The sequence below is a fragment of the Sulfitobacter sp. CB2047 genome (assembly GCF_000735125.2).
Classification (GTDB): Bacteria; Pseudomonadota; Alphaproteobacteria; order Rhodobacterales; family Rhodobacteraceae; genus Sulfitobacter; species Sulfitobacter pontiacus.
This window is the reverse complement of the sequence record NZ_CP072613.1, coordinates 3,173,351-3,230,881: the sequence shown is the minus strand read 5'-3', so window position 1 is coordinate 3,230,881 and position 57,531 is coordinate 3,173,351. Positions and strand designations below refer to the sequence as shown.

Genomic DNA, 57,531 nt, shown 5'->3' with positions numbered 1-57,531 from the left:
TGACGGATACTCCGGTAGAAGAGATGAGCTTTGAGGCAGCGATGGCCGAACTGGAAAAGGTTCTGGGCCAGCTGGAACGGGGCGATGTGGCGCTGGATGAAAGCATTTCGCTTTACGAACGCGGGGCCAAGCTCAAGAAACGCTGCGAGACCAAGCTGAAGGAAGCCGAAGAGAAAGTCGCGCAGATCACGCTGGATGGCGACGGCAACCCTGTCGGAGTGGCTCCCGTTGGCGGGGTTTGACATCTCGCTTGAGACAGAGCTGACGCGCAAACCGTTTCATGCGGCCATGCCCCATGCTGCGGATCTGGCGATTGGCCAGATCCTGCACGGGCTTGGCGGGTTGGACGGCACCGTGGCCGAGGCGATGCGCTATGCCGTGACAGGCGGCAAGGGCCTGCGGGCTTTTCTAGTGATCGAAAGCGCGCGGTTGCACGGGGTGATGGACGCGCAGGCCGCCCCCGCCGCCGGCGCGATCGAGGCGCTGCACGCCTATTCGCTGGTGCATGATGACATGCCTTGCATGGATGATGACGCCCTGCGTCGGGGTCAACCCACGGTACATGTGAAATGGGACGAGGCGACAGCGGTTCTGGCGGGCGATGCGCTGCAGACATTGGCGTTTGAACTGGTCGCGGCAACGGGCTGCGGCGACGCTGAACGGGTTGCGCTGGTCACGGGGCTGGCGCGGGCTGCCGGTGTGCGCGGCATGGTGGGCGGGCAGGCGATGGACATCGCCGCCGAAACCGCGCGCCAACCGCTGACCCTTGACCAGATCACAACGCTTCAGGCCGGCAAGACCGGTGCGCTGATCGAATGGGCCGCGACGGCGGGGCCGGTGATGGCGGGCGATGATGCCGCCGCGCTGCGCAGCTATGCGCGCAACCTCGGGCTGGCGTTCCAGATCGCGGATGACATTCTAGACGTCGAAGGCGATGCCGCCACGGTGGGCAAGGCCGTGGGCAAGGATGCCGATGCGGGCAAGGCGACCTTTGTGTCGCTGCTGGGGCTGGACCCCGCCCGCGCCCGTGCCCGTGATCTTGTCGATGCTGCCTGTGATGCCCTGTCCCCCTACGGCATTGACGCCGAAACCTTGCGAGACGCGGCCCGCTTCGTTATTGCCCGCAAAAGCTGATCCGGTGGAGAGCCAGATGACCGATAGACCAGATACGCCCCTTTTGGACCGGGTGAACCGCCCTGCCGATCTGAAGAATTTCTCGGATGCAGAGCTGGTGAAACTGTCCCATGAACTGCGGGCAGAGACGATTTCTGCCGTATCAGAGACGGGCGGCCATCTGGGCGCGGGTCTGGGCGTGGTTGAACTGACGGTCGCGATCCATTCGGTGTTCGATACGCCGAAGGACAAACTGATCTGGGATGTCAGCCACCAGTGCTACCCGCATAAGATCCTGACCGAACGCCGCGACCGTATCCGCACCCTGCGTATGAAAGACGGGTTGAGCGGATTTACCAAACGCAGTGAATCCCCCTACGACCCCTTTGGTGCGGCGCATTCGTCGACCTCTATCAGCGCGGCTTTGGGCTTTTCGGTGGCGCGTGATCTGGGCGGCAATGTCCCCGAAGGTCTGGGCGATGCGATTGCGGTGATCGGCGATGGGTCGATGTCGGCGGGCATGGCCTATGAGGCGATGAACAACGCGGGTCATCTGAAAAAACGGATGTTCGTCATCCTGAACGACAACGAGATGTCGATCGCGCCGCCGGTGGGGGCGATGTCGACCTACCTCAGCCGTCTTTATGCCGAAGAGCCGTTTCAGGATTTCAAAGCCGCGGCCAAGGGCGCTGTCAGCATGTTGCCCGGCCCGTTCCGCGAAGGGGCCAAGCGCGCCAAGGATATGCTCAAGGGCATGGCCGTGGGCGGTACGTTGTTCGAACAGCTTGGGTTTTCCTATCTCGGGCCGATTGACGGGCATGACCTGAACCAGTTGCTACCGGTGTTGCGCACGGTCAAGGCGCGGGCGACGGGGCCGGTGCTGATCCATGTGATCACCAAAAAGGGCAAGGGGTATGGCCCCGCCGAAGCCGCCCGTGACAAGGGCCACGCGACCGCCAAGTTCAATGTGCTGACGGGCGAGCAGAAGAAAGCGCCGTCAAACGCGCCCAGCTATACCCGCGTCTTTGCGGACAGCCTGATCGCCGAGGCCGCAAAAGACGACAAGATCTGCGCCGTGACGGCCGCGATGCCGGATGGGACAGGGCTGAACCTTTTCGCCGAACGCTATCCCAGCCGGTGCTTTGACGTGGGCATCGCGGAACAGCACGGTGTGACATTCTCTGCCGGATTGGCGGCGGGCGGGATGAAGCCGTTCTGCACGATGTATTCGACCTTCCTGCAGCGCGGCTATGATCAGGTGGTGCATGACGTGGCGATCCAGCGCTTGCCGGTGCGCTTTGCGATTGATCGCGCGGGGCTGGTGGGGGCCGATGGGGCCACTCATGCCGGTGCCTTTGACGTGGCGTTTTTGGCGAACCTGCCCGATTTCGTCGTCATGGCCGCCGCGGATGAAGCAGAGCTGGTGCATATGGTGGCCACGGCGGCGGCCTATGACGACGGGCCGATTGCCTTCCGCTTCCCGCGGGGCGAAGGCGCGGGCGTGACCATGCCCGAACGCGGCGAACCGCTGGAGATCGGCAAGGGGCGCATCATCGCCGAGGGCAAGCGCGTGGCGCTGTTGTCCTTTGGCACGCGCCTGTCAGAGGTGGAAAAAGCCGCCGAGGCGCTGCGGGCCAAGGGCATCACGCCGACCATTGCCGACGCCCGCTTTGCCAAGCCACTGGACCGCGAGATGATCCTGTCGCTGGCCGCCGATCACGAGGCGCTGATCACCATCGAAGAGGGTGCAGTCGGCGGTTTTGGCAGCCATGTGGCACAGCTTCTGGCGGATGAGGGCGTGTTCGACGCAGGGCTGAAATACCGGTCTATGGTGCTGCCCGATATCTTTATCGATCAGGCGAGCCCCGCGGATATGTATGCGGTCGCGGGGATGAACGCCGAACATATCGAGGCCAAAGTGCTGGATGTGCTGGGCATCGCCAGCATCGGGGCGCAGCGGGCCTGACGCACAGGCCCGCGCGGTAAACCCGTCTTAGGCGTCAAGCAGTTGACGCGCCGCGACGATGCCAAGCGCTGCCGAAGCGGCCTCGCGGCCCTTTTCGACGAAATGCGCGCGGTAGATCGCATTGTGGTGGTCGGTTTCCTGATAATGGTGCGGCGTCAGCGATACGGATAGCACGGGCACGCCCGTATCAAGGCCTACGCGCATCAACCCGTCAACCACGGCTGTCGCCACGAAATCATGCCGGTAGATGCCGCCATCGACCACGAAGGCCGCGCAGATCACCGCATCGTATTTGCCGGATTTGGCGAGGGTTTGCGCCATCAGCGGCATCTCGAACGCGCCGGGGACATCGACAACATCGATCTGGCTTGCGGGGATGGTTTCGGAAAACCCGTCATAGGCACGATCTACAATATCGGCGTGCCAGCGTGCTTTTACAAAGGCGTAGCGGGTGTGTGTCATAGTGATCTCCTTTTTTACGTCAGCGACACAAGTCACCCAAGGCGATCACGATTGCGGACGGCCCCAAGGGGCCGCAACAAACGCATTCTCTTTCATCCGGACTATGACCGTCGGCTCTGGCATCTCACCAGATCTGCTGACCCGGCGCATCCCGAAGGGATGTCGCCAGCGCTCGCGGGCTCGTGGCACTGGGGCCACATACCGCCGGTGGGGAATTGCGCCCCGCCCTGAGAATAGGGATACGTTGCCAAGGCAGGGGCGCGTCTGCAATACCAAAAGCGCGTTTGCAGTTTGGACCCTACGTTATGCACCCGAATCCCGTTTACCACGACGCCGACACCGCCAAGAACATCGCTTTTGCCCGCGACCGCAGCTTTGGCGTGCTTGCCGCCAATGGCAGCGACGGCCCGTTGATCAGCCATGTCCCGTTTTTGCTGAACGAAGCAGGGGATCAGGCGGATCTGCATCTGGTCAGGTCAAACCCGATTGCGCGGGCGCTCAAACCCGCGTTGCCGGTCAAGCTCGCCATCAGCGGGGGCGATAGCTATGTCTCGCCCGACTGGTACGACATCGACGATCAGGTGCCGACGTGGAACTATGTGGCGGTGCATCTGACCGGCACGCTAGAGCTGCGCCCGCAAGAAGAGCTGCTGGACCTGCTGGATCGCCAGTCTGCCTGGTTCGAGGATCGTCTGCTGCCCAAACCGCCGTGGACCACCGCCAAGATGAACCCCGTGACCATGCAGAAAATGATGCGCATGATCGTGCCCTGCCGGATGCGGATCACCGGCGTCGACGGGACGTGGAAGCTGAGCCAGAATAAACCCGATGCGGTGCGACTGGCCGCTGCCGACGGGGTAGAGGCGCACGGCTTTGGCGCGGGAACAGGCAGTTTGGCCGACCAGATGCGCGCGGCAAAAGGCGCCTGATCAACAAGCGATTGCACCGCGCGCGGATGACGGTGATAGTTCGCCCGAACCCCGAGGAGGAGACACCCGTGAAACTATCCTATTCCCCGACATCGCCCTATGTCCGCAAGGTCATGGTATTGCTGCATGAAACCGGCCAGATCGAAGATGTGACGCTTGAAAATATCTCGACGACGCCGCTGGCGCCTGATGCCGCGCTGCTGCCGAACAACCCGCTGGCCAAAGTACCGGCACTGGTGCGCGACGAGGGGCCCGCGCTGTATGATAGCCGTGTGATTTGCGCCTATCTGGATGATCGCGCGGGCGGCAAGCTGTACCCGACCGGCAGCCGCCGCTGGGACACGCTGACGCTTGAGGCAACGGCGGATGGTATGCTGGATGCGGCGCTATCGATGGTCTACGAGGGCCGGATGCGCCCCGAAGGCAAGCAGATGCCAGAATGGGTCGAGGGTCAGTGGTCCAAGATTGAACGGGCGTGCGCGGCGCTGAACACACGCTGGATCAGTCAGCTTTCCGGTCCGCTGGATATGGGGCAGATCGCCGTCGGCTGCGCCTTGGGATACCTTGATTTCCGGCATGACGCGCGCAATTGGCGCAAGGGAAACGACGCCTTAGCCGATTGGGCGCGCCGCTTTGATTCGCGTGCATCCATGCAGGCCACTGCCCCTCCGGCAGGATAAAAGCGCAAAAAATCCGGTCTGCACCCTTGAAGGAATGCAACACTGCGACGGTTTGCGCGACAAAGGTATCTGGACGTGCGCGACGCAGCCCGCTAGTAACCAAAAGAATTGTGGGAGGTGCGTCAGCGCCGCCCCTTGATTTAATGGCCGTCAGGCCCTCGATTTGGAGTTAACCCGTGTCCCAAGCAGAAGATCACGCAGGCACCCGGAGGGATTTCCTCTATTACGCCACAGCTGGTACAGGTGCGGTCGCCGTCGGCGCGGCAGTCTGGCCATTGGTCAATCAGTTGAACCCATCCGCAGATGTGAAGGCGCTGTCGTCCATCCGCGTCGATGTGTCCGCTGTTGAGCCAGGTACACAGCTCACGGTCAAATGGTTGGGTAAGCCGGTGTTCATCCGCCGCCGTACCGAAGAAGAAATCGCCAAGGCACGTGACGTTGAAATGTCCGAGCTGCCCGATCCGGGCGCCGAGAACGCCAACATCGCAGCCGGTGCCCCCGCGACGGATGAAAACCGCGCCATGGCCGGTAAAGAAGACTGGCTGGTGATGATGGGCGTCTGTACCCACCTGGGCTGCGTGCCTTTGGGCGACGCAGGTGACTTTGGCGGCTGGTTCTGCCCCTGCCACGGGTCGCACTATGACACTGCGGGCCGTATCCGCAAAGGGCCAGCACCGCGCAACCTGCCGGTGCCAATCGCAGAATTCGTGGATGAAACCACGATCAAACTAGGTTAAGGGAGAACGGGAATGGCTGGAATTCCTCACGACCATTACGAGCCGAAATCTAACGGAGAGAAGTGGCTGCACACCCGTCTTCCCGTTGTTGGGCTGCTGTATGACACATTGATGATCCCGACACCGAAGAACCTGAACTGGATGTGGATCTGGGGCATTGTTCTGACGTTCTGTCTGGCACTGCAAATCGTGACCGGCATCGTGCTGGCGATGCACTACACACCGCATGTCGATGTCGCCTTCTCGAGCGTTGAACACATCATGCGGAACGTGAACGGCGGCTACATGCTGCGCTATCTGCACATGAATGGCGCGTCGCTGTTCTTTGTTGCGGTCTACGCGCACATCTTCCGCGGCCTGTACTACGGGTCGTATAAAGCGCCACGTGAAATCACGTGGATCGTCGGCATGCTGATCTACCTTCTGATGATGGCAACCGGCTTTATGGGCTATGTTCTGCCTTGGGGTCAGATGTCGTTCTGGGGCGCTACGGTTATCACCGGTCTGTTCGGTGCGATCCCGTTCATCGGGGAAAGCCTGCAAACGCTTCTGCTGGGCGGGCCTGCGGTCGATAACGCCACGCTGAACCGTTTCTTCAGCTTGCACTACCTGCTGCCCTTCGTGATTGCCGGTCTGGTGATCGTGCACATCTGGGCCTTCCACACCACCGGGAACAACAACCCCACAGGGGTCGAGGTCCGTCGCACAAGCAAGGAAGACGCAGAGAAAGACACGCTGCCCTTCTGGCCCTACTTCGTGATGAAAGACCTGTTCGCGCTGGCCGTGATCCTGGTTGTTTTCTTTGCGATCGTGGGTTTCATGCCGAACTATCTGGGCCACCCCGATAACTATATCGAGGCGAACCCGCTTTCGACGCCTGCACACATCGTGCCTGAATGGTACTTCCTGCCGTTCTACGCGATCCTGCGTGCCTTTACTGCCGAAGTCTGGGTTGTTCAGATTGCGTCCTTCGTGACCGGTGGCATCATCGACGCCAAGTTCTTTGGTGTTCTGGCGATGTTCGGTGCGATCGCGGTGATGGCGCTGGTGCCTTGGCTGGACACATCCTCGGTGCGTTCGGGCCGCTATCGTCCCATGTTCAAGTGGTGGTTCGCGCTGCTGGTGATCGACTTCTTCGCGCTGATGTGGCTGGGTGCCATGCCTGCGGAAGAGCCCTATGCCAGCTTCTCGCTGATCGCGTCAGCCTATTGGTTCGCATACTTCCTGGTGATCCTGCCACTTCTGGGTGTGATCGAGAAACCGGCGCCGCAGCCTGAAACCATCGAAGCCGACTTTGACGCGCATTACGCGCCAAAAACCGGCGGCACCAAGACGCTGGTCAAGCCAGCAGAGTAAGGACCATGACAATGATCAAGAAAACCTTCCTTTCGGCTGTTGTCGCCTTGGGCTTTGCAGGTTCCGCTGCTTTCGCCGCCGGTGGTGAAGCGCATGTCGAAGACTTTGACTTCTCTTTCGAAGGGCCTTTCGGGTCCTTCGATGCCAACCAGCTGCAACGCGGTCTGCAAATCTATACCGAGGTATGCTCTGCCTGCCACGGGATGAAGTTTGTGCCGATCCGTACACTTGCGGATGAAGGTGGCCCCCACCTTCCCGAAGATCAGGTCCGTGCCTATGCCGCGAACTTTGATATCTTCGACCCCGAGCTGGACGACACACGCCCCGGCACGCCGGTTGACCATTTCCCTGAGTCCGCGTTGGATACTGCGCCCGACCTCAGCTTGATGGCCAAGAAGCGCGCCGGTTTCCACGGGCCTTATGGTCTGGGGATCAACCAGTTCTTCAAAGGCATCGGCGGACCCGAATACATCGCGTCCCTGATGGTCGGCTATGAAGAAGCGCCTGCCTGTGCCCCCGAGGATTTCCCCGGTCACTACAACACAGCGTTCCCAAGCGGCGGTATCCCCGAGTCCTGTAAGGACGAGAATGGCCACGCCACTATCGAAGGCAGCTGGATCGCCATGGCACCCCCGCTGTACGGCGACGACGTGACCTATAACGACGGCCACGATTCTGACCTGCACCACGAAGCCGAAGACGTTGCGGCCTTCCTGATGTGGACAGCCGAGCCCAAGATGATGGCACGCAAGCAAGCCGGTTTTGCTGGCGTTCTGTTCCTGACGCTGTTGTCGGTACTCCTGTACCTGACCAACAAACGTCTGTGGGCGCCTGTGAAACACAAGGAAGACTGATCTTCCTTCACACGGCCAATGCCTGAATATAGCCCCCCGATCCATTGTGGTTCGGGGGGTTTTCTTTTTTTGCGGTAGTCGGCTGGTCGCCAAACGCGCGGGTCAAATACCGCGACAGACGGTGCCTGTGGCTTAGCGGTGGAACCCTGCCACGCGGTCCAGCCGCACACCGCCATAGCCCGCAAGCACGGACATCACCGCGGCGGTGGCAGGGCCGTAGACGGTTAAACGCACCGGCATAAACAGCTCTGTAAACCGGTCAGCAAAGCGGCCACCGAACTGCGCAAAATGCGCCATCACGGCTGCATTGTCCGCATAACGTTCCAGCACAGTGCAGGTGCGTCGGTCGTCGGACATGTAGAATTCGCAATGCAGCGTACGCGGTTCGTCTGCCTCTGCAGCCTGTACCATTTCCTCAAGCAACGGTTGGACATTGTCGCCCTGACCATCCCGCACGTCCATCTCGAGGACCCATTCGATAATTTCGCTCATGTTAACCCTTTCTCGCTAGGGAATCACCCTAGAGGAGAAAGGTTTACAATCTGCAACGTCTCACACAGCCAGCAGATGCCCTGCGTTCTGGCCGGTGATCGTGGCCGAAATGATCGCGCCCTCGGTCTGGGGGGTGGCAAAATGGGTTTCGGTAAATTGTTCGGTCCGGCCCATGGTGGGGCTTTCCATCAACACCTGATGGGCGCGACCTTGTTGGGCCGCCAAATGGCGCGCGACCTGCGCGTCACCCGCAGCACGCAGCTGCGCCGCGCGTTCCTTGATGAGCGTGCCGTTCACTGCTGGCATCCGTGCCGCGGGCGTGCCTTCGCGCGCCGAATAGGGGAAGACATGCAGCCATGTCAGATCGCAGTCCGTCACCAGCTTGAGCGAGTTTTCGAACATCGCGTCGGTTTCGGTGGGGAAACCGGCGATGATATCGGCCCCAAAGGTCATGTCGGGACGCAGTTTGCGGGCCTCTTGGGCAAAACCAATCGCATCATCGCGCAGGTGGCGGCGCTTCATCCGTTTCAGGATCATGTCGTCGCCGTGCTGCAAGGACAGATGCAGGTGCGGCATCAAGCGGGGCTCGGTGGCGATGGCCTGCATCAGGTTCTCGTCCACCTCGATCGAATCGATGGAGCTGATGCGCAAGCGGGGTAGGTCCGGCACCAGCCGCAGGATGCGCATTACCAGATCCCCCAGCTTGGGCGTCGCGGGAAGGTCCGCACCCCAACTGGTTAGATCGACGCCGGTCAGAACGACTTCGTTAAAGCCCTTGTCGACCAGTCGCTTGATCTGATCCACCACGACCCCCGCGGGGACCGAGCGGGAATTGCCGCGGCCATAAGGGATGATGCAGAAGGTACAGCGGTGATCGCAGCCGTTCTGGACTTGCACATAGGCCCGGCTGCGCGTGCCGAAACCGTCAATGAGATGCCCCGCCGTTTCGGTCACCGACATGATGTCATCGACCTGCAGCGCCTCTGTCTCGCCGATGAAATCAGCCGCCAACCCATGCCACGTCGCGCCCACCATCTTTTCGGTGTTGCCGATGACGGCGTCGACCTCTGCCATCTTGGTAAAGGTCTCCGGTTCGGTCTGGGCGGCGCAGCCGGTGACGATCAAACGCGCGTCGGGGTTGGCCTTGCGCAGTTTGCGGATGTCCTGGCGGGCCTTGCGCACGGCCTCGGCGGTGACGGCGCAGGTGTTGACGATTACCGCGTCTTTCAGGCCCGCCTGTTCGGCCAATTCCTTCATTGCTTCGGTCTCATAGGCGTTCAGGCGGCAGCCGTGATTCGAGAAGATCGGGGCGCTCATGTCAGGCTTTCCAGAAACGAAGGGGTCAGCACGCCGCTGAAGACATGGGCCGAGGGGCCGGTCATCCAGACGCCATCCTCGCGCCAGTCGATGTGCAGCGTGCCACCGTCCAGATCAATGCGCACGGCGCGGCCTGTCAGCCCTCTGCGTGCCGCTGCCACGGCCGTCGCACAGCTAGAGGAGCCGGAGGCCAGCGTGATGCCCACACCCCGTTCCCACACGCGCATACGGATGTGATCGGGGCCGATAATCTGGGCGATCTGCACATTGGTGCGTTCGGGGTAAAGCGCGTGATGCTCGATACCGGGGCCAAAACCGGCCAGATCAATCGCGTCGACATCATCAACAAAGAAGGTGCAATGGGGGTTGCCCATGCCAGTGGCTGTCGGCGCGCCGTCGATTGGCAGCTCAAGCGTATCCATTTGGCGGGCCAGCGGAATTTCGTCCCAGTCAAGCTGCGGGTGACCCATGTTGACCGATGTCAGGCCATTGCCTGCATCCCGCGCCGCCAGATCGCCGCGGTCGGTGGTCAGGTGCAGTTGGGTCTTGCCCGTTTCCTCCATCAGGAACCGCGCAATGCATCGCGTAGCATTGCCACAAGCGGCAGAGGTAGAGCCGTCGGCGTTGAAGAACGTCAGATGCGCATCAGCGGCGCCATTGGTGATCACGGCCAGCTGGTCAAAGCCCACGCCGAACTGGCGATGTCCGATGGCCTGCGCAAGGGCAGGGGTCACCTTCGGGAGCGCCGGGGTGCCGTCGGCAAGCGCAGCAGTTTGGCGCGCATCCAGCACGACCTTCTCACGCGCGTCTAGCACGACAAAATCATTGCCCAGCCCATGCATCTTCATGAAGGGCAAACCGTTGGTCAGATCACTATACATTCGGCGCATATAACGCGGCATTTGAAACTAATCCAGCGAGAGTGAAATTTTTCGTAAGTTTCCGCTTGACCCCAAGGCCGCACCTTTCTAGATACCCGCCTAGTGGGCCGTTAGCTCAGTTGGTAGAGCAACTGACTTTTAATCAGTAGGTCGATGGTTCGAACCCATCACGGCTCACCACTACTTTCCAGTCTGACTGGAACGGATAAAAACAGCGCCCCTCGGGGCGCTGTTTTTCGTTTCAGGTGTTGGGTTTAGGACTTAGCCCGTATGGCCTTCAAAACATTTCAGCGCGATCCCTGCTTCTTGCAGGGATGATTTGACAGCGCGGGCAATATCGACGGCTTCGGGGGTGTCGCCGTGCAGACAGATCGTATCGATCGCGGCAGGAATTGTTTGGCCGCCCTCGGTCAGAATCGCACCGGCTTTTACCATTTTGACCATCCGTTCGCCCGCCAGTGCCGCATCGTGAATCACCGCACCGGGTTTAGAGCGGTCGACCAGCGTCGCGTCGTCATTATAGGCGCGGTCGGCAAAGATCTCTCCGGCCCACTTACAGCCAAGCGATTGCACCGCGCCCTGCTGCGCCGTGGCGGCCAGCACCATGACGATCAGATCAGGCGCGACGCTGAGCGCGGCCTCATAAAGGTCACGGGCCAGTATCTCGTCCTCTGACGCCATATTGGCGAGCGCGCCGTGCAGTTTCAGGTGCCGCACCGATGTGCCAAGGCTGCGCGCCATGCCGACGCTGGCGGCGACCTGATAGCGGACCTGATTTTGCAGCGTGCCCCGTGGCACCGACATGCGGTTGCGGCCAAAACCGGCCAGATCCATGAAACCGGGGTGCGCACCGATACCGACGCCATTGTCACGCGCCAGCGCCATTGTGGCAGACATCACATCGGCGTCACCCGCATGGCCGCCACAGGCGATGTTGGCAGAGCTGATGATTTGCAACAAAGCGGCATCATCGCCCATTTTCCACGGGCCAAAGCTTTCGCCCATATCGGCATTCAGATCGACGGTCGGCATTTAATGCTCCTCTTCAAAGGGGTTGTCGGTGGCAGAGATCGCGCCCCCCACCAGCTGATAGGCCAGCAGGTTGCGGATTTTGGCAGGGTCGCGGACCAGCGGCGTGACCTGCCCGCCAAGCGCTTTGATGTCTTGGCGGTGCTGCGTCTCGAGCGTGATGGCCTGTTCCAGCGTGATGAATTCGAACCGGATCGCGGTGCCCGATGCGGCCTGCGCCACGCGGGGCAGGTCGCGGGGAATCACGGTCCCGATGCGGGGATAGCCGCCGGTGGTCTGGCACTCGCCCATCAGCACGAAAGGTGCGCCGTCCCCGGTGATCTGGATGTCGCCGGGCACGATGACCTCGGACAGGATGGACAGACCGCCCTCGGCGCTGAAACCGTCGCCGTCGTGGTCCATGCGCACGCCCATGCGGTTGGCACGCGGGTCGCGGGTAAAGGCGGTGGTTTCGAAGCGTTCGCGTTCATCAGCGGTAAAGTGGTCGGTCTGCATGCTGGCCACGACGCGCACGGTGCCGCCGTCAAAACGACTGTCGCGGGGCAGTTGCAGCCCCGTTTCGCGCGACTTATCCGCCCCAAGGGGCAGCGCGTCGCCCGCAGCAAGCGGCTGGCCCAGACCTGCGCTTAGGTGGCTGGCCCGTGCCCCCAACAGTGTGTCAGAGGCGATGCCCCCGCCCACATGCAGATAGCCATAGGTGCCGCCCGTGGTGCCGCCAATGGTCAGCTTTGCGCCCGCGGGCAGCATGTGGCTGGCGTTCCAGACGATGGCATCCCCGTCGATGCTGGCGGCCATGGTGGCCCCTGTCAGGGCGATACGGATGTCGGCGTCAGCCGTGAAGGTCCCGCCGGTGCCTGTCATCTCTATCACCGCAAGCTCGGGCGATTGGCCAAGCAGGGCGGCCCCTTCGTAAAGCGCCACGGGATCGGCGGCACCGCCCTTTGTAAGCCCTTGGGCACGCCAACCGGGACGGCCCATATCCTGTATGGTCAGGGCGGGACCGGCTTGGGAAATGGTGAGGGTCGCGCTCATGCCAGCACCTCTGTCTCTGCGCCGCCCTGGCCGGTTTCATCTGTCGCGGTGATCTTGTCATATTCGGCGCGCGATATGGAGGGGAAGCACAGCTCGTCCCCCGGTGACAGGGCAAAGGGTGTGTCGCTGCGCGGGCGGAAGGTCTTGAACGCGGTCTGCCCGATGTGGCGCCAGCCAGTGGGGGAGGCATTGGTGAAGATAATCAGCTGCCGGATCGCCACGATCAACGCGCCGGCGGGGACGGATTTTGTCAGCCCCTGCTGGCGCGGAATATCCCAGTTCTGCGGCAGTTCGCCCATATAGGGCTGGCCGGGGGCAAAGCCGATGGTCAGCACCCGTACGCGCGCCTGCGACAGCTGTGCAATCGCCGCATCGGGGTCCAGCCCCGCAAGCTCTGCCGCTTCTTCAAGCTGTGGCGCAAGGTCGGTGCCATAGACCGTTGGCACATGCCACAGCGTCCGCCCCGTCGGCAGGTCAGAGGTGTACCAGTCGCGCGTTGCCAGAAGGTCGTGCAGCCGGTCCAGCAGGGTGTCCACCGAAGCCGCCACCAGATCGATCTGCAGGAAGGTGGACACCAGCGATGTGCTCGTCTCTGTCACCTCGGGCCAGTCGGCGGCATCCACGGCGGCGCGAAACGACAGGGCGGCGCGGTTCGCGGGCTCTGACATCGTGTCCGCAAAACGCACCAGCACGCCGGACAGGCCAACGGTCTGGATCAGGGGGAAGTCGGTCATTGGGGCACCTGCCTTAAATTTTCGGGCAGCCAGGTCGCGATGTCGGGGAAGAAGATCAGGACAAAGACCATCACCACCATGATCAGGAACATCGGCAAGGCGGCTTTGGTGATATATCCCATCTCGTGATCCGTCATGCCTTGCAGCACGAACAGATTGAACCCGATCGGCGGCGTGATCTGCGCCATCTCGACCACGACCACAACAAAGATTCCGAACCAGATCAAGTCGATCCCCGCACCGCGCACCATCGGCTCAACCACAGCCATGGTCAGCACGACCGACGAAATACCATCAAGGAACATGCCCAGTACGATATAGAATACCAGCAGCGCCATCAGCAGTTGAAAGCGCGTCAGTTCAAGCGCTGCAATCCCGTCCGCCAGCGCACGGGGCAGGCCGGTAAAGCCCATCGACAGTTTAAGAAAGGCAGCACCCGCAAGGATCAATGCGATCATGGCAGAGGTGCGCATCGCCCCCATCAGGCTTTCCTGAAAGCTGGTCCAGTTCAGCGACCCCTGCATCAACGCCAGCGCCAGCGACCCCAGCACACCGATGGCCGCCGCCTCTGTCGCGGTGGCGTAGCCCAGATACATCGACCCGATCACCACCGTGATCAGCCCGAAGACCGGCAGCAGAAAGCGCGAGTTGCGCAGCTTGGCGGCAAAGCTCATCCCTGTCTCGACGCTGGGGTTCCAGTCCTTCGAGGTCAGCGCGATAAAGGCGACATAGGCCATGAACATCAGCGCCAGAATAAGCCCCGGCAGGACGCCGGCAAAGAACAGTTCGGTGATGCTTTCGTTCACGGTGACGCCGTAAACGATCAGCGCGAGCGAGGGCGGGATCATCAGCCCCAGCGTGGCGGCACCGGCCAGCGTGCCGATGATCATCTTTTCGGGATAATTGCGCGCCCGCAGTTCGGGGATCGACATTTTGCCCACGGTCGACAGCGTCGCGGCAGACGACCCTGACACGGCGGCAAACACGGTGCAGCCGACGATATTGGTATGCACCAGCCCGCCGGGCAATTTCGCCAGCCACGGCGACAGCCCTTTGAACATATCCTCGGATAGCCGCGTCCTGAATAGAATCTCACCCATCCAGATGAACAGCGGCAGCGCGGTCAGCGTCCACGAGCTGGACGAGGCCCAGATCGTCGTGACCATAGCATCGCCAACCGGGCGGGTGGTAAACAGTTCCATCCCGAACCAGGCGACGCCCATCAGCGCCAGGCCAACCCAGACGCCGGTGCCCAGCAGGAACAGCAGCACAGTGATAAACAGAATGATCGCGTAAAGTTCCGTCACAGCGTCACTCCCCAAAACTTTGATCGACAAGATCGCGGGTGAGACGGTGTTCGCCTTTTACGATCAGATAGAGCAGGTTATCGGTCAGCGCGATGGCGAGGATGCCACCGCCCACAACCATCACCGACTGCGGAATCCACAAGGATGTGGCGTCTTGCGACTGGCTGACTTCGTTGAATTTCCACGACCAGTAGACGAACCAATAGGCGTAGTAGGTGAAATACCACGCAATCGCCGCGGCAAGGCCGAAGCACCATATTTCAAGAAGCCGTTTCGGGCCTGCGGGCAGTGCGTTCAGCAGCACCGATACGCGGATATGCGCGCCACGGTTCAGCGCGTTGGCGAATGCGAGGAAGCTGGCGGCGGCCATCGCATAGCCGGCATAGCTTGCCGCACCGGGGAAAACCTCGCCGGTCCAGCGGGCAACCATCTGCACCACGATCAGCAGCAGGATCGCGACAAGACTGACGGCAGCCAGGGCACCAGATGCGAAATAGATGAAATCAAGCAGGCGTCGCAGGATGTTCATGGGAAAGGTCTCCGGATTGGCGGATCGAACGTCAAACGGCGGCACCTGTGGGGGGGGCCGCCGTTCGTTGATTTACTGCATGGATTTGTAGCTATCGACGATCGCCTGACCGTCCTCGCCCGCATTCTCCAGCCATTCGGAGGTCATGGTGCCGCCAATGTCGCGCAGGCCGGACATCAGCTCTTCGCTGGCGGGTTCCACGGTCATGCCGCCTTCGCGCAGCCCGTCATAGGTGAACTGCGTATAGTCCTTGGAGGCTTGCAGCCCGCGCGTTTCCGCATCGCTGGCACAGGTGGTGATGATCGCCTTGTTTTCCTCCGAGACATCGTTCCACACGTCATTGTTGATCATGATGTAGTTGCGCGGCAGCCAAGCGTCGACCTCGTAGAAATGGGTCAGGCTTTCCCAGACTTTCTGGTCATAGCCGGTCGCACCGGACGAGATCATCGATTCCGCAACGCCGGTGGCAAAAGCCTGGCTCAGCTCGGCGGCTTCGATGGTGACGGGCAGCATGCCTGTCAGCTCTGCCAGACGGCTGGTGGCGTTGTTGTAGGACCGGAACTTGACGCCCTTCATGTCCTCGATCGTGTTGACCTCTTTCTTGAAGTACAGACCCTGTGGCGGCCATGGCACGTTATAAAGCAGCGTCAGGTTCTGCTCTGCCAACAGCTCTTCGATCTTGGGTTTCGCGGCTTTCCACAGCTTGTCGGACGCCTCGAAGGACGGCGCGAGGAAGGGGATGGAATCAAAGCCGAAGATCGCGTTTTCATTCTGGTGCCCCGACAGGATGCGTTCGCCCAGCTGGACCTGACCGGTCTGGATCGCGCGTTTGATGTCGGCACCCGCGATCAGCGACCCGCCGGGGTGCACGGTGATCTCGATCTCGCCCGCGGTGCCTTCGGTCACGCAGTTGGCAAATTCAACGCCGTTCTCGGAATGGAAGTTCGACGCCGAATAGGCCATCGGCATGTCCCATTTCTCAGCCGCGAAAGCGGGTAGGGCGGCGGTAACCGTCAGGGCGGCGGTTGCGACGCCTGTCATCAATGTGGTGGTCCGTTTCATGTGGTTCTCTCCTTGTTGGTATGTCTTTGGTTTGCGGGGTTAGCCCCTGCTAAACCGTTGTGGTGCATAGGGCTGCAGGTCGGTGTTGACGGGTTGCCCCATAACCAATCCTGCGACGAGGCGGCCTGTTTTGGGCCCGCCTGTCAACCCGATGTGGTGATGCCCGAAGGCGGTAAAGACCCGGCTTGTGCCAACCTGTCCGATCAGGGGCAGGCTGTCGCTGGGGGCAGGTCGGTGCCCCAGCCATTCGATTTCGCGCGTGGCCTCAAGCTGTGGAAAGGCCGCCTTGGCCTGTCGCCGGAGCAGCGCCAGCGGGGCCTTGGAAGGGGCTGCGTCAAGCCCGCCGAATTCCAGAATACCCGCGCAGCGTAGGCCCTGCGCCATGGGGGTGGCAACGAATTTCCCGCTGGCGATCATCACGGGGCGCGCGGGCCCGCCCGTCGCGCCCTCGAATATCACATGATAGCCGCGTTCGCTTTCCAGCGGGACGTTCAGCCCCAGCTTGGCCATCAGCGGTTTTGACCAGACGCCGGTGGCCAGCACGATATCGTCACAGGCCACGCGGCCTTGGGTCGTCTCGACCCCGGAAATCGCGCCGCCGGGCAGGTCGAAATCCTTGACCTCGGCCTGCAGGATCGTGCCGCCGCCCTGTTCGAACGCCCGCGCCAGGGCGCCGACATAGCCGCCGGGGTCGCGGATAAAGCTGTGGTCCTTCATGGTGGCAAGCAGGTGGATGTCCGGCCCGAGCGTCGGTTCATACTCGTGTATCTGCGGCCCCTCGATCAGCTCTGGCGCGAACCCCGCCTCCGCCCGCAGCGCCCAGGTGTAGGCTTCGGCGTCAAACGCGGCGCGGTTTCGGTAGGCGAAAACATAATCGCTGTCCCTCACCCAGTCGGACAGGCCCAAATCAGCGGTCAGGCTTTTGTGTTGGTCCACACTGTCGCTGACAATAGGCGCGAGCCCCTGCGCAATCCGGCGGGTGTCGCGGTCGTTCGCGACCCGCAGATACTTTGCCAGCCACGGCAGCAGACGCGGCAGATAGGGCAGGCGCAGGTAAAGCGGCACATCCGGGTTCAGCAGCATCGCGGGGGCTTTGGCGATCAGGCCGGGGGCGGTGACAGGTGCCACGGCGCAGGCCGCTAGCACGCCCGCGTTCCCATGTGACGTGCCTGTTCCCGGTGCCGCGCGGTCAATGATCGTGACCTGCGCGCCTGCGCGTTGCAGCCAGATCGCCGATGACACACCGACGATACCCGCCCCCACGACGACCACATGGCGCGTCATGGGCGACCCTTGGGATGAAAGCAAAGACGGTTCGACATGGTTCTTGATTCCTTTCCGCTCACTTTGGCAGGGAAAAGCAATACGTCAACAAAATGTTTACAAATTGTCATCGTTGTTGCCTGCGCAGGCATGTACCGCCAATTCGTTCATCGAAACGGGGTGGGTTAGCGAAGCCAGCCGTCTTCGAAGGCGATCTGACTGACGCCTGCCAGACGGATGATGCGGGCCAGCTCTGCCTCGAAGGCGGCTTGTTTGCCTTTGCCCCACCGGCTGCCCGGCTCTGGCCAAAGGGCGCGTACCACCAGCGTATCGCGGTCACGGTGCGCTTTCATATCCACCCGCGCGATGATGCTGTCGCCCTGCAGGATCGGAAAAACATAATAGCCATAGACCCGTTTGGGCGCGGGCACGAACATCTCTATCCGGTAGCGGAAGCCGAACAGACGTTCGGCGCGTTTGCGATCGCGCAAGGCCGGGTCAAAGGGGCTGAGCACCCGCAGCCGTGCGGTCGGAGCCATGTCTATCGCGGGGTCGCTTGCCAGACCGGGACGGGCAAAGCTGCGATGGATTGTGCCGTCGGCACCCGCGATCTGCACCTGCTCGACACGTCCGGCGGCCTGTTCATGCTGGACCCATGCCTTCGCCTCTGCCGGAGAGATATGCGCCCAGAATGCCGCCAGTTCCCCCGGCGTGGCAAAGCCCAGACGATCCAGCGCGCCGTTGCAGCACCAATCGATGGTCTGCGCCTCATCCGGTGCCAGCGACGGGTCGCATAGCGCCGCGTCAATCACCCGCTCTGTCAGGTCATAGCGTTTCTGGAAACCGTCCCGCCCCACGACGCAAAGCGCACCGGCGCGCCACAGATATTCCAGCGCGGTTTTGGAGGGATGCCAATCCCACCACCCGCCATTCGAGCGTGGTTCATCCTGCCCGACATCAGACGACGACACCGGCCCCTGTGCGCGGATCTGGTCCAGCACGGTCTGGAACCGCCCCTCGAAATCATGTTGGTGCCAGTTCTTGTACCGCTGGCGCAGCATCTGCGCGTCCCGCTGGCGGCGCAATTCCCAATGGGGGTAGTATCCCATCGGGATCACCGCGGCGTCATGGGTCCAGTGCTCAAACAGCGCCCCATCGCGTTCATACAGGGTCTTCAACGCTTGCGGGCGATAGCGTTGGCGGCGCGAGAACAGGATCAGGTCATGCGCCCGCGCCACGGTATTGATGCTGTCCAACTGCACAAAGCCCAGGCCCTGGATCAGCTGCAACAGGTCGTTCCCGCTGGCGGGCCCCTGGGGCGCATCGCTCAGCAGATGGCGATGCAGAAAGATGCGACGGGCGTCGCGGTTGCCGATCAGCGGCAGGGTCATACCTTGCGGTTGCGGCGCAGCGTGTCCCCCAGCGAGAGGGTCGGTGTCAGGGTAATCTGCGTCTGCAGATCGGGGTCCGGTTCATCCAGTGTATCGTTCAGAATGATACGCGCCGCCGCCTGTCCGATCTCGAGCCGACAGGCGTCCATCGTGGCAAGCTGACGGGGCAAACCCTGTAGCAGTTCGACGTTGTTGAAACCAGCAAGGCCGATCTGGCCCGGAATATCGATGCCCTGATCGATCAGATACAGCAATCCGCCCGCGCCGATCATGTCGTTTGAATAATACAGGAAATCCAGCTCGGGCGACCGTTCCAGCATGTCTTGCGTCATCTCGCGCCCCTTGGCCAGCGCAGAGCCGCCAGAGTAGAACGCGCGGTCCTCGATCTCTATCCCCGCTTTCGCGAGCCCTTCGGTAAACCCTTCGAACCGTTTGCGGGCGCGGTGGTCAAGCGGCATCTTGGTGCCCATGAAACCGATGTGCTCATAGCCTTCCTTTAGGATCGCCTTGGCCATTTCCTGCCCCGCACGACGGTGCGAGATTCCGACCATCGCATCAATCGGACGCCCGTCAACATCCATGATCTCGACCACGGGGATGCCCGCGTTCTTGAGCATGGCACGCGTCGCATCACTATGTTCCAGCCCCGCGATGATCACACCCGAGGGCCGCCACGACAGCATTTCATAGAGAACACGTTCTTCTTTTTCGGGCATATAGTCGGTAACGCCCACGACCGGCTGCAGCGGCGTGTCTTCAAGCACCTGATTGACGCCGTTCAGCACCTCGGGAAAGACCATGTTCGACAGCGACGGGATAATCACCGCGACAAGGTTCACCCGTTGGGACGCCAGCGATCCGGCAATCTGGTTGGGCACATACCCCAGCTCTTTCGCCGCAGCCAGCACCCGCCGGCGCGTCGCTTCGGACACGTCGCCGCGTTTTCGCAGAACCCGGCTGACCGTCATTTCCGACACCCCGCAGGCATCGGATACATCACGAAGGGTCAACGGGCGTTTCGGAGGCTGTGTCAAAGGCGCTTGTCCTGCTTGAAAGTGGTATTCTATCAACAGCGTAGTGCGTCGGTCGGGCGCAGGCAATCACCATATCAAGCCCCCCACCACAGCGCCGCCATACCACCGTGCAGTGTGACTGGATCACCACCCCGTTTTGCGCTAAGCCAAACCCGTGGCCCCGTGGCTCAACTGGATAGAGCAGCCCCCTCCTAAGGGGCAGGTTGCAGGTTCGAATCCTGCCGGGGTCACCATTCCTGCCTGAGAACGTGACCTATTTGCGGGGAAAGCCGAACGCGTGGGGGTAAGGGGGCGGCCTAACGTCATCGGCAAGCAGGACGTATTCGACACGGCGTGCAGCGATTGCGCATTTCATGATGGCAGAATGCGAGACGTTCTCACGGTCTGCGCGAAACCGGACCTCGACGCCATCAGCGGCGAAGGTCCGGAGCGATACTTGTGAGCAGACCGTGCCTTATGCAGGCTGTAACCTGTGCCTCGTGTCTGTCAGTCTGCGATTGTCACGCCGATTTTGCCCATATGCGACTTTTCCAGAAATGCCTTCTGCGCCGCGTGCAAGTCAGCCAAGGGATAGGTTTCGGCGACCACGGGCTTGATCTCGCCTGCTTCGATGTAGCTGACCAAATCAGTGAATATGCCTGGGTCTTGCCGGGTGCTCCCGATGAGGGTCAGATCCTTGAGGTAGAGGGTCCGCAGATCAAGTTCGACGATCGGACCGGCAATCGCGCCCGACGTGACGTAGCGCCCCCGTGGCACCAAAGCATCAAGCAGTTCGGGCCAGCGCGGCCCCCCTACAAGGTCGAGCACGACGTCGAAGACGTCATCCGGATAAGCTTCGTTGCGGTCTATCACCGCATCCGCGCCGAGGGTTTTCAGCGCGTCCATTTTCGCCGGGCTGGTAGAGGCTGTGACATGGGCACCGCGCCGCTTGGCCAGTTGCACCGCCGCCGACCCGACTCCGCCGGATGCGCCGGTGATCAAGACGCGCTCGTCCCCCAATCCGGCGCGTTGGATCATGCCTTCGGCGGTGGAGAATGCGCAAGGAAAGGACGCGAGCTCGACATCCGAAAGCGGGCTTTCGATCCGTAGTGCGTTTTCCTCGCCCACGGTGGTGTATTCCGCGAAGCCGCCATTGCGCTCGGAGCCGAAGGTCACAAGCGCATCTGGTCCGGCACCAGCAGGACGATACATCGGCCGCACCAGCACGCGCTGACCGATCCGCGCCGCGTCCACACCGTCACCAACCGCAACGATCTCTCCGCAGCAGTCCGCGCCTTGGATGCGCGGAAAGCTGAGCGCACCGGACCATCCGCCGTCGGCATCAGACGCCCCCGCGTAGCCCTCGGTTGCGGCGGACCCTGTGTCGCCCCGCACCGCTTTCGAATACCAGCCGGTTCGGGTGTTGACGTCGGTATTGTTCACCGCCGATGCGCCCACACGGATCAAGACCTCGCCAGCGTCGGGTTGCGGCACCGGAACGTCGTCACACCATTCAAGCTTGTCCAGCCCGCCATGGCCGGTGAGGCGTACAGCTTTCATCGTTTCAGGAAGCGTCATAGGGAAATCTCCGATGTAGAATGATTGCTCTACTTGCGTAGGTAGAGGGATCGCTCTACATCGTCAAGTATGAGCGATATAATGAGCAAGATATCCGCAGGGCTTGAACGCGCCTTTGCCAATCGGGGCTTTGCCGAGCCCAGCGTCGAGGATTTGCGGGATGCTGTGGGCGTGAGCCTTCGCACGCTTTACAAATACACGCCGTCGCGGGCGGAAATGGTGCTTGCTGCGTTAGAGAACCGGCATCAGCGCTATCTCGCCCGCGTGTTTGATGACCTGCCAGAGGAGCCGAGCGAGGCGCTTGATACGATACTGACCCGCGTTGGAAACTGGATGGCGACCGAGAGCGCGCATGGCTGCCTCTTTCATGCTGCAGTGGCCGCTGAACCGGGCAGTCAGCCGCTGCGCGAATTACTGGAACGTCACAAGGCAGAGGTCGCGGAAAGGGCCGCAGCGGCGACCGCTTTGAATGGGGCCGATACCGCGCTGTTGTTGATCATCGAAGGGCTGACGCAAGCGTGGCCCCTGCATCATGAGGCCGCGCTGGATGCGGCCAAGCGATTAGGGCTGTCGCTGCTGTCACCGGATCGTTAACGGCCCCACAGCCGGATGTGGCGGCGGTACCCCGTTCCGGCCCGCGGGTGTTTTTGCGGGGGCTGCCCATAGCTCAGGTGTAAACCTGAATGGCTGGCACCGCTGTGGTCGAGCGGCTGTTTTATTCTGCACAACAGATTGGCACATGCGTCTTTTCTGCTCGCTGTTTGGGCTAGGCATGTCGTAAGCCGCTGGCGCACGAGGGATGCCGGATTGAAGTTGCATCGATGATCGCGGATCAAAATGCATGAATGCAGATCTGCGTATCCTGGTTGTAGAGCCAAACCCCGAGCGCGTGCGTGACATCGTGGATGCACTGCGCGAAGCGGGTTGGTCTGACGTCAAGGCTTTGCTGCAGATGTCGGAACTGAACCAGACGGTGAGGGAATTTTCACCGGACATCGTTCTTATCGACCTGACAAATCCGGACCGCGATACGCTTGAACATATCTCTCACGCGACCGAGACGACCAAGCGGGCGGTCGCGCTGTTTGTGGACCAGACGGATGAGAACCTGACGCAGGCGGCGCTGAATGCCGGGGTCAGCGCCTATGTGGTGGATGGTCTTCAGATGGACCGGATCAAGCCCGTGCTGCAAACGGCCATCGCGCGCTTCAAAATGATGCGTCAATTCCACTTTGAACTGAATGCTGCCAAACAAGCGCTGGAGGATCGCAAGACGATCGACCGCGCAAAGGGGATCTTGATGCGTCAACGCGGCATGTCCGAGGATGACGCCTATAAGCTGCTGCGCACCACCGCGATGCGCCAGAATCGCAAGGTCATCGATGTGGCACAAGCATTGGTGACGGCAGCGGATCTGTTGTCATGAGCGAGGTTGTTCTGAACTGTGGCTATGTCCCGTTGGTTGATTGCGCCCCGCTGGTCATCGCGAAAGAGCTGGGATTTGCTGCCGAACAGGGGCTCGCGCTTAATCTTTTGCGTCAGCCTTCGTGGTCTGCACTGCGCGATATGCTGGCACTGGGGCATCTGGATGCCGCGCATATGCTGTCGCCAATGCCGGTGGCCATGTCCATCGGGATGGGTGGATTGCCCGCGCGGGTAGATGCGCTGATGGTCTTGTCCGTGAACGGCACGGTGTTCGGGGTCTCTAACGCTGTTGCTTCCACATTGGAGGATGTGCGCTTTGGGGACACGACTGCATTGCTGTCGGGGCTCAGCGCGCGCGGTGCCAAACCGCTGCGTGTGGGTATCCCCTTCCACTATTCCATGCACCGGCTGCTGCTGTCCTATTGGGCTGCGCAAGCGCCCGACCTCCAGATCGAGGAAGTCACCGTGCCGCCGATGCGTATGGCGGATGCGGTCTCGGACGGGTTTGTCGATGCCTTTTGGGTGGGCGAGCCCTGGGGCGGCGTGGCCGTGCAGAATAATGTGGCCAAGCTGATGATGGCGGGCCGCGATGTCTGGCAGTTCGCGCCGGAGAAGGTGCTTGCCGCGCGCCATGAGTGGGCCACGCAGAACGAGGACAGCGTGCGTCGTCTGATGCGGGCGGTATACCAAGCGTCGGCCTGGCTTGATGCGCCGGGAAACAAGCCGCTTGCGGTCGAGATTTTGGGCCGCAGTGAACACCTGAGCATGTCGCCCGATTTGATCGATCCGGCCCTGACCGGGCATATCGTCCCCCGAACGGGGGCCTCTCCGATCACGGTGGATCGTTTCTTGCAGTTCCACAGCCATGCCGCCTCTTTCCCGTGGCGCAGCCAGGCGGCGTGGATCGCGCATCACTTAGGCGCCGACGCCGCGGGAATCGAGAAAGCCAAAACCTGTTTTCGCGCCGATCTTTTCCGCCAGAATCTGTCTGATATCGGCGCTGATATGCCCCAATCCTCCGAGAAAACCGAAGGGGCGATGACGTTGCCAACATCTGTAGTATCTGCACGGGGAGAGATGATTCTTTCGCCCGACGCCTTTTTTGACGGCAGAACGTTTGATTTCACCGCAGCTGTGCGATGAATTCTTAAGCGGCTTCTGCATGGGCCTCTGAAAAGCTGCCGCAATGCAGAAAATTCGTTGCGTGAAGCCGCGTCTATGAGCCACCCTTGATGCCAAGGGACAACGTTGTCCGACCTATCCCGCTGACCAATGCTGGTCGCACATCACTCAGAGCAATGCCGCTCGTACGGAACACGGATTTCTTCCCCGTGAACCATACGTGCGGCTTTTTTCGTTTCTGCCCTTCGGGGCCATGAAAGGACATGACCCATGAAAAATACATTCGCACTCCTGCTCGCCTCGACAAGTCTGCTGGCGACGGCGGCGTCGGCCGAAATGCTGGCGCTCGAGAAAGAGGAACTGACCTTTGGCTTTATCAAGCTGACCGATATGGCACCTTTGGCCGTGGCTTACGAGCTGGGATACTTTGAGGACGAGGGGCTTTTTGTCAGGCTTGAGGCGCAGGCTAACTGGAAGGTGCTGCTGGATGGCGTGATCGACGGCCAATTGGACGGCGCGCATATGCTGGCGGGCCAACCGCTGGCGGCAACGATCGGCTATGGCACCAAAGCGCATATCATCACGCCCTTCTCGATGGACCTGAACGGCAATGCGATCACCGTTTCCAACGACATCTGGGACGAGATGAAGCCGAACGTGCCCACGATGGACGATGGTCGGCCGCAGCATCCCATCAGCGCCAGTGCTTTGGCTCCGGTGGTCGAAGGCTACAAGGACCGCGGCGAGCCGTTCAATATGGGCATGGTCTTTCCCGTTTCGACCCACAACTACGAGATCCGGTACTGGCTTGCGGCGGGCGGACTGAAACCCGGCTACTATAGCGCGCAGGATATTTCCGGCCAGATTGATGCGGATGTGCTGCTGTCCGTGACGCCGCCACCGCAGATGCCTGCGACGATGGAAGCGGGGACGATATCGGGCTACGCCGTGGGGGAGCCTTGGAACCAGCAGGCGGTTTTCAAAGGGATCGGCGTGCCGGTGATCACCGACTACGACATGTGGAAAAACAACCCCGAGAAGGTCTTTGGCATTACCGCCGAATTTGCCGAGGAAAACCCCAACACCACGCTGGCCCTGACCAAGGCACTGATCCGCGCGGCAATGTGGCTTGATGCCAACGACAACGCCAACCGCGAGGAAGCGGTAGAGATGTTGTCGCGCTCTGAATATGTGGGCGCGGATGCGGATGTGATCGCCAACTCCATGACCGGCTTTTTCGAGTTCGAGAAAGGGGATGTGCGCCCCGCCCCCGACTTCAACGTCTTCTTCCGCTACAATGCGACCTATCCGTTCTATTCAGACGCGATCTGGTATCTGACCCAGATGCGTCGCTGGGGCCAGATCGACGAGACAAAGCCGGATGAATGGTATTTCGAGACTGCCGCAGACGTGTATCGCCCAGACATCTACCTACAGGCCGCAAGGCTGCTGGTGGACGAGGGTATGGCCGACGAAGCGGCGTTCCCTTGGGATAGCGACGGCTTCAAAGCACCGACACCGGCTGCCGATATCATCGACGGGATCAGCTACGACGGACGCGCGCCGAACGCCTATATCGACAGCCTGCCCATCGGTCTGAAGTCCGGTCAAACGGTCGTCGACAGCAAGGTCGAAGGCTAAACCCCGCCCCCGCGCTTTGCCACACCGCAAAGCGGAAAGGGGGGAGGGAGCCACTTTCATCAAAAGCAGCAATTGGACAGCCGATATGACCGCGATTGACACAAACACACTCGATATCGAAGCCCGCCGCGCGCGGCGCTTTGCCCGGATCAACAAGGCCGACGCATGGTTCAGCGTCTTTGGCCTGTCTTGGATGACACCGATTCTTAAGGCCGCCGCGGGGGATAATCCGCGCGCGCAGGCGGGCGAGATCTGGCGGCTTCTGGGCGTGCCGCTCTTGGCGATTGCGATCTTCCTGACCCTCTGGGCAAGCTTGGCCCCCAAGGTTCAAACCTCGCTCGGGGCTGTGCCGGGCCCTGCCCAAGTCTGGGAGCAGGTGGGCGAGTTGCATCAGGACGCCATCCGCGAGGGCGAACGCGAAGCCGCCTTCTACGAGCGGCAAGAGGCGCGCAACGCCAAGCATATCGCAAGTGGCAACGCAGACCGTGTGCGTGATCGCGCCTATACAGGCAAGCCAACCTACTACGACCAGATCTGGACCTCGATCAAAACGGTGCTTTTCGGTTTTCTCATTGCGTCGATCGTTGCCATCCCGTTGGGCATCGCTGCGGGCCTGTCTGTAACGGCGAATGCGGCGCTGAATCCGCTGATACAGATCTTCAAACCGGTCTCGCCACTGGCATGGCTGCCCATCGTGACCATGATCGTATCAGCCGTATATAGCACCAATGACGGTATGTTCTCCAAGTCGTTCCTCATCTCGGCGATCACCGTGACGCTCTGCTCGCTCTGGCCCACGCTGATCAACACATCCCTTGGCGTCGCCAGCATCGACAAGGATCTTGTCAGCGTCAGTCGCGTGCTGAAAATGAATACCTATACCAAGATCACCAAACTGGTGCTGCCCTCGGCGCTGCCATTGATCTTTACCGGGCTGCGGCTGTCGCTTGGTGTGGGCTGGATGGTTTTGATCGCGGCAGAAATGCTGGCGCAGAACCCCGGGCTTGGAAAATTCGTCTGGGATGAGTTCCAGAACGGCAGCTCGCAAAGTCTGGCGCGGATCATGGTCGCGGTGCTGACCATCGGCATCATCGGCTTCCTTCTTGACCGTGTGATGTATGCGCTCCAGTCCATGTTCACCTTCTCGAATAACCGGTGATCGATATGGGTATCTTGAACTTCACCAATGTCACCAAAACCTATGGCACCCAACCCGTTCTCAAGGACATCACCCTTGAGGTTGCCGAAGGTGAATTCGTCGTCATCCTCGGGTTCTCGGGCACCGGCAAGACGACGTTGATCAATCTGATGGCGGGGCTGGAGCAGCCGACCTCGGGCAGCGTGACCTACAAGGGGAAGCCCATCACCGAACCGGGCCGCGAACGCGGTGTGATCTTTCAGAACTATTCTTTGATGCCGTGGCTGACGGTGCAGGGCAACGTCAGGCTTGCTGTCGATACGATGTTCCCTGATCTCTCCAAACTCGAACGGGCGGCCAAGGTCGATCACTATGTCAACATGGTGGGCCTGTCCCATGCGGCCACGCGCCGCCCTGCTGAATTGTCCGGTGGGATGCGCCAGCGGGTCAATGTGGCACGCGCCCTGGCGATGGACCCCGAAATGCTGCTGCTGGATGAGCCGCTGTCGGCGCTCGACGCCCTGACCCGCGCCAATCTCGCGGATGAGATCGAGGCGATCTGGGACGAAGACAAGAAAACCTGCGTCCTGATCACCAATGATGTGGATGAAGCGATCATTCTGGCGGATCGGATCATCGCCCTTAATCCGGACGGCACGCTTGGGGAGGCATTCAAAGTCGACATTCCCCGCCCCCGCGACCGGATTGCGATGAACAATGACGCGGCATTCAAGGCGCTGCGCGGGCAGGTCACGACCTATCTGATGGACATTGGCATCGCCGCGAAAGTCGAAGAAACGCGTATGCTGCCCAATGTCACGCCGATCCATTCAGTGCCCGCGGCAGTCTCCAAGGCGCAGGAAGGTGCCATCCAGGAAAAATTCCTGAATTTCTCGCAGCTCGACAAGGTGTATCCGACGCCGAAAGGGCCGCTGACCGTTGTCGAGAACTTTGATCTCAAGATCAACAGGGGCGAATTTATCTCGCTGATCGGGCATTCGGGCTGCGGTAAATCCACTGTGCTGACGATGGCTGCGGGGCTGAACCCGATCTCGAAAGGGGCGATCCGTTTGGACGGGTGGAACGTCCAAGGTGCAGACCCCGAACGCGCCGTCGTGTTCCAGTCGCCCAATCTGTTCCCGTGGCTCTCGGCCAAGGAGAACGTCGCCATTGGTGTCGACAAGGTCTATCCCCGCGCGTCGCAGGCGGAACGTCAGGATGTGGTGGAATACTACCTTGAACGTGTCGGGCTGGCAGACAGTATGGACAAGAATGCCGCCAGCCTGTCGAACGGCATGAAACAGCGCGTCGGCATCGCCCGTGCCTTTGCCCTATCGCCCAAACTGCTGCTTCTGGATGAACCGTTCGGCATGCTCGACAGTCTGACCCGCTGGGAATTGCAGGAAGTGCTGATGGAAGTCTGGTCGCGCACCAAAGTGACGGCGATCTGCGTGACCCATGATGTGGATGAGGCGATTTTGTTGGCCGACCGTGTCGTGATGATGACCAACGGCCCGCAGGCCACCATCGGCAAGATCACCGACGTAAACCTGCCGCGCCCACGCACCCGCAAGGCGCTGCTCGAACACCCCGACTATTACAGCTACCGGCAAGAAGTGCTCGATTTCCTCGAGGAATACGAACACGGCAATGCGCCGAAATCACCTGCCTCCGGCGGGACACCGAAACCCAAAGCAATCGCGGCGGAGTGAGACCATGAAACAGAAACTTGTCGTTATCGGTGCCGGTATGGCCTCCGGTCGGGTGCTGGAGCACCTTCTGGAACAGGACCGCGAAGCCTATGACATCACCCTTTTCAACGCAGAGGCACGGGGCAACTACAACCGCATCATGCTGTCCCCGGTCCTGTCGGGAGAGAAGACCTATGCCGACATCGTGACCCATGATGCTGGATGGTACGCCGAAAATGACATCACCTGCCGTTTTGGCGAAAAGGTGCTGGAAATAGACCGTGCGGCTAAGACCGTCACGGGCGAGAATGGCACGGTGTCCTATGACAAGCTGGTTCTGGGCACCGGATCGAACCCCTTTATGATCCCCTTGCCGGGTCACGATCTGGACGGCGTCATCGCCTACCGCGATCTGGAAGACACCGAACGGATGATGGGGTTGGGCGAAGGCAGTAAATGCGTCGTGATCGGCGGCGGGCTGCTGGGGTTGGAGGCGGCGGCAGGCATGGCGGCCCGCGGCGTCGACGTGACCGTTGTGCACATCATGGGGCATTTGATGGAGCGGCAATTGGACGAGGCCGCAGGCTATCTGTTACGCCGCGCCCTGACGGATAAGGGCATCACCGTCAAATGCGCCGCAAATTCCAAGGAGATCTTGGGCGAGAACGGAAAGGTCCGTGCCCTGCTGCTGGATGACGGGACGGAACTGCCCTGCGATTTGCTGGTCATGGCCGTGGGCATCCGCCCCAACGTGGCCCTCGGGCAGGGCGCAGGCTTGGCCGTTGGAAAGGGCATCCATGTAGATGACCAGATGGTGACCTCCGACGTCGATGTGCTGGCTGTCGGGGAATGCGTGGAACATAATGGCGCGCTGTTCGGTCTGGTGGCACCGCTGTACGATCAGGCAAAAGTGGCGGCGCAGACCCTGCTGGGGCAGTCATCGACCTTTGTCCCGAAAGAGCTGTCGACCAAGCTCAAGGTGACGGGCTGCGATCTGTTCAGTGCGGGCGATTTTGCCGATGGCGAGGGGCGCGAGGATATCGTCTTTCGCGATCCGGCGCGGGGTGTCTATCGCCGTCTGGTGATCAAGAACAACGTGGTTATCGGGGCGGTGATGTATGGCGACACCGCCGACAGCAACTGGTTCTTTGGCCTGATACGCGACAAGACCGACATCGCGGACATGCGCGATACGCTGATTTTCGGCCCGGCCTACCAAGGGGGGACCCCCCTGGACCCTTTAGCAGCTGTTGCAGCCTTACCGCGTGACGCGGAGATCTGTGGCTGCAACGGTATCTGCAAAGGACAAATTGAAGACGCCATCGCGGCGGGCGCCTCTGATCTGGGCGCGATCAAAGCGACGACCAAGGCCAGCGCATCCTGCGGGACGTGCACCGGGCTGGTCGAACAGGTATTGGCGGTCACGCTGGGGGATGATTTCGTCTTGCCTGCCGCGGCGTCGATCTGCGGCTGCACCGACATGACCCACGAAGACGTGCGGCGGATGATCAAATCGCAGCGACTGACCTCGATGCCGGCGGTCTGGCAGGAGTGCGGGTGGAAGACGCCCGACGGTTGCCATGTCTGCCGCCCCGCGTTGAACTTCTATCTGCTTGCCGATTGGCCGCTGGAATATCGCGACGATCCGCAATCGCGTTTCATCAACGAACGCAAACACGCCAACATCCAGAAGGACGGCACCTACAGCGTCGTGCCCCGCATGTGGGGTGGGATCACCACGCCGGACGAACTGCGTGCCATTGCCGATGCGGCGGATAAATACATGGTGCCGACGGTCAAGGTCACCGGCGGGCAGCGGATCGACCTATTGGGCGTAAAAAGCGAAGACCTGCCCGCCATCTGGGCCGATCTGAACGCGGCCGGCATGGTGTCGGGACATGCCTATTCCAAAGGGCTGCGCACGGTCAAAACCTGTGTCGGCACGGATCATTGCCGCTTTGGCACCCAGGACAGCACCGGACTGGGCATCCAGCTTGAGAAAGAGCTCTGGGGGGCCTGGACGCCGCATAAGCTGAAACTCGGGGTGTCGGGCTGCCCGCGCAATTGCGCCGAAGCGACCTGCAAGGACATCGGGGTCATCTGTGTCGACAGCGGATACCAGATCAGCATCGGCGGGGCGGCCGGTATGGACGTCAGGGAAACCGAATTGCTGATCCAGGTGCCGACCGAGCAAGAGGCGATCAATGTGATCAAGGCGGTGACCCAGCTGTATCGCGAGAATGCCAAATACCTTGATCGCATTTACAAATGGATGGCCAAGGTCGGTCTGGACTGGATCAAGGAACGGGTTGCTGCCGAAGGCGACGCTTTGGTTGATCGCTTCGAGCTGAGCCAGACGATTTACCGCAAAGACCCGTGGGCCGAACACGTGACCCAGCAGGCCGAGCGCTACAAACCCCTTGCAACCCTGTCACTGGAGGCTGCGGAATGACCAGCTGGATCGATATCGCAGCACTTGATGATGTGCCACAGCGCGGTGCGCGTATGATCAAGACCACGCTTGGCTGTGTCGCGGTGTTCCGCACCGCCGAGGATGAGGTCTTTGCGCTTGATAATGCCTGTCCGCACAAGGCGGGGCCATTGGCCGAAGGCATCGTGCATGGCAAATCCGTAACCTGCCCGCTGCACAACTGGGTATTCTCTCTCGAGACCGGAGAGGCGCAGGGCGCGGACGCGGGCCGCGTCGCGACCTATCCGGCGCGGGTGGAAAGCGGGCGCATCCTGCTGGACCGGACGTTCCTGCACGCGCGGAGCGCCGCATGACCCTCACGCGCACCACTTGCCCTTATTGCGGTGTAGGTTGCGGTGTGCTGGCGGCCGCCGATGGTACAATCAAGGGGGATCCGGATCATCCGGCCAACTTCGGGCGGCTCTGCTCCAAAGGCGCTGCCTTGGGGGAAACCATCGATCTGGACGGGCGGCTTTTGCATCCGCAGATCAACGGGGTGCGGGCAAACTGGGATACGGCGCTGGATATGGTGGCGCAGAGGTTCAGCGATGCCATCGCGCAGCATGGGCCGGAAAGCGTCGCCTTCTACGCCTCGGGCCAGATGCTGATCGAAGACTATTATGTCGCCAACAAGCTGATGAAAGGGTTCATCGGGGCGGCCAATATCGACACGAATTCACGTCTGTGCATGGCCTCCTCTGTCGCGGGTCACAAGCGTGCCTTCGGCACCGATACCGTTCCCGGCACCTATGAAGATCTGGAGCAAGCCGATCTGGTTGTGCTTGTCGGGTCCAATCTGGCGTGGTGCCATCCGGTCCTGCACCAGCGTATTGCCGCCGCAAAACAGGCCCGCCCCCATATGCGGATCGTCAATGTCGATCCGCGCCGTACGGCGACCACCGATCTGGCGGATGTGCATCTGAGGATCGCTCCCGACGGGGATGTTGCCTTGTTCAATGGGTTGCTGGCGTATCTGGCAGAGACCGGAAAACTCGACACGGCCTATACCGAAAACCATGTGAACGGGCTGGACGCGGCACTGGCGGCGGCACAGGCCAGTGATCCGGCGGACAGCGGGTTGAACGCTCGGGAATTGGCCGATTTCTATGCGCTTTGGGCAAACACGCCTAAAGTCGTCACCGCGTACTCCCAAGGCGTCAACCAATCGGTCTGTGGCACGGATAAGGTAAACGCGATCCTGAATTGCCATCTTGCCACAGGGCGCATCGGCAATCCGGGGATGGGCCCTTTCTCATTGACCGGCCAGCCCAATGCCATGGGGGGCCGCGAAGTGGGCGGTCTGGCCAATATGCTGGCAAACCACCTAGAGATCGGGGATGAAGCGCACCGCAGCGCGGTGCAGAGTTTCTGGCAAAGCCCGACGATCTGCACAAAACCGGGACTGAAGGCTGTCGATCTGTTCGAGGCCTGTGCCAACGGCCAGATCAAGGCACTGTGGGTTATCTCGACCAACCCCGCGGTGTCGTTGCCCGATGCCGATGGCGTGGCGGCGGCAATTGCAAATGTGCCCTTTGTTGTTACGTCTGACATCATGGAGAAGACGGATACCAACGCTTTGGCTGACGTCCTGCTGCCCGCCACCGGGTGGGGTGAAAAAGACGGCACCGTGACCAATTCCGAACGGCGCATTTCGCGCCAACGCGCCTTTCTGCCCGCCCCCGGTGATGCGCGGCCCGACTGGAAGATCATCAGCGACGTGGCCGCGCGTATGGGGTTTTCGGGTGCCTTTTCCTATGGCTCATCCGCGGATGTCTTTGCCGAATATGTCGCGCTTGATCGGGCTGCTTCGGCCTTCCCGCGCGATCTTGATCTGAGCATTTTTGCCGATGCGGATTACGCGAAAATGGTGCCGACCCAATGGCCGCGCAATGGGGCGCGTTTCTTTGCGAACGGGCAATACTATCATCCTGACGGCAAGGCGCAGATGGTTGCCGTGACATCGCCTGTGTCGCTGAATTCACGCTTTACGCTCAATACCGGACGGAACCGCGACCAGTGGCACACGATGACGCGCACGGGCAAATCGGCGCGGCTTGGGGCACATCTGGCCGAACCTTATGTAGAGATGAACCCAGTTGATGCCGCCGCGTTGGGGGCACTCCCCGGGGCGTTGATCGCGCTGCAAAACAGCCGTGGTCGTGTTTTGATGCGGGCGTTGATCACCCCGCGCGTCGCCCAAGGCGCGTTGTTCGCGCCAATGCACTGGACACGTCAGCGCAGCACCGCGGGCACGGTCAATAGCGTCATGACGCCGCTGACCGATCCGATTTCAGGTCAACCCGCTTTGAAGGCCAGCGCTGTCACTGCCGAGGTTTTCAAAGCGAAATGGTACGGCTTTCTGGCAAGCATCTTGGAACCCGACCCGCGCACCACCTATGCCGCCGTGGCCCGCACCAATACCGGCTGGCAGGCAGAGCTGGCGGGCAGCAAAAACCCCGAGGATTGGGAGGCAGAGGCCCGCCTTCTGACGGGGCAGGCGGAGGGTGATCTTTCGCTCCAGTCCGACGCGGCGACCGGTGGCGTCCGGATTGCGATAACCCAAGGTGGGCGGATCACCGGGCTGCTTTTCGTATCACCCAATCCGGTGGTCGTCTCGCGCAGTGCGATTATCGCGCTGATCGGGACGGACACATCGGCGTTGGCGGCGCTCGCCGGGCGCAATGCCTCTGACCGGCCGGACCCGGGTGCTACGGTCTGTGCCTGTTTTGATGTGGGGCGCAACACTTTGCTGGCCGCGATCGCCGGCGGGGCCTCTACCGTCGCGGCCTTGGGCGACGCCACCTGCGCGGGGACAAACTGCGGGTCGTGCAAACCCGAACTCGCCGCCCTGCTGGATCAGACCTTGCAACGGATGGCCGCAGAATGAGCCTGGCCCCCTATGTCCGGATCGTCGCGCGCGGCAAGGGGCGTGCCCGCGCTATGACCTTGGCCGAAGCTCAGGACGCCATGGCGCTGATCCTACGCGGTGATGCTGCCCCCGAAGCGGTCGGCGCGCTGTTGATGGTCATGCGTCTGCGCGGCGAAACCCCCGAAGAGATTGCCGGTTTCACCGCAGCATTGCGCGCGCATGTGGTGGGCAAACTGCCCAAAGCGGATCTGGACTGGCCGTCCTACGCCGCAGGCCGCAGCCGGGGGGTGCCGCTGTTCCTCCTTGCTGCGCGGCTGGTGGGGCAGGCCGGTTACAGCATTTCGATGCACGGGTGGAATTCGCATCAATCGGCCAATGCATCGGTGCGCGAGGTGATTGATCTTGCCGGGCCGCAGGTGGCCTATACCCCGCTAGAAACCCTAAGCCCTGCGGCATTCAGCATCTTGAACCTGCGCGATACACTCGGCCTCAGATCGTGCTTCAATACGGTATTGCGGATGTGGAACCCGTCCGAGGCCCCGGCGACGGTGCAAGGCGTGTTCCACCCGTCGTACCGCAGCCTGCAGGCCCAAGCCGCGCAGCTATTGGGCCAGCATGATCTGAGCATCATCAAAGGGGGCGGCGGCGAATTCGAACGTCATCCCTCCAAGGACATCGCCCTGTTCGGCCTGCGCGACGGGGCGCATATCCAGCAGACCGCCGCGCCAATCCTGGATGACACCCGGCGTTTGCATGAAACAGGCGATGTCATCGACCTGCAGGGCCTGTGGCAGGGGCGCGTGGACGACCCTTTCGCAATCGCCACGGTGACCGGCACTGCGGCACTTGCGCTGTGGACGCTGAAGGCGTCTCCGACGCTCTCTCAAGCCGACCAAATGGCGCGCAGCCTTTGGGACCAGCGACACCAGTCAAAGGAGCAATCCGCATGAAGACATTTCCAATGTTCCTGCAAATGGCGGGCCGCCGCGTCGTGATCATGGGCGGAGGCGAACAGGCCGCCCAGAAGGCGCGACTGATCCTGAAAACCGAGGCGACGGTCGAGATCTGGGCGGCCACATTCGATGCCGAACTGTCGGACCTTGCTGCATCGGGCCGTGTCACACTTCACGACGGTCCAATCACCCCGCACAGCTTTTCAGACACCGCGCTGGCCTTTATTGCCACTGGCTGCCCTGGTGCTGACATGGCGCTGCATGTTTTGGCCAAAGAGGCCGGGGCGATTGTGAACGTGGTAGACCAGCCACAGCTTTGCGACGCGATCACGCCTTCGATCGTGGACCGTGATCCGGTGGTCGTGGCCATCGGCACCGAGGGGACAGCCCCGGTGCTGGCCCGCCAGATCAAGACGAAAGTAGAGGAAATGCTCGAGCCGCGGCTGGGGGATCTTGCTGCTCTTGCGGGCCGGTTGCGGGGGAAAGCGTCTGCGCGCCTTGATCCGCGCGCGCGTCGCGATCTGTGGCGTTGGGTCTTCAACGACAGCCCGCGCTGGATGTTTGCCGCCGGTGCCGAACGCGCGGCGGCCAAGCGTATCAAGACGGCCATCGAAACGGGCGACTTCGGCACCGCTGCGGTCGGCAGCGTCAGCCTTGTTGGCGCGGGACCGGGGGCGAAGGATCTGATCACCCTGCGCGGCGTGCAGCGCCTGCAAGAAGCAGATGTGATCTATTATGACCGGTTGCTTGACCCTGATATCCTTGAATTGGCCCGTCGTGACGCCGAGCGCATTTACGTCGGGAAGGCTCCGGGCTGTCACAGCTGGCCGCAAGAGAAAATCACACAGACCCTTGTGATGGCTGCCAAACGCGGCCAGCGCGTCGTGCGCCTGAAATGCGGTGATCCGGGGGTGTTCGGGCGCAGCACTGAAGAAGTCGATGCGCTGAAAGCCAGCGGTATCGCATTCGAGATCATCCCCGGCGTCACCGCGGCCTGCGCCGCGGCCGCGAGCATCGGTGAAAGCCTGACGGATCGGGGCAAGATCGACACCGTGGTGCTGACGACCGGCCATCGCCAAGCTGGGTATGCGGTGCCTGAACCGATCAAGGACATCAGACCCGGCACATGCGTGGCGCTTTACATGGCCGTGGGTGCTGCGCCACAGATTGTGGATCACCTAAAGACAGCGCATCCGGGGGTTCAGTTCGACCTGCAGATCGCCGCGAAAGCGCAGCGCAAGGATCAGAAGATTTTGCGCTGCTCCCTTCAAGATCTGGAAGCGACGCTGAGCGCTAATAGGATCGCAGGCGAGGCCATGCTGTTCATCCGGTGGCCTCGGGAGGCCCATCAGGCTCATATGCCCTTGGCGCAAAGCGCAGTGGGGCGCGTCGTATCGATGGTGCAAGACTGAACTTACATGCAGATCCCCGCGGGGATGTTGCGGAATTGACTTATCCGAGTAAATTTGTCAGAAAATGGTTTCAGAATTCTGGAGCTGTCTCAGCGCGTCGTCATGTCATCCGCCCCTCTATCAAAATCCTATGTGCCACAGGTTTTTGTCCCTCGTATGGAGGCGCAGACCCGCAACCTGCGCACGATCAAGCCCTTGCGGTTTCGGCCTTTGTCGGGGGCTATCGCAGATGTCTGGCATGTCGACGGGGACCAAGGGGGCGGCGGGTATTACACCGCGCCGGATCCGCGCCTTGTCGTCTTTCTGGATGACACCCCGCCGCTGATCGCGCTTCGAACGGGCGAGGGGGCGACGGCCCAATTCGGAACGCGCGCTTTCTTTGTTCCGGCGGGCACCCCGTTGTGGAGCAAGCTGGGCAAGGCCCAAAGGCTCAGCCATATTGATTTCCATTTCGACGCAGCTGCATTGCAGACACGGCTTGGTGCGATCGGCGTATCAGAGCTGCCCCGCCGCGTGATGTTTGCGCCGGAGGATAGCGTGCTGCTGACCCTTGGCCGTCTGGCGGCCAGCGAAGTGGAGACCCCTCAACGTGGGACGATGGTCTTGGAAGGCCTGCTGCAATCGCTTTTGGGCGCAGTGATGGACCCGGCGTCGCAAAACGCCCTGCCTGCGTCCGGCGGGCTGTCGCCTCAGCATATGACGGCCGTGCGGCAGTACATGGCGCAGAATATATTTCGCCCCGTCGGTGTGGGCGAATTGGCCGATTTGGCGGGGCTCTCCGAAAGCTGGTTCAGCCGCGCGTTCAAGCAAACCTCGGGTCTGTCGCCCCAACGCTGGATCGCCGAGTGTCGCGTCGTCGCCGCCAAGGAGATGATGGCCGACCCCGGACGCCCCCTTGCCGACATCGCCGCGGCAACCGGTTTTTCCGATCAAGCCCATCTGTCACGGGTCTTTCGCCGGTCTGTCGGGGTGCCGCCATCGCAGTGGCGACGCGATATTCAGTGATACGTTTACAGCGGATTGGGACAAATGACGGCGGATGCGTTCAAGACGTCGCCTTATAGCTGAGTTAAATACTCGGAAAAATAAACAGCGGGACGTATATCCATGAAATTCACCTTTTTCTTGATGCTGGGGACCAGCGCGCTGGCCCTGTCTGCCGGTGTGGCGACGGCGCAGGACGCCGTTGATCTGGGCGAGATCATCATCCAGTCCGAAGAAGACCCGACCGGCCCGGTGGTGGGCTATGCCGCGGGCACCACGGCGTCGACCAAAAGCGGGCGGTCCTTGCTGGAAACGCCGTCCTCCGTCACGGTGGTCACCACCGACCAGATCGAGGATACGGCCGCCAACAATCTGTCAGAGGCGCTTGGCTATGCGGCGGGTGTCGTGACCGAAGCCTATGGGGCCGATCCGCGGTTTGATTCAATTTCTGTCCGCGGGGCTGACCTGCAAAACCAGATCTACCTCAACGGGTTGCAATTCAGCCGCTCTACGCGTCCGAACTATGGCGCGCCCTCGCTTGATCTTTACGGCATGGAACGGGTGGAGCTTCTGCGCGGCCCAAATTCGGTGCTATATGGGGCAGGGTCGCCCGCCGGGCTGGTGAACCTGATCCAGAAACGCGCGCAATCTGATGGCGACACGACCGAGCTGGGCCTGCATGCGGATGGCAACGGGTCCCATTATGTCTTTGGCGATGCCAACCGCGTGGTCGATGACCGCTTTGCTTACCGCATCGTCGGCAAGGCGGGCAATCGCGTTCTGGGGATCGATGAATACGACAACCCCGGGGCCTATCTGGGCTTTGCCGCGAAATACCAGGCGACCGATGCAACGACGGTGGAATTCCTGCTGTCCTATCAGGATGACGACCCGGATTCCCCCTCGGGCGTGCCCAACGGGCTGGTCGGCACCCGTTCCGACGAAGACCTGCGCGACTTCTACTTTGGCAATGAGGCATTGGAATACGGCGACCGCAAAGTGCTTAATCTGGGCGCGCAGGTCACCCATACGTTCGATAATGGCTGGCGGCTGGTCAGCAACACGGGCGTGACGAAATTCGACTGGTCCTATTCCAACCTTTCTGTCGGCGGGGTGACCGGCACCGATGTGGCGCGCACACAGCTGTTGCAAGACGAAGATGCGACGTCTTATGCCACGGACCTGCGGCTTGAAGGCTCGGCGCTGACCGGCGATGTGCTGCATAATCTCGCCTTTGGTATCGATGCCAGCCGGTTCGAAGAATCTGCGCTCAGCGTGTTTTACTATGGTCAGGACAGCATTGATTTTGCCGCGCCAGACTACAGCCCGATCACGCCGGTGCGCGACGGGGCAAGCTGGTATGCGAACAAGAATGTGACCGTGGAACAGGTCGGCATCTACGCCAGCGACGAAATCGAATATGGCCATTGGCGCGCTGGTCTGGCCTTGCGCCATGATCGCAACAAATCCGAAGGGCAGTCCAACACCCTTTACACCGTTCCGGGCTCTGGCGGCACGCCCGGCACCGTTGATCTGACACGCGACGACAGCGCCACCACCGGTCAGGCAAGCCTTGGCTATGTCTGGGACAATGGCGTGTCGGCCTATCTGTCCTATGGCACCTCGTTCCAAAGCTTTGCTGAACCGGGCGACACGGGCACAGCGCTTGACCCGACCACGGGCGAGCAATGGGAAGTTGGCGCGAAATACCTGCCCGCCACCCTTGATGCCTTTTTGTCGGCCTCGATCTATCAGCTCGAAGAAAAGAACCGCCCCGTCTATGTACAGAATGGGGCCGGGGTGCGGGCCTATGATCAGGTCGGCAAATCCCGCATCCGCGGGCTAGAGCTGGAAGGCCGTGCCAATCTGGCCGACGGCTGGAGCGTGACGGGCGGCTATTCCTATACCGATAGCGAGATCATCGGCGGTGACAACAATGGCAACGAACTGGGGCTGACCCCGAAACATACCTTCAAGCTGTGGGCATCAAAAGAGATACAGGGCGGGCCGCTTGCCGGGCTGACCGTGGGCGCAGGCGCGCGGTTCATCGGGGAACGCTATGCGTTCAACGCCAATGCCAATCAGCTCGACTCTGTGACGCTGCTGGATGCGGCTGTGTCCTATGACTTTGACGACGGCACGGAGCTGCAGGTCAATGTGACCAACCTGACAGACGAGGCCTATGTATCGTCGGTGGGCTATTTCTCGACCTACTATGGCGACGGGCGCACGATCTCTGCGACGCTGTCCAAGAAGTGGTAAAGCGCCTCGCCCTCACGCGCCGCGCGATCATTGCCACAGGAGCCTGCGCTCTTGTGGCATCTCGCGCGCGCGGTGCGCGCGGTTGGGGGGGATCGCGCCTCGCCGCGATTGACTGGGCGATGGCGGAAACCGCTGCCGCCCTCGACCTGCCGCTGGTTGCCGTGGCAGAGAAACGTCAATTCTTGCGCGGTACGGCGGTGACGCTGCCCCCGGGCTGTGCGGATATCGGGTTGCGCGGCAGCCCCAACCTCGAAGCGCTGAGCCTTGTCGCCCCTGACCTGATCCTGTCGTCGAATTTCTATAGTTTCGTTGAACCGCAGTTGGGACGTATCGCACCGGTGTTCACGCAAAATATGTTCATCCCGACCGAACCGGCGCTGCCCAAGGCGCTGTCGGCGCTGGAGACGTTGGCAATACAGCTGGACCGCGGAGAGGTTGGGCACCGGGTGCGTCGGGACTTTGAGACCGCTTTCGATGCGCTGCGCGTACGGGCGACAGACTTTGCCGCGCGCCCCTTTGTGGTGATGACGGTGGGGGATGCGCGTCATGTGCAGATCTATGGCAGCGACAGCCTGTATGGCGGGGCGCTTCGCCGGATCGGCCTGACGAATGCCTGGGGCGGCGATACTGAATTCGGATTCAATGCCCCGGTCCCTCTGTCCAGATTGATCGATTTTCCGCAGGCGCATCTAGTCATCGCGGGCGCTTTGCCGGTCACTGCACGGCGCGCGATTGGCCAAAGCGCGCTTTGGTCCGCGCTGCCGCCCGTGCGGGCGGGTCGCGTGTCGTATCTGCCCGATCAGATGCCCTTTGGCGGCGCGCCTTCCGGGCTGCGTTTTGCGTCCCATCTTGTGACGGCGCTGGAAGCCGCATGATCCGTCCGCCCTTTTTAACGCTGCCCCTTGTGGCCGCCCTCGGCGCGGCGTGCCTATGGACCATCGCAGCGCTTGCCGCCCTGCCCGCTGCGCAATGGGTGCTGCCCGTCGCAGGTCCGCAAGACCTGTCACCCGAACAGATCCTCTTTGCCTTCGGGTTGATGCCGAGGGCCGTGATTGCCCTGCTGATCGGGGCGCTTCTGGGGCTGTCGGGTGCCTTGATGCAGGCTGTGCTGCGCAATCCGCTGGCTGATCCAACGACCCTTGGCGTGGCCTCGGGTGCACAGCTGGCGCTGGTCTGCGCCACGCTGCTATGGCCGAATATGCTCGCCCTTGGTCCCGGCCCTGTCGCATTGGTCGGAGGCGGGCTTGCAGCGCTCATTGTCATGGCGCTTGGCGCGCGGCGTGGCTTTGCGCCTGTTACGGTCACCATCGCGGGGATGCTGGTGGGCATGCTTGCTTCCGCCATCTCTACCGCGCTCACACTGGGGCAGGGGCACTACCTGCTGTCGCTGGTGATCTGGAACGGCGGGGCGCTTTCACAAGACAGTTGGCACGGGGTGATCCGACTGACTGTGGTGCTGGTGCTGGGGGCGGCAGGAGCCGCCTTACTGGTGCGGCCACTGGTGGTCCTAAGCCTTGGCGGGGCCACGGCCAAGGCGCTTGGGGCGCAGGTCGGGGCGATACGGGTCGCGGCGCTGGCGTTGGCGGTGTTCGTCTCGGCCATGGTCTCTGCCGAGGTGGGGCTGGTCGGGTTTGTCGGGCTGGCGGCACCGGCCTTGGCACGGCGTTTGGGCGCGCGCAGCGTGGCGCAAGTCCTGCTGGCCGCGCCACTGGCGGGCGCGCTGCTGCTGTGGCTGGTGGACAGCGCGCTGCTGGCGCTTGCCGCCTTTGGGTTGCCAGAACTGCCGACGGGCGCGTTGACCGGGCTGATCGGCGGGCCGCTTTTGATCGCTTTGCTCCCGCGATTGCGCAACATTGTCCCGCCCGAGGCCGAGCGTAACGACACCCTGCCACCGCGCGCGCCGCACCCGTGGCGGCGGGTTGCTCTGCTGGCCTGCGCGGCGGTCGCCTTTGCCGTGCTGAGTCTGTTTGGCACCCGCGGACCCGAGGGCTGGGGCGTGATATCGGGCGCGATTGCGGCGAGTTTCGTGCCATTGCGGGCCACGGCCATTCTGGCGGCTGCCGCTGCCGGAGCGCTGCTGGCACTTTCGGGGGCGGCATTGCAGCGGGTGACGGCAAACCCGATGGCCGCGCCCGAGGTTCTGGGTGTGACCGGTGGTGCCGCGCTTGGCTATGCGGCGACGCTGTTCCTGCTGCCCGCCCCGTCGCCCTTGGCGCTGGCGCTCGGGTCTTCTGGCGGGGCAGCGGCAACGCTGATCATCCTGTCCGCCTATGCGGCGCGCAGTGATATGGCACCGGCGCGGCTGTTGCTGGCGGGGCTGGCGATCGGAGCCTTCGCCTCGGCCCTTCTGGCAGCGATTATGGCGTCAGGTGATCCCAGAGCATGGTCCTTGCTGGGGTGGCTTGCGGGAAGCGCTACACGGGTCACGGTCGCAGGGGCGATGGCGCTTGCCGCAATGGCGGTGGCGGCGCTTGGCGCGGCGCTGTTGCTGTCGCGCTGGTTCGACATCCTGCCGCTGGGATCGGGTGTCGCGCAGGGTCTGGGGGTGCCGCTTGGCGTCGTGCGGCTTGCCGTTGTGCTGGCGGCAGGGCTGGCCACTGGCGCGGCAAGCGTGCTGGTCGGCCCGGTCAGTTTCGTTGGCCTGATGGCCCCCCATATCGCCCGCAGCCTTGGCCTGCTGCGCCCTGCGCCGTTTCTGGCTGCCAGCTGGTGTCTGGGTGCGTTGCTCATGAGCCTCGCGGCCTTTGGGGCGCGCACCGCCAGCTACCCCTACGACCTGCCGCTGGGGCTTTTCGCGACGCTGATCGGCACGCCCTGGCTTTTCATTGCCCTGCTCGGACGGAGACACGCATGACCCTCTTTACGCTCGAAAATGTCTGCTTCGACGTGCCCAAGCGGCGGCTGGTCGATCACCTTTCCTTGGCGATCAAGCCGGGGATCACGGCGCTTGTCGGGCGCAACGGGTCGGGCAAATCAACGCTGCTGAAAATGCTCGCCGCGCAAACCCGGCCGAGCGCCGGAACCATCCAATATGGCGGCCAAGATCTGAGGGACTGGAAGCCGCGGGATTTTGCCCGCGATCTGGCATTTCTGCCGCAGGTAACCCCCCCGACCGAAGGGCTGTGGCTGGAGGAGCTGGTCGCGCTTGGCCGATACCCGTGGCGCGGAGCCTTGGGTCGATTGGGACCCGAGGATCGCTTTATGATTGATACGGCGATTGCTCAATGTGGTCTGGAGCACAAGCGCGGCCAGATGGTCGACACTATGTCAGGTGGGGAAAAACAGCGGTCGTGGATAGCGATGATGCTGGCGCAGGGGGCGCGTAGCTTGCTGCTGGATGAACCGATTTCGGCGCTGGATGTGGCCCATCAGATCGACGTGCTGGGGCTGCTACGTGAAACGGTCAACGCCGGGTCGCTTTCTGCCGTGGTGGTGCTGCATGACGTGAATATGGCGGTGCGCTTTTGCGATCATGTTATCGCGCTGGATGCCGGGCGCGTGGCGCTTGAGGGCGATGCGCACTGCCTGCTCGACCCCGACGCGCTTCAGCGGATCTACGGGCTGCCCATGCAGGTCATCGACACAAAGCCCAGCCCGGTCGTTCACCCGATTTGACCCCGACCATATTCATCCGAAAGCCAGCCTAATGCTCCGCCAATTTTTCGAATACTATCGTCCCCACACGCGCCTGTTCTGGGTGGACTTCGGCTCTGCCGTGCTGTCCGGCTTGCTGGAGCTTGCCTTCCCGCTCGCCATCACCGCCTTCATAGATCACCTGCTACCGCTTGGCGACCTGAGGCTGACCATACTGGCCGCGATTGGGTTGTTGCTGGTGTATCTGGTCAATACCGCCCTGATGGGGGTGGTGATCTATTGGGGGCACCGTCTGGGGATCGAGATCGAGACCGAGATGCGCCGCCGCGCTTTTTCGCATCTGACGCGGCTGTCTTGGCGCTGGTATGACCGGGCGCGCACCGGCAAGCTTGTCGCCCGAGTGACCCGCGACCTTGAAGAAATAGGCGAGGTCGCGCACCACGGGCCCGAAGATCTGTTCATCGCGGTGGTCACCTTTGTCGGAGCCTTTGCGTTGATGATCAATCTGCATGTCACGCTCGCCCTGATTACGGTCGTGATCGTGCCGCTGATGGTCTGGGTCGTGGCCGTTTACGGGGCGCGCATGACACGGTCTTGGCGCGATATCTATGCGCGTGTGGGGGCCTTTAACGTGCGCCTGGAGGAAGCCATCAGCGGCATCCGGGTCGTGCAGGCCTTTGCCAATGAAGATCACGAAGAAACGTTGTTCGCGCGTGACAACGCAGCCTATCGCAGGACCAAACTGTCGGCCTATGCGATCATGGCGAAGGCCAGTGCGATCCACTACATGGGCCTGCGTTTCGTGCAGGTTGTGGTGATGGTGGCGGGTGCTGGTTTTGTGCTGGAAGGGTCGCTGACCACGGGCGGCTTTGTCGGCTTCCTGCTGCTGGTCAGCGTCTTTTTCCGCCCGCTGGAGAAAATTGCCGCTGTGATCGAAACCTATCCCCGCGGTATCGCCGGTTTCCAACGCTACACCGACTTGTTGCAGACCGATCGCGATGTCAGCGATCGGCCGGATGCCGTCGCAGTGACCGTCACGCAAGGCGAGGTCGCTTTTGACGATGTGTCATTTGCCTATGACAGCCCGTTGCCCGTTCTGCACAACGTCACCTTGACCGCCAAAGCCGGTGAGACAGTGGCTTTCGTCGGGCCGTCGGGTGCAGGCAAGACAACGCTTCTGGCATTGCTCCCGCGGTTTTACGACCCTTCCGGCGGGCGGATTACGATTGATGGGATCGACATTGCGGATATGACCCTGAACAGTCTGCGCTCTCAGATCGGGTTGGTCTCTCAGGATGTGTTCCTATTCGGGTCCACCCTGCGCGAGAATATCCTGTACGGAAAACTCGATGCCACGGCGGCGGAACTGGATGCCGCGGTCGAGAATGCCCAGTTGGGCGCGCTCGTCTCCGCGCTGCCCGAGGGGCTGGAAACCATCGTGGGCGAGCGGGGTGTCATGCTGTCGGGCGGGCAGAAACAGCGCGTCGCCATTGCTCGCGCTTTCTTGAAAAACCCACCGATCCTGATCCTGGACGAGGCAACATCGGCGCTGGATCGCGAGACGGAGCGCGACATCCAGCAGGCGTTGGAGCGGCTTTCAAAGGGCCGCACCACGCTCATTATCGCGCATCGGCTTGAGACGGTGAAACATGCCGACCAGATCATCGTCATGGAGGCAGGGCGCAAGGTCGAAGCCGGAACGCACGACAGCTTGCGCGCGCGCAATGGCCTTTACGCGCGGCTGACCTGACACGCATTTTACAACGTTTGGTGCTGCTTGGGCGTGCTTCTGGATCAGCTGAGGAAAGTCACCTTGGGTCGTTCGTCGTCTCGGGCAGGCGCAAGACGGCGGCAAAACCGCGCGGGCTCAGTTCCCGGGGTACGTAAATTTCAAGTTGGCATCCGGACTGGGCGCATAGATCTTGTATGATCGACAGTCCCAGCCCGTATCCGTCTGACAGCGCGCCACGCCGGTTGAACCGCTGCTTTATGCGGTCGAGGTCCGCAGGTGAGAGAGGGGCGCAATCGTTCACGACGGCAACTCTCCCCGATTGGCTGGCGTCTACAACCGTGGGCAAAGGGCCGCTAGCGTGCTTCAGGGCGTTGTCGAACATATTGTTCAGGATGATCCCGAGGGCATCCGGATCGACGCGCGTTGAAAAATGTGTTTCGGGAAACTTCAATTCGATCTTTTCCGGGGTGCGGCTTCGGCTGCGCATCTCGGACATCAAAAGCGTGATCACCGGGGAAACATCCGTCGCGACCGCATTGAGGCCCAGTCCTGATTGCGCCCTTGATAATTGCAATAGGCGCTCGATCAAGCGCTCAAGCCGCTTCAGACCTGTTTCGATTTCGACGATATTGTCGATCTTTGCGGGGTCGCTCAGCTTTGCCCGCAGCCGCTGCGCCTGCGCCAGACAAATGGCAACGGGGGTGCGCAATTCATGCGCGGCATTCGTGGCAAAGGCACGTTCTGCGGTGATGGCGCGGTCAAGTCGCCCCATGAGCCCGTCAAGCGTATCAATCGCCGGGGTTATTTCGGAAAAGACATTCTCGCGTTCAATCGGGGAAAGGTTGTGTTCGTTCTTTTCTGCGATGTTCCGGCTGAGCTCGGCAATCATCGCGACTGATCGTCGAACCGCCCAGAAGGAGGATACCGCAAAAAGCGCCCCCAACAGGCCAAAACCGATCGCCACAGCGATCACCACATCGGTTATCGCCTCATTGCGTTCCACCATCGGCTCGGCCACCACGACGCTGCCCGTCTCGGGCTGATCTGAACGGAGCATGATAAAGCGATGCCCGGCGGCGGTGCTTAGCCCGGTGGCCAATGGCGTGGGAAGCGCGAAAGCACCAACGCTTTTTGACTGCGCGTAGACCTGACCATCCGGATCCAGATACCACATCAACGCGCGTTCATCCGGCTTACGCAGTTTGCTTTCAAAATCCAGCAAGCCGCCCACGTCAAAGCCCGCGTCGCCTTGGGTCGTTTCGATGAACTCCACCAAGAGATGCGCCTTGCCAATCAGGCTGGCATCAAGCAGCTCGTCATACTCGTCCTTGAAGATATGCTGGACGATCAAAACGCCAATCACCATCACCGCCAGCCCGGGCACAAGCAGCGACCCAAGCAGCGACTGAACCAGACTTTTGTGGCGGCGTGTCATGAGGTCAAGGCGTAGCCTAAACCACGGTGCGTGGCGATAAGGTCTTTGCCTAATTTCGTGCGCAAACGGCTGATATGTGCCTCGATCGCGTTGCTTTCGACTTCTTCGCCGTAGTCATAGATGGCAGCTTCAAGGCTCTCCTTCGGCACGATCTGGGGTTTGCGGCGCAGTAGCGTTTCGAAGACGCCCCATTCCTTAGCGGTCAGACGTACGGGCTGTTCAGCGCGCATGACGGTGTGATCGGACAGATTGACCACCACATCGTGCAGCTGAACCGTTTGGGCAAACTGGTTGGCGCTGCGTCGACAGACGGTATGGATGCGCGCTTTGACCTCATCTAGGTCAAAAGGCTTGATCACATAGTCATCAGCCCCCCTGTTCAACCCCTCTATCCGGTCCGACACCTTGTCGCGGGCGGTGAGAATGAGGATCGGCGTGCGTATGGCCTTTGCCCGCAGTTTGCTTAAAAAATCCAACCCGTCGCCATCAGGCAACTGCAGGTCCAGAAGTACCACATCATAGGATAGCGTACGCAGCGCGGCGTCTGCCTCGTCCAGGGTGCAGAACCATTCGACAATGTGAAGATCCGCTTCCAGATGCTCTTTCAGCGGCCGCGCCAAAGCTTTTTCATCCTCGATCAAGAGTATGCGCATAATGTTACTGTCCAGTTCCGAGACGCGGCTTAGCCAATTCGGCTGATGCTGACATGATCATAGTTTCAGGCTTAGGGCATTCTATTTTCTGCGGCCGGTGCATCGGCATATCTCAGGCCATCCCGAAATAGCGCAAAGCGACCACAGCCATGAAAAAACCGTTCGCGAAAAGCAAACACATGGTCGCGAGCGAACCAAGGTCTTTGGCGTCACGGGCGAAAACTTCCCACTGTGGAGCAAGGTGGTCGACGATACATTCGATCGCCGTATTCAGAGCCTCGACCGCGACAAGAGCGGAAAAGAGGACCAGAAAGACCAGAAAATCAGCGACACCCGCATCCATGATGTAGAGCAGAACACTACCGATTGGCAGCGCCACAATAATATGCCTGAACGCGGTTTCCATCCAAAGACGTCGCAGCCCGCCAATCGAATAGCCCGCAGCGGCAAACAGATGGGCGACCCCCGTAACGCGTTCGGGTTTCTCAAGCGGTTTGATAATTTCCGGCTTCATATCTTGGCCACCTCAGTATTTGTTTTGCAGGAAGCAAAGATATCCAGATCGGGGTTACGCTCTGCGGTGTTGATGTCGAGCATCCCAAGTAGGGAATGGAACAGGTTGTCGTGTGACAGCGGCTTGTCCTTCTGTTCCGCCACACAGCTTTCATCGATGCCAAAGCGGGTTCGGAATGCGTCTGACATCCATAGGAGCATCGGGACATGGGTCTGCGTGTCCGGGGCCATGAAATAGGGTGCCCCGTGCAAATACAGCCCGCGTTCGCCAAGCGATTCACCGTGGTCGGACACATAAAGCAGTGACGTGGCCAAAGCTTCATTCGCGGCAAGCATTTTTATCGTCTGGGCAAGGATCTGATCCGTATAGGCGATGGTGTTATCATAGGCATTGGTGATCTCCTGCGGGGTGCATTTCTTGAACTCCGCCGTACGGCATGCGGGCGTGAAGCGTTCGAATGCCGCCGGATAGCGCTGATAATAGGTCGGCCCGTGACTGCCGATCTGGTGCAGAACCAAGACCGTGTCCTGCTTGATCGATGCGATGTAGTCTTTCAACGGCTCAAGGAATATGCCGTCGATACATTCACCCGTTGCACAGAACTCCGGGTCGGTCAGATCGTTGAACCTGCGTGTCTTGAACCGTGCGGCAATCGCTTTGTCGCCGGTGTTATTGTCCCACCATTCGACCTGCAGCCCGGCATGCCCGAAGACATCTAGCACATTCTCGGTCGAGGTGCCTTTTTCAAAGCTGTAGTCATCTCGGCTGTATTTTGAGAACATACAAGGCAGTGACACCGCCGTGGCAGTGCCACAGGACTGGATATTGCTAAAGTTGATAATTGGCAGCTTGGACAGCTCTGGGTTCGTGTCGACGCCGTATCCGTTCAAGCTGAAATTCTGCGCCCGCGCGGTTTCCCCCGCAACGACAACGGTCAGCATAGGCTTTTGCGGCGCGTCATAGGCAGAACCGCCCCTTGCATTCGTTCCGGTGCTGGTGAGGACCAGATTGGCCGAACGCGACATCATCTTGGCGTATCGGATCGCGCCTACCAACGGGGCACCGGGCTGGTAGCTGCTCATGAAATCCTTCCGCTCGCGCAGGATCGAAGCATAGGATTTCAGGTCTGACATCAGCAATCCTGCGGCCAATGCAAGGCTGACAACAAAGGTCAGTATCGGCGTTACAGCCGCCCTGATCCGCGTCTGGGGTCGAATGGGCACCCAGATCACGACGAGCGCGGGCAACACACCGAAGACAATAATATGGGTGATGTAGCCAGGTGTTATCAGATGCCGGGATTCCGCGACGGTGGTCACCATGACATTTTGTATCATATCGCGGTCAACGATAATGCCAAGTGTATCGACGTAATAAGACGTCATGGCGGCCAGTATGAGCATCGAGACCAGAAACGGTTTAACCGTCCATGGGTATGCGAACAGGCTGAAGGCGGCCAACGTCAAACAGAACACAGCCCCCATAAAGCCCACGAGCGACAATAGGTGGCCCGAGAAGACATCCCTTGAGATGTTCCAGAATGTGCTATTATCGACACTGAACACGAATGCGATGGAAAGAACGGTCAGCAGCACGGGGGAGATGCTTATCCGTTCACGCAGAACGGCTAGCCGGGATAAAAGGGTCTTCACAGAGGCCATAATAGAGCTTTCGCAGATTTAGATGCGTGCTCATGACCAGCGTAAGCTTACGAAAAGCTTACGATCGGAATTTTTCATTTTTAAAAGGTAAATTGTACATGGAGAACGAAACCGGCGACGCAGCAGTTCGAGAAAGGCCCGGGCTCGTGCGCCTCCTTGCATGGTACGCGATATTTGGCTGCATCCTGTTTTCGGTGATGATCCTGATCGCGGATTTTGTTGTTCCGGACCACGACTGGATCGCCGACACCATCAGCGATCTTGGTGCGGGTGAATATGAATATATTGTCGATATCGGCATCTATGCGTTTTCGGCTTCACTGATATCGGTCGCTTTACTTGCCGCGCATATTCATCTGGGCAATTGGCGCTGGAGCGTCGGGATCGTGGGCTTCACCGTCTTGGGGCTGATTGTCTTCCTTGTTGGCGCGCGGAATGAATACGGCGACAACGACAGCGATGGCGTCGTGATCCATAGCTACCTGGTCTATGCTCTTGGCCTTCTTATGGCGATCTTGCCGTGGTCCATGTCAGAAGGGGCGCGCTGCTGCGGTGCGATATACGGCAGAATTCTTGTCGGTCTCTCCGCGCTCTGGACCGTCTCGGCACCGGTCTTTTTCATGCTACCCACTGATGTCGATGGACTGTACGAACGGTATCTCGGTGTGATTGCGATGGCGACGGTGATCACTCTGGCGGTATTGTTTCTGCGCCGGCAGGGGCGCGGATAGGGTCACGGCTGCTGCCCGCTTCAACGGGCGTGGCTGCGGCATGCTGCAGCTCTGGCGAAAGCAAAGCAGCCCCGCCGGTCATCCGGCAGGGCTGCTCTTTAGGTCTTACAGGCTCGCGTCCAGCGCGGCGAGGATTGCGTCGCCCATTTCGGAGGTCGAGATGGGTGAGCCGCCTTCGGGGCCCATCAGATCCGCGGTACGTGCCCCATCGGCGAGCACTTTTTCAACGGCTTTTTCCAGACGCGCGGCCTCATCGCCCTGGTCGAAGGAATAGCGCAGCGCCATCGCAAAGCTGAGGATACAGGCGATGGGGTTCGCCTTGCCTTGACCCGCGATATCGGGGGCAGAGCCATGGACGGGCTCATACAGCGCTTTGGGGCGGCCATCGGCATTTGGCGCACCCAGCGAGGCAGAGGGCAGCATCCCCAGCGAGCCTGTCAGCATCGCGGCACAATCGGACAGGATATCGCCGAACAGGTTGTCGGTGACGATCACGTCGAACTGCTTGGGCGCGCGCACCAGCTGCATCGCGCCGTTGTCGGCGTACATGTGGGACAGCTCGACATCGGGGTAGTCTTCGTCATGCACTTTCTGCACGACTTCGCGCCACAGGATGCCGCTTTCCATGACGTTGGCTTTCTCCATCGAGCAGACTTTGTTGCCCCGACGACGCGCCAGTTCAAAGGCTGACCGTGCGACACGGTCGATCTCGGATTCGGTGTAGCGCTGAGTGTTGATGCCGACGCGTTCGTTGCCTTCCTCGAAAATTCCGCGGGGTTCGCCAAAGTAGACACCCGATGTCAGTTCGCGCACGATCATGATGTCGAGCCCGGCAACGAGGTCTTTCTTCAGCGAGGAGAAATCCGCCAGCGCGTCAAAACACTGTGCCGGACGCAGGTTCGAAAACAGGTCCATTTCCTTGCGCAGGCGCAGCAGGCCGCGTTCGGGTTTCACGCTGAAATCAAGCGCGTCGTATTTCGGCCCGCCAACGGCACCGAGCAGAACAGCATCCGCCGCCAGTGCTTTGGCCATCGTGTCGTCATGCAGGGGGGTGCCGTGTTTGTCATAGGCGGCACCGCCGACCAGATCGTGATCCACGTCGAAGGCCAGATCGCGCTTGTCGCCAAACCAGTCGATGATGCGAACAACCTGGCCCATGACCTCGGGGCCGATGCCGTCACCGGCGAGGATTAGCAATGTGGGGTTGGCCATGCGGTGTCTCCTGAAAAATACGTTGATAGCGGGGTAGCGCGGGGAGCCAGAGGGGTCAAGAACGGCTAGCGGTCAAGATCGACCCAGACCACGCCATGACGGCTGGCAGCAGGGTCGCGGGTCACGCCAGCGGCGACGATGCGCCAGTCGGTTGAGGGCAGTAGATAGTCGACACGCATATCTCCCAAACTGTCGAAGGTGACGGTGGGCTGGCCCGCCAGCGGGTCGTGGAGCGCGGGGTGATCCAACAGCGTCTGGATCGCGGCGCGCAGCCCTTCGCCTTTCGCCGGATCAAGATTTGCATCCCCCAGCAGGATAAAACGGTCTGTTGGCGGCGGGCCGAAGGTGCCCGCCAGATAGTGGTCCCAGAACAGGATTTCATCATGGTTGCGTTTGCCGTTGCGGTCCTCTGGTCCGTCGAACACAGGGGGCGTGGCATAGAAGGTCAGCAGGGTCAGGGGCGCTTGGTCTGGGATGTCGAGGGGGACGACCCATGCCCCGTGCGAGGCAAGCCGCTGCACCTCTTGCGCCGCGGCAGAGGGGAAGGGGGCACCGTCCGTCTGCGGCAGCAGCGCATCGGGCAGGTCACGCCACAGAAAATCGCTGTAATCCTGAACATCGGTGCGCAGCACGGGATAGCGCGACAGGATCGCCATCGCGCCCGCGCCGAAGAAGCGGCCATAGCCCTGACCATCGCGCGCTCCGCCCGTTTTTCCGTCGCCGTCCATATCCAGACCCGTAGGCCGTCCCGCATTCGGAGGCAGCGCGAAACGGTAGGGGTAGCTGGGGCCAGCCTCGCCAAGCCTGTCCGCCAAAGCGCCAAGCGTTGTGCCGCCAAGATCGTAATCCACCCCCTGCAGCACGATGATATCGGCAGCAACATCCGCCAGCAGGCGCGTCACAGCGGTAATCTGCGGGTCCGCCCCTTTGGCAATGTCGCGCAGCAGCAGACCCGGTCCGGCCCGCGATAATTCGGTGTTGAAGGTGGCGATGCGCAGGGGCTCTGCCACCGCGGGGGATGCGGCCAGCAGGACGCCTGCGATCAGGCTGGCTGCAAGCCGTGATCTTTCTCCGCCTCGTCGGCATAGGCGCGACGGCGTTTCTCTTCGATCATCTCGGCGATCTTGCCCATGGCAATGCCGCGCATGATGATGCTGGCAGGAAGGAAGGCCCATGCGGCGACTGTCCAGATCTGGGTGTGCGGGTTCTGCAATGTAATCGGGTCTAGCAGATCGGCCGCCGCTTTGACTACTGCGGGGATCAGGAAGGGCAGAAGGAAGCCAAGCGCGATATTGATCCGCGCGTCCCGTTGCAGACGATAGATGACATCGCCGCCCGCGGTCGGGTCGAACAGCGGCAGGTTCACCCAGACGTTAAAGGCCCCCTGACGCACTGGCCAATTCATGATGCGCACCAGCACCAGAAACGCCCCCATCGAGATCAGCGAGATCAGATAGGCCATGCCCGCGGACGTACGGACCGATGTCACCAGTGCGTCGCTGGCGCTTTCGGGCAGCATCAGGACAATCATGCGCACCGGCGAAAAGGGGAAATCCATCGCATTGCCAAGGATCGTCCCGATAGAGGTCATGGCACCGCCCAGAACCGAGGGGCTGACCTTTTGCTTCAGGATCAACGTCAGCAGGATGATGGTGACCAGCAAGCAGACATAGCGCAGCCGGTTGAAGGGGGCCGCGTCGCGGAATTCGATGATGCTGGGGAAGTTCGAGTTGTATTCGATGAACGTGAGGAAACAGGCGATCAGCGCCACCAGCATTGTGATCTGGCTGGAATCGTTCAACGCATCGGGTAACATGAGGGCGGGCGTTGCAATCAACAATGCCACCAGAATGCCACGCGCTGCCGCGCCGGATATACGTGCAATCACAAAACTACCCTTCCAAACTGGCCAGCCACGATTCTTTGCCGCGTGCTTGTTCCAACTTGATGCCCTCGGGTGTCGAAGGCCTGCCTCAGAATTGCCTCAATTGTGTCTTCTTTCGCCACATTCCTCAAGCCCGTTCCTGACGATGCGCGCGGATCTGAGACATTTTGAGCGCAGGTGTGGTGCGATATTGCATCATAGCTGCGGCGAAAATGACGCAACCCGCGGCCTGTTGTGGGCAACAAAGCGGTGCCCACAACCATGTATAGAACTCAACCCGTGGTTAGGTCAAGCGCGCCAGCCCGTCGGGCCGGGCCCGTGGGGATCAGACCCAGGGGCGTGCCTGTGCAGCGGCAGATTCGAAGCTGTCGATAGAGGCCGCTTTTTCCAGCGTCAGACCAATATCGTCGAGCCCGTTCATCAGGCAGTGCTTCTTGAACGCGTCAACCTGGAAGCTGATGACTTCACCGTCAGAGCTGGTGATCTTCTGCGCCTCAAGATCCACTTCGATCCGCGCGTTAGAGCCTTTTTCGGCGTCTTTCAGCAACAGGTCCACCTGCTCTTGCGGCAGGGCGATCGGCAGGATGCCGTTCTTGAAACAGTTGTTGTAGAAGATGTCCGCAAAGCTGGGCGCGATAACACAGGTGATGCCGAAATCGGCGATGGCCCAAGGCGCGTGTTCCCGCGAAGAACCACATCCGAAGTTATCGCCCGCCACAAGAATCTGCGCGTCACGGTATTGCGGTTTGTTGAGCACGAAATCCGGTACTTCGTTGCCGTCGCGGTCATAGCGCATCTCGTCAAACAGGTTCACGCCAAGGCCCGACCGTTTGATCGTTTTCAGGAACTGCTTGGGGATGATCATATCGGTGTCGATATTCACCATCGGCATGGGGGCCGCGATCCCGGAAAGTTTGTCGAATTTGTTCATGGTTTTGTTGTCCTTTGATCTGCTGGCCGCTTACGCGTCGAGCTTGCGGATATCGGTCAAACGTCCGGTAAGAGCGGCAGCGGCAGCCATCGCGGGGGACATCAAATGGGTGCGCCCCTTAAAGCCCTGACGACCTTCGAAGTTGCGGTTCGACGTCGATGCGCAGCGTTCACCCGGTGCCAGTTGGTCGGGGTTCATCGCCAAACACATGGAACACCCCGCAAGGCGCCATTCGAAACCGGCATCCTTGAAGATATCGGCAAGCCCTTCTTCCTCGGCCTGCGCCCGCACAAGGCCGGAGCCCGGGACGATCATGGCGCGCATGCCGTCCTTGATCTTCTTGCCTTTCAGAACCGCCGCCGCAGCGCGCAGGTCTTCGATGCGGCCGTTGGTGCAAGACCCGATGAACACGGTATCGATCTCGATATCGGTCAGCGCCATGCCTTCGGTCAGGCCCATGTATTCGATCGCGCGTTTCGCCGCGTCGACCTTGCCGCCGGTGAAGTCGGATGCCGCGGGCACTTTGGCGGTGATGGGCAGAACATCCTCGGGCGAGGTGCCCCAGGTGACGGCTGGCGCGATGTCTTCGCCCTTGATCGTGATGACCTTGTCCCAATGGGCGTCGTCATCGGAATACAGAGTTTTCCACCAATCCATCGCGGCTTCCCACTGGGCACCCTTGGGCGCGTGGGGGCGGCCTTTGCAATATTCGAACGTCTTGTCGTCCGGCGCGATCAGGCCAGCGCGCGCGCCGCCCTCGATGGCCATGTTGCAGACGGTCATGCGGCCTTCCATCGACAGGTCACGGATCGCCTCGCCGCAATATTCGATGACATAGCCGGTGCCGCCCGCCGTGCCGGTTTCACCGATCACGGTCATGGTGATGTCCTTGGCGGTCACACCGGGGGCAAGCTTGCCGGTGATCTCGACCTTCATGTTCTTGGATTTCTTCTGGATCAGAGTTTGCGTCGCCAGCACGTGTTCCACCTCCGAGGTGCCGATCCCGTGGGCCAGCGACCCGAAGGCCCCATGTGTCGCGGTGTGGCTGTCACCGCAGACAACGGTCATGCCGGGCAGGGTCCAGCCCTGTTCAGGGCCGACGATATGCACGATGCCCTGACGCACGTCGGACACGGGGTAGTAGTGCAGGCCGAATTCCTTGGCGTTTGTATCAAGGGCGGCCACCTGAACGCGGCTGTCTTCGGTCATCGTCGCGGCGTTGGCGCGGTCCAGCGTGGTCGGCACGTTGTGATCGGGCACAGCGATGGTCTGGTCCGGGCGGCGCACGGTGCGGCCCGTCATCCGCAGCCCTTCAAAGGCTTGCGGGCTGGTCACTTCGTGGACGAGGTGACGGTCGATGTACAGAAGGCAGGTGCCATCGTCGGCCTCGTGCGCGACATGGGCATCCCAGATTTTATCATAGAGCGTTTTGGGGGACATGTGGTCCTCTCCCGTATGTTATGTAAGCGAAGAATAGGGGTGTACGAAAGACGAGCGCCAAGGCGCGGGCGGGCGTTTATAGTCGCGCCAGCACGGTGTGGGTTGCCCCGAAAAAGCGTTCGCGCAAGCGGGCGCGGTCGCAAATGTCGAACAGATCGTCTGAAACATGTGTCATAGCGGCTTAGCTAGACGCTTTCGGCCATGTGATCAAGGATTCTGACGGTGTGCGGTGGTGGCGCGGCTGCATCGGATCACGTGCTTGTGCACGGACGGGGGTATCCCTTCTTGCGCGGTGCGCGGGATTGTCCCACCATTGAAGCCCTGTACAAGTTTCTTGCCTTGAAAGTTCATGATGACCCCAGACCCCTTTGCCCATTTCCTTGAGAGTATCCAGGCGTTGATCGCAGGGGGGATCGGGTTGGCGGAAAGCCTGATGCAGCCCGGCTGGCGTCAGTACCAGATGTTCATCCTGCTCGGGCTCGCGCTGATATCATGGGGGCTGCATCACGCCACGGGCAACTGGCTGCAAAACTGGGTCCGCTCGCGCGAGGGGTGGTCCAAGTGGCAGCTGCGCATGGTGGTGCAGGTCAAGCGGCGTCTGGGGCTGATGTGGTTCGCCCTGCTGGCAGGGACGGTCTATCTGGTGATGCAGAACATTACCTGGCCGTCGCGGTCCTATCTGATCGGCATATTCGCGACGCTGGTGGCGGTGTGGGTCTGTATCGCCTTCGCAGCGCGGCTGGTGCGCAACCGCCCCATGCGGCGTCTCGTGACATGGGGGCTGTGGATCTACGCCACGCTCTATGCGTTGAACGTGGTTGATGATGTCTCGGCGTTTCTGGATTCGGTGGCGCTGTCGATCGGGGATTTCCGGCTGTCGCTGCTGACGGTGATCACCGCGCTGGTGGTGATCGGTCTGTTCTTCTCTGTGGCGCGGATCATCAGCCAGACCAGCGCTGCCACGATCCGCAAGAACGAAGACATCAGCCCCTCTATGCAGGTGCTGGCGGTGAAGGGCGTACAGCTGACGCTTTATGGCATCGCTTTCTTTATGGGGGTCAAGGCCGTCGGAATTGACCTTACCGGGCTTGCGGTGCTGTCGGGGGCGATTGGTGTGGGCCTTGGTTTCGGCCTGCAAAAGGTCGTGTCGAACCTTGTGTCGGGGATCATCATCCTCATCGACAAATCCATCAAGCCGGGGGATGTGATCAGCCTTGGCGATACCTTTGGCTGGATCCAGACCTTGGGCGCGCGCTATGCCTCTGTCGTGACGCGGGACGGGAAGGAATATCTGATCCCGAACGAGGACCTGATCACCGGTCAGGTGGTGAACTGGTCCCACTCCAACGATTTTGTGCGGCTCGATATCTATTTCGGCACGGCTTACGGGGATGATCCCCATGTGGTGCGCAAACTGGCGGTAGAGGCCGCAAGCGGGGTCGAGAGGGTGCTGAGCTTCAAGGCTCCGGTCTGTCATATCGTGGGCTTTGGGGACAGCAGCGTCGATTATATCCTGCGCTTCTGGATCAAGGACCCGACAGGCGGTCTGACCAATATCAGGGGCAATGTTTATCTGGCGCTTTGGGATGCGTTCAAAGAGCACGGCATTTCGATCCCCTTCCCGCAGCGCGAGGTCAAGGTTCTGGACGACAGCAAGCTCGCCCTGTCCCGCGCGGGTGCAGGTGCCGGATCAACACAGGAATGAGCGGCGGGAATCAGCGGGGCCGGGATCCTGTCGTGACTTCACCTATCCCCCTGTCGCGGGCGCATGGCAGCTTTGCGACGCTGTAGCACGACTGCCAACTCGAGCCGGACGGATGGCATATGTGCCTTTCGGCCAGACCTTCATGGCGCTGCGAGGAGGGTGGTCGTCGTACCCCCTGACAACGCCAGTGCCGTCAGTAAAAATGCACACCGGACAAGAGTTTGCCCGTAAGGGCGTGCCATTCTCTGGCCGCGTCACGGGCGGCCCGTCAAAGCGGTGGTGTCGCGGCTCTCGGAGCGGGCCCGACTGGCGCGCGCCGGTAAATGCCGGTCATGGCCGCTTGTCA

Annotated in this window: 51 protein-coding genes, 2 tRNA genes and 1 riboswitch (1 of these 54 running past the window's edge); of the genes, 29 read left to right on the top strand and 24 right to left on the bottom strand. The window is 61.1% G+C overall.

Features of this window, described 5'->3' with window-relative positions:
• The 3 genes in view from IV89_RS15915 to dxs are tightly spaced (at most 16 nt apart) and all read left to right on the top strand, a layout consistent with a single transcriptional unit that may run on beyond the window.
• On the top strand, nt 1–242 hold the 3' portion of the coding sequence (locus IV89_RS15915) for an exodeoxyribonuclease VII small subunit (RefSeq protein ID WP_005850957.1). Its footprint begins 1 nt before the window's first position; the window shows 242 of its 243 coding nt (coding positions 2–243); its start codon straddles the left edge of the window (only 2 of its three bases are visible, at nt 1–2); its stop codon occupies nt 240–242.
• Nucleotides 196–1,134, top strand: a complete 939-nt coding sequence (locus IV89_RS15910) for a farnesyl diphosphate synthase (protein WP_051843889.1) — start codon at nt 196–198, stop codon at nt 1,132–1,134. The genes IV89_RS15915 and IV89_RS15910 overlap by 47 nt, the downstream gene beginning before the upstream one ends.
• A 16-nt stretch (nt 1,135–1,150) precedes the next feature.
• Nucleotides 1,151–3,079 (top strand): 1-deoxy-D-xylulose-5-phosphate synthase, encoded by a 1,929-nt coding sequence (gene dxs, locus IV89_RS15905; protein WP_009825808.1) that lies wholly within the window; start codon nt 1,151–1,153, stop codon nt 3,077–3,079.
• 27 nt (nt 3,080–3,106) lie between these two features.
• Here the strand turns inward: dxs and IV89_RS15900 are convergent, their stop codons facing one another.
• The gene (locus tag IV89_RS15900; RefSeq protein WP_005850960.1) at nt 3,107–3,541 is read right to left on the bottom strand and encodes a 6,7-dimethyl-8-ribityllumazine synthase; all 435 of its coding nucleotides are present in this window, start codon (nt 3,539–3,541) and stop codon (nt 3,107–3,109) included.
• 80 nt (nt 3,542–3,621) lie between these two features.
• Nucleotides 3,622–3,780, bottom strand: a riboswitch (FMN riboswitch).
• A gap of 66 nt (nt 3,781–3,846) precedes the next feature.
• Between IV89_RS15900 and IV89_RS15895 the strand changes: the two genes are divergently transcribed.
• The 5 genes from IV89_RS15895 (at nt 3,847) to IV89_RS15875 (ending at nt 8,097) form a co-directional block, all read left to right on the top strand.
• Nucleotides 3,847–4,470 (top strand): FMN-binding negative transcriptional regulator, encoded by a 624-nt coding sequence (locus IV89_RS15895; protein WP_037942945.1) that lies wholly within the window; start codon nt 3,847–3,849, stop codon nt 4,468–4,470.
• A gap of 68 nt (nt 4,471–4,538) precedes the next feature.
• Nucleotides 4,539–5,150 carry a glutathione S-transferase gene (locus IV89_RS15890; protein WP_037944875.1) on the top strand — a complete coding sequence of 204 codons (612 nt, stop codon included), beginning with the start codon at nt 4,539–4,541 and terminating at the stop codon, nt 5,148–5,150.
• 176 nt (nt 5,151–5,326) lie between these two features.
• A complete protein-coding gene (gene petA / locus IV89_RS15885) occupies nt 5,327–5,887 on the top strand; it encodes a ubiquinol-cytochrome c reductase iron-sulfur subunit (protein ID WP_037942947.1) in 561 nt (186 codons plus the stop codon).
• Between the two features lie 12 nt (nt 5,888–5,899).
• A complete protein-coding gene (gene petB / locus IV89_RS15880; protein ID WP_005850964.1) occupies nt 5,900–7,243 on the top strand; it encodes a cytochrome b in 1,344 nt (447 codons plus the stop codon).
• A gap of 5 nt (nt 7,244–7,248) precedes the next feature.
• Nucleotides 7,249–8,097, top strand: a complete 849-nt coding sequence (locus tag IV89_RS15875) for a cytochrome c1 (protein WP_037942948.1) — start codon at nt 7,249–7,251, stop codon at nt 8,095–8,097.
• A gap of 132 nt (nt 8,098–8,229) precedes the next feature.
• On the opposite strand, the gene IV89_RS15870 is transcribed toward IV89_RS15875, so the two are convergent.
• The 3 genes from IV89_RS15870 to dapF are packed head-to-tail and all read right to left on the bottom strand — an operon-like array spanning nt 8,230 to nt 10,787.
• Nucleotides 8,230–8,589 (bottom strand): antibiotic biosynthesis monooxygenase, encoded by a 360-nt coding sequence (locus IV89_RS15870; RefSeq protein ID WP_005850966.1) that lies wholly within the window; start codon nt 8,587–8,589, stop codon nt 8,230–8,232.
• Between the two features lie 60 nt (nt 8,590–8,649).
• The gene (gene mtaB / locus IV89_RS15865) at nt 8,650–9,906 is read right to left on the bottom strand and encodes a tRNA (N(6)-L-threonylcarbamoyladenosine(37)-C(2))-methylthiotransferase MtaB (protein ID WP_037942949.1); all 1,257 of its coding nucleotides are present in this window, start codon (nt 9,904–9,906) and stop codon (nt 8,650–8,652) included.
• Nucleotides 9,903–10,787 (bottom strand): diaminopimelate epimerase, encoded by an 885-nt coding sequence (gene dapF / locus IV89_RS15860; protein ID WP_037942951.1) that lies wholly within the window; start codon nt 10,785–10,787, stop codon nt 9,903–9,905. The genes mtaB and dapF overlap by 4 nt, the downstream gene beginning before the upstream one ends.
• Nucleotides 10,788–10,891: 104 nt before the next feature.
• Here dapF and IV89_RS15855 point away from each other — a divergent pair.
• Nucleotides 10,892–10,967: transfer RNA gene (locus IV89_RS15855), tRNA-Lys, on the top strand.
• Between the two features lie 81 nt (nt 10,968–11,048).
• Here IV89_RS15855 and IV89_RS15850 read toward each other — a convergent pair.
• From IV89_RS15850 to IV89_RS15810, 9 genes are all read right to left on the bottom strand, one after another.
• The gene (locus IV89_RS15850; RefSeq protein WP_037942952.1) at nt 11,049–11,819 is read right to left on the bottom strand and encodes a 5-oxoprolinase subunit PxpA; all 771 of its coding nucleotides are present in this window, start codon (nt 11,817–11,819) and stop codon (nt 11,049–11,051) included.
• Nucleotides 11,820–12,848 (bottom strand): urea amidolyase, encoded by a 1,029-nt coding sequence (locus tag IV89_RS15845; protein WP_037942953.1) that lies wholly within the window; start codon nt 12,846–12,848, stop codon nt 11,820–11,822.
• The gene (locus IV89_RS15840; protein WP_005850971.1) at nt 12,845–13,582 is read right to left on the bottom strand and encodes an allophanate hydrolase subunit 1; all 738 of its coding nucleotides are present in this window, start codon (nt 13,580–13,582) and stop codon (nt 12,845–12,847) included. The genes IV89_RS15845 and IV89_RS15840 overlap by 4 nt, the downstream gene beginning before the upstream one ends.
• On the bottom strand, nt 13,579–14,889 hold the full coding sequence (locus tag IV89_RS15835) for a TRAP transporter large permease subunit (RefSeq protein WP_009825820.1): 1,311 nt from the start codon (nt 14,887–14,889) through the stop codon (nt 13,579–13,581). Before IV89_RS15835 ends, IV89_RS15840 begins: the two co-directional genes overlap by 4 nt.
• Before the next feature lie 4 nt (nt 14,890–14,893).
• A complete protein-coding gene (locus tag IV89_RS15830) occupies nt 14,894–15,418 on the bottom strand; it encodes a TRAP transporter small permease (RefSeq protein ID WP_005850973.1) in 525 nt (174 codons plus the stop codon).
• Between the two features lie 72 nt (nt 15,419–15,490).
• A complete protein-coding gene (locus tag IV89_RS15825) occupies nt 15,491–16,480 on the bottom strand; it encodes a TRAP transporter substrate-binding protein (RefSeq protein WP_037942954.1) in 990 nt (329 codons plus the stop codon).
• Nucleotides 16,481–16,519: 39 nt separating this feature from the next.
• Entirely contained in the window at nt 16,520–17,788 is a 1,269-nt protein-coding gene (locus IV89_RS15820) for an FAD-dependent oxidoreductase (RefSeq protein WP_346428842.1), read from the bottom strand.
• A gap of 140 nt (nt 17,789–17,928) precedes the next feature.
• Nucleotides 17,929–19,134, bottom strand: coding sequence for a crosslink repair DNA glycosylase YcaQ family protein (locus tag IV89_RS15815; RefSeq protein ID WP_037942956.1), 1,206 nt, complete (start codon nt 19,132–19,134; stop codon nt 17,929–17,931).
• Entirely contained in the window at nt 19,131–20,168 is a 1,038-nt protein-coding gene (locus tag IV89_RS15810; RefSeq protein WP_037942958.1) for a LacI family DNA-binding transcriptional regulator, read from the bottom strand. Before IV89_RS15810 ends, IV89_RS15815 begins: the two co-directional genes overlap by 4 nt.
• A 156-nt stretch (nt 20,169–20,324) precedes the next feature.
• Here IV89_RS15810 and IV89_RS15805 point away from each other — a divergent pair.
• A tRNA-Arg gene (locus IV89_RS15805) sits at nt 20,325–20,401 on the top strand.
• 253 nt (nt 20,402–20,654) lie between these two features.
• Here IV89_RS15805 and IV89_RS15800 read toward each other — a convergent pair.
• Nucleotides 20,655–21,725 carry an alcohol dehydrogenase family protein gene (locus IV89_RS15800; protein WP_037942959.1) on the bottom strand — a complete coding sequence of 357 codons (1,071 nt, stop codon included), beginning with the start codon at nt 21,723–21,725 and terminating at the stop codon, nt 20,655–20,657.
• Nucleotides 21,726–21,806: 81 nt separating this feature from the next.
• On the opposite strand from IV89_RS15800, the gene IV89_RS15795 reads away from it, so the two are divergent.
• From IV89_RS15795 to IV89_RS15715, 17 genes are all read left to right on the top strand, one after another.
• The gene (locus tag IV89_RS15795; protein WP_235183740.1) at nt 21,807–22,319 is read left to right on the top strand and encodes a TetR/AcrR family transcriptional regulator; all 513 of its coding nucleotides are present in this window, start codon (nt 21,807–21,809) and stop codon (nt 22,317–22,319) included.
• 247 nt (nt 22,320–22,566) lie between these two features.
• Entirely contained in the window at nt 22,567–23,151 is a 585-nt protein-coding gene (locus IV89_RS15790; RefSeq protein WP_037942963.1) for an ANTAR domain-containing protein, read from the top strand.
• Nucleotides 23,148–24,293, top strand: a complete 1,146-nt coding sequence (locus IV89_RS15785) for an ABC transporter substrate-binding protein (RefSeq protein WP_037942964.1) — start codon at nt 23,148–23,150, stop codon at nt 24,291–24,293. Before IV89_RS15790 ends, IV89_RS15785 begins: the two co-directional genes overlap by 4 nt.
• 249 nt (nt 24,294–24,542) lie before the next feature.
• A complete protein-coding gene (locus IV89_RS15780) occupies nt 24,543–25,913 on the top strand; it encodes a CmpA/NrtA family ABC transporter substrate-binding protein (RefSeq protein ID WP_037942965.1) in 1,371 nt (456 codons plus the stop codon).
• A gap of 85 nt (nt 25,914–25,998) precedes the next feature.
• Nucleotides 25,999–27,072 carry an ABC transporter permease gene (locus IV89_RS15775; protein WP_005850988.1) on the top strand — a complete coding sequence of 358 codons (1,074 nt, stop codon included), beginning with the start codon at nt 25,999–26,001 and terminating at the stop codon, nt 27,070–27,072.
• A 5-nt stretch (nt 27,073–27,077) separates the two neighbouring features.
• Entirely contained in the window at nt 27,078–28,763 is a 1,686-nt protein-coding gene (locus IV89_RS15770; RefSeq protein ID WP_181358625.1) for an ABC transporter ATP-binding protein, read from the top strand.
• A gap of 4 nt (nt 28,764–28,767) precedes the next feature.
• Nucleotides 28,768–31,194: a nitrite reductase large subunit NirB gene (gene nirB / locus IV89_RS15765; protein WP_037942969.1), complete on the top strand. Its 2,427-nt coding sequence runs from the start codon at nt 28,768–28,770 to the stop codon at nt 31,192–31,194.
• The gene (gene nirD / locus IV89_RS15760) at nt 31,191–31,526 is read left to right on the top strand and encodes a nitrite reductase small subunit NirD (RefSeq protein WP_005850994.1); all 336 of its coding nucleotides are present in this window, start codon (nt 31,191–31,193) and stop codon (nt 31,524–31,526) included. Before nirB ends, nirD begins: the two co-directional genes overlap by 4 nt.
• Nucleotides 31,523–34,099 carry a nitrate reductase gene (locus IV89_RS15755; protein WP_081858764.1) on the top strand — a complete coding sequence of 859 codons (2,577 nt, stop codon included), beginning with the start codon at nt 31,523–31,525 and terminating at the stop codon, nt 34,097–34,099. The genes nirD and IV89_RS15755 overlap by 4 nt, the downstream gene beginning before the upstream one ends.
• Complete coding sequence (locus IV89_RS15750; protein ID WP_037942971.1) at nt 34,096–35,031, top strand: glycosyl transferase family protein; 936 nt, start codon at nt 34,096–34,098, stop codon at nt 35,029–35,031. Before IV89_RS15755 ends, IV89_RS15750 begins: the two co-directional genes overlap by 4 nt.
• Nucleotides 35,028–36,446 (top strand): siroheme synthase CysG, encoded by a 1,419-nt coding sequence (gene cysG, locus IV89_RS15745; RefSeq protein ID WP_037942973.1) that lies wholly within the window; start codon nt 35,028–35,030, stop codon nt 36,444–36,446. Before IV89_RS15750 ends, cysG begins: the two co-directional genes overlap by 4 nt.
• A 102-nt stretch (nt 36,447–36,548) precedes the next feature.
• Nucleotides 36,549–37,451, top strand: coding sequence for an AraC family transcriptional regulator (locus tag IV89_RS15740; protein ID WP_235183741.1), 903 nt, complete (start codon nt 36,549–36,551; stop codon nt 37,449–37,451).
• A 102-nt stretch (nt 37,452–37,553) separates the two neighbouring features.
• Nucleotides 37,554–39,692: a TonB-dependent siderophore receptor gene (locus IV89_RS15735; protein WP_037942977.1), complete on the top strand. Its 2,139-nt coding sequence runs from the start codon at nt 37,554–37,556 to the stop codon at nt 39,690–39,692.
• Nucleotides 39,693–39,745: 53 nt separating this feature from the next.
• Nucleotides 39,746–40,567 carry an ABC transporter substrate-binding protein gene (locus tag IV89_RS15730; RefSeq protein WP_235183742.1) on the top strand — a complete coding sequence of 274 codons (822 nt, stop codon included), beginning with the start codon at nt 39,746–39,748 and terminating at the stop codon, nt 40,565–40,567.
• Nucleotides 40,564–42,546 (top strand): Fe(3+)-hydroxamate ABC transporter permease FhuB, encoded by a 1,983-nt coding sequence (gene fhuB / locus IV89_RS15725; RefSeq protein WP_037942983.1) that lies wholly within the window; start codon nt 40,564–40,566, stop codon nt 42,544–42,546. The genes IV89_RS15730 and fhuB overlap by 4 nt, the downstream gene beginning before the upstream one ends.
• Nucleotides 42,543–43,307: an ATP-binding cassette domain-containing protein gene (locus IV89_RS15720; RefSeq protein WP_037942984.1), complete on the top strand. Its 765-nt coding sequence runs from the start codon at nt 42,543–42,545 to the stop codon at nt 43,305–43,307. The genes fhuB and IV89_RS15720 overlap by 4 nt, the downstream gene beginning before the upstream one ends.
• A 31-nt stretch (nt 43,308–43,338) precedes the next feature.
• Nucleotides 43,339–45,036 carry an ABC transporter ATP-binding protein gene (locus IV89_RS15715; RefSeq protein WP_037942986.1) on the top strand — a complete coding sequence of 566 codons (1,698 nt, stop codon included), beginning with the start codon at nt 43,339–43,341 and terminating at the stop codon, nt 45,034–45,036.
• Nucleotides 45,037–45,094: 58 nt separating this feature from the next.
• Here IV89_RS15715 and IV89_RS15710 read toward each other — a convergent pair whose 3' ends face one another.
• The 4 genes from IV89_RS15710 to IV89_RS15695 form a co-directional block, all read right to left on the bottom strand.
• Nucleotides 45,095–46,453, bottom strand: a complete 1,359-nt coding sequence (locus tag IV89_RS15710; protein ID WP_037942987.1) for a HAMP domain-containing sensor histidine kinase — start codon at nt 46,451–46,453, stop codon at nt 45,095–45,097.
• Nucleotides 46,450–47,106 (bottom strand): response regulator transcription factor, encoded by a 657-nt coding sequence (locus IV89_RS15705; RefSeq protein ID WP_037942989.1) that lies wholly within the window; start codon nt 47,104–47,106, stop codon nt 46,450–46,452. The genes IV89_RS15710 and IV89_RS15705 overlap by 4 nt, the downstream gene beginning before the upstream one ends.
• A 112-nt stretch (nt 47,107–47,218) precedes the next feature.
• Nucleotides 47,219–47,620 (bottom strand): diacylglycerol kinase, encoded by a 402-nt coding sequence (locus IV89_RS15700; protein ID WP_009825846.1) that lies wholly within the window; start codon nt 47,618–47,620, stop codon nt 47,219–47,221.
• Complete coding sequence (locus IV89_RS15695) at nt 47,617–49,215, bottom strand: phosphoethanolamine--lipid A transferase (protein ID WP_037944880.1); 1,599 nt, start codon at nt 49,213–49,215, stop codon at nt 47,617–47,619. The genes IV89_RS15700 and IV89_RS15695 overlap by 4 nt, the downstream gene beginning before the upstream one ends.
• A 164-nt stretch (nt 49,216–49,379) precedes the next feature.
• Here IV89_RS15695 and IV89_RS15690 point away from each other — a divergent pair, with 164 nt between their 5' ends.
• Nucleotides 49,380–50,012 (top strand): DUF998 domain-containing protein, encoded by a 633-nt coding sequence (locus IV89_RS15690; protein ID WP_037942991.1) that lies wholly within the window; start codon nt 49,380–49,382, stop codon nt 50,010–50,012.
• A gap of 105 nt (nt 50,013–50,117) precedes the next feature.
• On the opposite strand, the gene leuB is transcribed toward IV89_RS15690, so the two are convergent.
• The 6 genes from leuB to IV89_RS15660 form a co-directional block, all read right to left on the bottom strand.
• Nucleotides 50,118–51,224 carry a 3-isopropylmalate dehydrogenase gene (leuB, locus tag IV89_RS15685; RefSeq protein WP_005851023.1) on the bottom strand — a complete coding sequence of 369 codons (1,107 nt, stop codon included), beginning with the start codon at nt 51,222–51,224 and terminating at the stop codon, nt 50,118–50,120.
• 65 nt (nt 51,225–51,289) lie between these two features.
• Nucleotides 51,290–52,234, bottom strand: a complete 945-nt coding sequence (locus IV89_RS15680; RefSeq protein ID WP_037942992.1) for an endonuclease/exonuclease/phosphatase family protein — start codon at nt 52,232–52,234, stop codon at nt 51,290–51,292.
• 32 nt (nt 52,235–52,266) lie between these two features.
• Entirely contained in the window at nt 52,267–53,112 is an 846-nt protein-coding gene (locus IV89_RS15675) for a hypothetical protein (RefSeq protein WP_005851026.1), read from the bottom strand.
• Between the two features lie 322 nt (nt 53,113–53,434).
• Nucleotides 53,435–54,040, bottom strand: a complete 606-nt coding sequence (leuD, locus tag IV89_RS15670; RefSeq protein ID WP_037942993.1) for a 3-isopropylmalate dehydratase small subunit — start codon at nt 54,038–54,040, stop codon at nt 53,435–53,437.
• A gap of 30 nt (nt 54,041–54,070) precedes the next feature.
• Complete coding sequence (leuC, locus tag IV89_RS15665; RefSeq protein WP_037942994.1) at nt 54,071–55,480, bottom strand: 3-isopropylmalate dehydratase large subunit; 1,410 nt, start codon at nt 55,478–55,480, stop codon at nt 54,071–54,073.
• Nucleotides 55,481–55,556: 76 nt separating this feature from the next.
• The gene (locus IV89_RS15660) at nt 55,557–55,655 is read right to left on the bottom strand and encodes a hypothetical protein (RefSeq protein WP_037942997.1); all 99 of its coding nucleotides are present in this window, start codon (nt 55,653–55,655) and stop codon (nt 55,557–55,559) included.
• 258 nt (nt 55,656–55,913) lie between these two features.
• On the opposite strand from IV89_RS15660, the gene IV89_RS15655 reads away from it, so the two are divergent.
• Complete coding sequence (locus tag IV89_RS15655; protein WP_235183809.1) at nt 55,914–57,185, top strand: mechanosensitive ion channel domain-containing protein; 1,272 nt, start codon at nt 55,914–55,916, stop codon at nt 57,183–57,185.
• Nucleotides 57,186–57,531: the final 346 nt, after the last annotated feature.

What these genes read in the sequence shown, in the direction of transcription:
- IV89_RS15910 (WP_051843889.1), top strand. Translation starts at nt 196, where the DNA reads ATGGCGACGGCAACCCTGTCGGAGTGGCTCCCGTTGGCGGGGTTTGAC.
- dxs (WP_009825808.1), top strand. Translation starts at nt 1,151, where the DNA reads ATGACCGATAGACCAGATACGCCCCTTTTGGACCGGGTGAACCGCCCT.
- IV89_RS15900 (WP_005850960.1), bottom strand. Translation starts at nt 3,541, where the DNA reads ATGACACACACCCGCTACGCCTTTGTAAAAGCACGCTGGCACGCCGAT.
- IV89_RS15895 (WP_037942945.1), top strand. Translation starts at nt 3,847, where the DNA reads ATGCACCCGAATCCCGTTTACCACGACGCCGACACCGCCAAGAACATC.
- petB (WP_005850964.1), top strand. Translation starts at nt 5,900, where the DNA reads ATGGCTGGAATTCCTCACGACCATTACGAGCCGAAATCTAACGGAGAG.
- IV89_RS15875 (WP_037942948.1), top strand. Translation starts at nt 7,249, where the DNA reads ATGACAATGATCAAGAAAACCTTCCTTTCGGCTGTTGTCGCCTTGGGC.
- IV89_RS15870 (WP_005850966.1), bottom strand. Translation starts at nt 8,589, where the DNA reads ATGAGCGAAATTATCGAATGGGTCCTCGAGATGGACGTGCGGGATGGT.
- mtaB (WP_037942949.1), bottom strand. Translation starts at nt 9,906, where the DNA reads ATGAGCGCCCCGATCTTCTCGAATCACGGCTGCCGCCTGAACGCCTAT.
- dapF (WP_037942951.1), bottom strand. Translation starts at nt 10,787, where the DNA reads ATGTATAGTGATCTGACCAACGGTTTGCCCTTCATGAAGATGCATGGG.
- IV89_RS15850 (WP_037942952.1), bottom strand. Translation starts at nt 11,819, where the DNA reads ATGCCGACCGTCGATCTGAATGCCGATATGGGCGAAAGCTTTGGCCCG.
- IV89_RS15845 (WP_037942953.1), bottom strand. Translation starts at nt 12,848, where the DNA reads ATGAGCGCGACCCTCACCATTTCCCAAGCCGGTCCCGCCCTGACCATA.
- IV89_RS15840 (WP_005850971.1), bottom strand. Translation starts at nt 13,582, where the DNA reads ATGACCGACTTCCCCCTGATCCAGACCGTTGGCCTGTCCGGCGTGCTG.
- IV89_RS15830 (WP_005850973.1), bottom strand. Translation starts at nt 15,418, where the DNA reads ATGAACATCCTGCGACGCCTGCTTGATTTCATCTATTTCGCATCTGGT.
- IV89_RS15825 (WP_037942954.1), bottom strand. Translation starts at nt 16,480, where the DNA reads ATGAAACGGACCACCACATTGATGACAGGCGTCGCAACCGCCGCCCTG.
- IV89_RS15815 (WP_037942956.1), bottom strand. Translation starts at nt 19,134, where the DNA reads ATGACCCTGCCGCTGATCGGCAACCGCGACGCCCGTCGCATCTTTCTG.
- IV89_RS15800 (WP_037942959.1), bottom strand. Translation starts at nt 21,725, where the DNA reads ATGACGCTTCCTGAAACGATGAAAGCTGTACGCCTCACCGGCCATGGC.
- IV89_RS15795 (WP_235183740.1), top strand. Translation starts at nt 21,807, where the DNA reads ATGAGCAAGATATCCGCAGGGCTTGAACGCGCCTTTGCCAATCGGGGC.
- IV89_RS15790 (WP_037942963.1), top strand. Translation starts at nt 22,567, where the DNA reads ATGAATGCAGATCTGCGTATCCTGGTTGTAGAGCCAAACCCCGAGCGC.
- IV89_RS15785 (WP_037942964.1), top strand. Translation starts at nt 23,148, where the DNA reads ATGAGCGAGGTTGTTCTGAACTGTGGCTATGTCCCGTTGGTTGATTGC.
- IV89_RS15780 (WP_037942965.1), top strand. Translation starts at nt 24,543, where the DNA reads ATGAAAAATACATTCGCACTCCTGCTCGCCTCGACAAGTCTGCTGGCG.
- IV89_RS15775 (WP_005850988.1), top strand. Translation starts at nt 25,999, where the DNA reads ATGACCGCGATTGACACAAACACACTCGATATCGAAGCCCGCCGCGCG.
- IV89_RS15770 (WP_181358625.1), top strand. Translation starts at nt 27,078, where the DNA reads ATGGGTATCTTGAACTTCACCAATGTCACCAAAACCTATGGCACCCAA.
- nirB (WP_037942969.1), top strand. Translation starts at nt 28,768, where the DNA reads ATGAAACAGAAACTTGTCGTTATCGGTGCCGGTATGGCCTCCGGTCGG.
- nirD (WP_005850994.1), top strand. Translation starts at nt 31,191, where the DNA reads ATGACCAGCTGGATCGATATCGCAGCACTTGATGATGTGCCACAGCGC.
- IV89_RS15755 (WP_081858764.1), top strand. Translation starts at nt 31,523, where the DNA reads ATGACCCTCACGCGCACCACTTGCCCTTATTGCGGTGTAGGTTGCGGT.
- IV89_RS15750 (WP_037942971.1), top strand. Translation starts at nt 34,096, where the DNA reads ATGAGCCTGGCCCCCTATGTCCGGATCGTCGCGCGCGGCAAGGGGCGT.
- cysG (WP_037942973.1), top strand. Translation starts at nt 35,028, where the DNA reads ATGAAGACATTTCCAATGTTCCTGCAAATGGCGGGCCGCCGCGTCGTG.
- IV89_RS15740 (WP_235183741.1), top strand. Translation starts at nt 36,549, where the DNA reads ATGTCATCCGCCCCTCTATCAAAATCCTATGTGCCACAGGTTTTTGTC.
- IV89_RS15735 (WP_037942977.1), top strand. Translation starts at nt 37,554, where the DNA reads ATGAAATTCACCTTTTTCTTGATGCTGGGGACCAGCGCGCTGGCCCTG.
- fhuB (WP_037942983.1), top strand. Translation starts at nt 40,564, where the DNA reads ATGATCCGTCCGCCCTTTTTAACGCTGCCCCTTGTGGCCGCCCTCGGC.
- IV89_RS15720 (WP_037942984.1), top strand. Translation starts at nt 42,543, where the DNA reads ATGACCCTCTTTACGCTCGAAAATGTCTGCTTCGACGTGCCCAAGCGG.
- IV89_RS15715 (WP_037942986.1), top strand. Translation starts at nt 43,339, where the DNA reads ATGCTCCGCCAATTTTTCGAATACTATCGTCCCCACACGCGCCTGTTC.
- IV89_RS15710 (WP_037942987.1), bottom strand. Translation starts at nt 46,453, where the DNA reads ATGACACGCCGCCACAAAAGTCTGGTTCAGTCGCTGCTTGGGTCGCTG.
- IV89_RS15705 (WP_037942989.1), bottom strand. Translation starts at nt 47,106, where the DNA reads ATGCGCATACTCTTGATCGAGGATGAAAAAGCTTTGGCGCGGCCGCTG.
- IV89_RS15700 (WP_009825846.1), bottom strand. Translation starts at nt 47,620, where the DNA reads ATGAAGCCGGAAATTATCAAACCGCTTGAGAAACCCGAACGCGTTACG.
- IV89_RS15690 (WP_037942991.1), top strand. Translation starts at nt 49,380, where the DNA reads ATGGAGAACGAAACCGGCGACGCAGCAGTTCGAGAAAGGCCCGGGCTC.
- leuB (WP_005851023.1), bottom strand. Translation starts at nt 51,224, where the DNA reads ATGGCCAACCCCACATTGCTAATCCTCGCCGGTGACGGCATCGGCCCC.
- leuD (WP_037942993.1), bottom strand. Translation starts at nt 54,040, where the DNA reads ATGAACAAATTCGACAAACTTTCCGGGATCGCGGCCCCCATGCCGATG.
- leuC (WP_037942994.1), bottom strand. Translation starts at nt 55,480, where the DNA reads ATGTCCCCCAAAACGCTCTATGATAAAATCTGGGATGCCCATGTCGCG.
- IV89_RS15660 (WP_037942997.1), bottom strand. Translation starts at nt 55,655, where the DNA reads ATGACACATGTTTCAGACGATCTGTTCGACATTTGCGACCGCGCCCGC.
- IV89_RS15655 (WP_235183809.1), top strand. Translation starts at nt 55,914, where the DNA reads ATGCAGCCCGGCTGGCGTCAGTACCAGATGTTCATCCTGCTCGGGCTC.